This is a genomic window from Uliginosibacterium flavum, from assembly GCF_040566545.1.
In the GTDB taxonomy this organism is placed as follows: Bacteria; Pseudomonadota; Gammaproteobacteria; order Burkholderiales; family Rhodocyclaceae; genus Uliginosibacterium; species Uliginosibacterium flavum.
This window is the reverse complement of sequence record NZ_JBEWZI010000013.1, coordinates 1-55,826: the sequence shown is the minus strand read 5'-3', so window position 1 is coordinate 55,826 and position 55,826 is coordinate 1. Positions and strand designations below refer to the sequence as shown.

General features: G+C 58.6%; 56 protein-coding genes and 5 tRNA genes (1 of these 61 running past the window's edge). 48 read left to right on the top strand and 13 right to left on the bottom strand.

Annotated elements, in window-relative coordinates; translation table 11 throughout:
- Positions 1-872, top strand: the final stretch of a protein-coding gene (locus ABXR19_RS13030) for a putative bifunctional diguanylate cyclase/phosphodiesterase (RefSeq protein WP_354601575.1). 1,471 nt of this gene lie to the left of the window's left edge; only the last 872 of its 2,343 coding nucleotides appear in the window; the start codon falls outside the window, past its left edge; its stop codon occupies positions 870-872.
- A gap of 78 nt (positions 873-950) precedes the next feature.
- On the opposite strand, the gene ABXR19_RS13025 is transcribed toward ABXR19_RS13030, so the two are convergent.
- Positions 951-1,718, bottom strand: a complete 768-nt coding sequence (locus tag ABXR19_RS13025; protein ID WP_354601574.1) for an outer membrane protein assembly factor BamD — start codon at positions 1,716-1,718, stop codon at positions 951-953.
- Here ABXR19_RS13025 and ABXR19_RS13020 point away from each other — a divergent pair.
- The 31 genes from ABXR19_RS13020 to ABXR19_RS12870 all read left to right on the top strand — a co-directional run bounded on the left by ABXR19_RS13020 (position 1,711) and on the right by ABXR19_RS12870 (position 28,956).
- The gene (locus ABXR19_RS13020; RefSeq protein WP_354601573.1) at positions 1,711-2,679 is read left to right on the top strand and encodes an RluA family pseudouridine synthase; all 969 of its coding nucleotides are present in this window, start codon (positions 1,711-1,713) and stop codon (positions 2,677-2,679) included. The genes ABXR19_RS13025 and ABXR19_RS13020 overlap by 8 nt on opposite strands.
- A gap of 323 nt (positions 2,680-3,002) precedes the next feature.
- Entirely contained in the window at positions 3,003-4,745 is a 1,743-nt protein-coding gene (locus ABXR19_RS13015; protein WP_354601572.1) for a PHA/PHB synthase family protein, read from the top strand.
- Between the two features lie 82 nt (positions 4,746-4,827).
- On the top strand, positions 4,828-5,568 hold the full coding sequence (gene phbB, locus ABXR19_RS13010; RefSeq protein ID WP_354601571.1) for an acetoacetyl-CoA reductase: 741 nt from the start codon (positions 4,828-4,830) through the stop codon (positions 5,566-5,568).
- A gap of 102 nt (positions 5,569-5,670) precedes the next feature.
- Entirely contained in the window at positions 5,671-6,411 is a 741-nt protein-coding gene (locus ABXR19_RS13005) for a beta-ketoacyl-ACP reductase (protein ID WP_354601570.1), read from the top strand.
- A gap of 143 nt (positions 6,412-6,554) precedes the next feature.
- Positions 6,555-7,103 carry a polyhydroxyalkanoate synthesis repressor PhaR gene (phaR, locus tag ABXR19_RS13000; protein ID WP_354601569.1) on the top strand — a complete coding sequence of 183 codons (549 nt, stop codon included), beginning with the start codon at positions 6,555-6,557 and terminating at the stop codon, positions 7,101-7,103.
- 76 nt (positions 7,104-7,179) lie between these two features.
- On the top strand, positions 7,180-8,535 hold the full coding sequence (gene rimO, locus ABXR19_RS12995; protein ID WP_354601568.1) for a 30S ribosomal protein S12 methylthiotransferase RimO: 1,356 nt from the start codon (positions 7,180-7,182) through the stop codon (positions 8,533-8,535).
- A gap of 4 nt (positions 8,536-8,539) precedes the next feature.
- The gene (locus ABXR19_RS12990; RefSeq protein WP_354601567.1) at positions 8,540-9,952 is read left to right on the top strand and encodes an FAD-binding oxidoreductase; all 1,413 of its coding nucleotides are present in this window, start codon (positions 8,540-8,542) and stop codon (positions 9,950-9,952) included.
- Positions 9,953-10,036: 84 nt separating this feature from the next.
- A tRNA-Ala gene (locus tag ABXR19_RS12985) sits at positions 10,037-10,112 on the top strand.
- Positions 10,113-10,146: 34 nt separating this feature from the next.
- Positions 10,147-10,222 (top strand) — tRNA-Glu (locus ABXR19_RS12980).
- 68 nt (positions 10,223-10,290) lie between these two features.
- Positions 10,291-10,367 (top strand) — tRNA-Asp (locus ABXR19_RS12975).
- Between the two features lie 56 nt (positions 10,368-10,423).
- Positions 10,424-10,499 (top strand) — tRNA-Glu (locus tag ABXR19_RS12970).
- A gap of 68 nt (positions 10,500-10,567) precedes the next feature.
- Positions 10,568-10,644 (top strand) — tRNA-Asp (locus ABXR19_RS12965).
- 390 nt (positions 10,645-11,034) lie between these two features.
- Positions 11,035-12,735 carry a GspE/PulE family protein gene (locus ABXR19_RS12960; RefSeq protein WP_354601566.1) on the top strand — a complete coding sequence of 567 codons (1,701 nt, stop codon included), beginning with the start codon at positions 11,035-11,037 and terminating at the stop codon, positions 12,733-12,735.
- 11 nt (positions 12,736-12,746) lie between these two features.
- Positions 12,747-13,967, top strand: a complete 1,221-nt coding sequence (locus ABXR19_RS12955; RefSeq protein WP_354601565.1) for a type II secretion system F family protein — start codon at positions 12,747-12,749, stop codon at positions 13,965-13,967.
- A gap of 1 nt (position 13,968) precedes the next feature.
- Positions 13,969-14,448, top strand: a complete 480-nt coding sequence (locus ABXR19_RS12950; protein ID WP_354601564.1) for a hypothetical protein — start codon at positions 13,969-13,971, stop codon at positions 14,446-14,448.
- A 30-nt stretch (positions 14,449-14,478) separates the two neighbouring features.
- Positions 14,479-14,928: a prepilin-type N-terminal cleavage/methylation domain-containing protein gene (locus ABXR19_RS12945; protein ID WP_354601563.1), complete on the top strand. Its 450-nt coding sequence runs from the start codon at positions 14,479-14,481 to the stop codon at positions 14,926-14,928.
- 295 nt (positions 14,929-15,223) lie between these two features.
- Positions 15,224-15,694, top strand: coding sequence for a pilus assembly FimT family protein (locus ABXR19_RS12940; RefSeq protein ID WP_354601562.1), 471 nt, complete (start codon positions 15,224-15,226; stop codon positions 15,692-15,694).
- A gap of 10 nt (positions 15,695-15,704) precedes the next feature.
- On the top strand, positions 15,705-16,337 hold the full coding sequence (locus ABXR19_RS12935) for a type IV pilus modification PilV family protein (protein WP_435594325.1): 633 nt from the start codon (positions 15,705-15,707) through the stop codon (positions 16,335-16,337).
- Positions 16,318-17,268 carry a type II secretion system protein gene (locus ABXR19_RS12930; protein WP_354601561.1) on the top strand — a complete coding sequence of 317 codons (951 nt, stop codon included), beginning with the start codon at positions 16,318-16,320 and terminating at the stop codon, positions 17,266-17,268. The genes ABXR19_RS12935 and ABXR19_RS12930 overlap by 20 nt, the downstream gene beginning before the upstream one ends.
- Positions 17,269-17,332: 64 nt before the next feature.
- Positions 17,333-17,776: a hypothetical protein gene (locus ABXR19_RS12925; RefSeq protein ID WP_354601560.1), complete on the top strand. Its 444-nt coding sequence runs from the start codon at positions 17,333-17,335 to the stop codon at positions 17,774-17,776.
- A complete protein-coding gene (locus ABXR19_RS12920; RefSeq protein ID WP_354601559.1) occupies positions 17,773-21,396 on the top strand; it encodes a DUF6701 domain-containing protein in 3,624 nt (1,207 codons plus the stop codon). Before ABXR19_RS12925 ends, ABXR19_RS12920 begins: the two co-directional genes overlap by 4 nt.
- A gap of 39 nt (positions 21,397-21,435) precedes the next feature.
- Positions 21,436-22,386: a hypothetical protein gene (locus tag ABXR19_RS12915; RefSeq protein ID WP_354601558.1), complete on the top strand. Its 951-nt coding sequence runs from the start codon at positions 21,436-21,438 to the stop codon at positions 22,384-22,386.
- Positions 22,383-23,027 (top strand): PilN domain-containing protein, encoded by a 645-nt coding sequence (locus ABXR19_RS12910; RefSeq protein ID WP_354601557.1) that lies wholly within the window; start codon positions 22,383-22,385, stop codon positions 23,025-23,027. Before ABXR19_RS12915 ends, ABXR19_RS12910 begins: the two co-directional genes overlap by 4 nt.
- Positions 23,024-23,701, top strand: a complete 678-nt coding sequence (locus tag ABXR19_RS12905) for a type II secretion system protein GspM (RefSeq protein ID WP_354601556.1) — start codon at positions 23,024-23,026, stop codon at positions 23,699-23,701. The genes ABXR19_RS12910 and ABXR19_RS12905 overlap by 4 nt, the downstream gene beginning before the upstream one ends.
- A complete protein-coding gene (locus tag ABXR19_RS12900; RefSeq protein ID WP_354601555.1) occupies positions 23,686-24,066 on the top strand; it encodes a hypothetical protein in 381 nt (126 codons plus the stop codon). Before ABXR19_RS12905 ends, ABXR19_RS12900 begins: the two co-directional genes overlap by 16 nt.
- Positions 24,066-25,772 carry a pilus (MSHA type) biogenesis protein MshL gene (mshL, locus tag ABXR19_RS12895; protein WP_354601554.1) on the top strand — a complete coding sequence of 569 codons (1,707 nt, stop codon included), beginning with the start codon at positions 24,066-24,068 and terminating at the stop codon, positions 25,770-25,772. Before ABXR19_RS12900 ends, mshL begins: the two co-directional genes overlap by 1 nt.
- Positions 25,769-26,482, top strand: a complete 714-nt coding sequence (locus ABXR19_RS12890) for a tetratricopeptide repeat protein (RefSeq protein ID WP_354601553.1) — start codon at positions 25,769-25,771, stop codon at positions 26,480-26,482. The genes mshL and ABXR19_RS12890 overlap by 4 nt, the downstream gene beginning before the upstream one ends.
- A 129-nt stretch (positions 26,483-26,611) precedes the next feature.
- The gene (locus tag ABXR19_RS12885) at positions 26,612-26,797 is read left to right on the top strand and encodes a hypothetical protein (protein ID WP_354601552.1); all 186 of its coding nucleotides are present in this window, start codon (positions 26,612-26,614) and stop codon (positions 26,795-26,797) included.
- Positions 26,798-27,147: 350 nt separating this feature from the next.
- A complete protein-coding gene (locus ABXR19_RS12880; RefSeq protein WP_354601551.1) occupies positions 27,148-27,450 on the top strand; it encodes an HU family DNA-binding protein in 303 nt (100 codons plus the stop codon).
- A 170-nt stretch (positions 27,451-27,620) separates the two neighbouring features.
- Positions 27,621-28,019, top strand: coding sequence for a hypothetical protein (locus ABXR19_RS12875; protein WP_354601550.1), 399 nt, complete (start codon positions 27,621-27,623; stop codon positions 28,017-28,019).
- Between the two features lie 205 nt (positions 28,020-28,224).
- Positions 28,225-28,956: a PEP-CTERM sorting domain-containing protein gene (locus ABXR19_RS12870; RefSeq protein WP_354601549.1), complete on the top strand. Its 732-nt coding sequence runs from the start codon at positions 28,225-28,227 to the stop codon at positions 28,954-28,956.
- Between the two features lie 74 nt (positions 28,957-29,030).
- Here the strand turns inward: ABXR19_RS12870 and ycaO are convergent, their stop codons facing one another.
- The gene (gene ycaO / locus ABXR19_RS12865; RefSeq protein WP_354601548.1) at positions 29,031-30,752 is read right to left on the bottom strand and encodes a 30S ribosomal protein S12 methylthiotransferase accessory factor YcaO; all 1,722 of its coding nucleotides are present in this window, start codon (positions 30,750-30,752) and stop codon (positions 29,031-29,033) included.
- 507 nt (positions 30,753-31,259) lie between these two features.
- On the opposite strand from ycaO, the gene ABXR19_RS12860 reads away from it, so the two are divergent.
- On the top strand, positions 31,260-32,324 hold the full coding sequence (locus tag ABXR19_RS12860) for a LacI family DNA-binding transcriptional regulator (RefSeq protein WP_354601547.1): 1,065 nt from the start codon (positions 31,260-31,262) through the stop codon (positions 32,322-32,324).
- 181 nt (positions 32,325-32,505) lie between these two features.
- Here ABXR19_RS12860 and ABXR19_RS12855 read toward each other — a convergent pair whose 3' ends face one another.
- Positions 32,506-32,925: a hypothetical protein gene (locus tag ABXR19_RS12855; RefSeq protein WP_354601546.1), complete on the bottom strand. Its 420-nt coding sequence runs from the start codon at positions 32,923-32,925 to the stop codon at positions 32,506-32,508.
- A gap of 151 nt (positions 32,926-33,076) precedes the next feature.
- Positions 33,077-33,781, bottom strand: a complete 705-nt coding sequence (locus ABXR19_RS12850) for an N-acyl amino acid synthase FeeM domain-containing protein (RefSeq protein WP_354601545.1) — start codon at positions 33,779-33,781, stop codon at positions 33,077-33,079.
- 312 nt (positions 33,782-34,093) lie between these two features.
- Between ABXR19_RS12850 and surE the strand changes: the two genes are divergently transcribed.
- From surE to ABXR19_RS12825, 5 genes are all read left to right on the top strand, one after another.
- Entirely contained in the window at positions 34,094-34,837 is a 744-nt protein-coding gene (gene surE, locus ABXR19_RS12845; RefSeq protein WP_354601544.1) for a 5'/3'-nucleotidase SurE, read from the top strand.
- Positions 34,837-35,508: a protein-L-isoaspartate(D-aspartate) O-methyltransferase gene (locus tag ABXR19_RS12840; RefSeq protein WP_354601543.1), complete on the top strand. Its 672-nt coding sequence runs from the start codon at positions 34,837-34,839 to the stop codon at positions 35,506-35,508. The genes surE and ABXR19_RS12840 overlap by 1 nt, the downstream gene beginning before the upstream one ends.
- Positions 35,509-35,516: 8 nt before the next feature.
- A complete protein-coding gene (locus tag ABXR19_RS12835; RefSeq protein WP_354601542.1) occupies positions 35,517-36,545 on the top strand; it encodes a peptidoglycan DD-metalloendopeptidase family protein in 1,029 nt (342 codons plus the stop codon).
- Between the two features lie 7 nt (positions 36,546-36,552).
- Positions 36,553-37,494: an RNA polymerase sigma factor RpoS gene (rpoS, locus tag ABXR19_RS12830; RefSeq protein WP_354601541.1), complete on the top strand. Its 942-nt coding sequence runs from the start codon at positions 36,553-36,555 to the stop codon at positions 37,492-37,494.
- A 273-nt stretch (positions 37,495-37,767) separates the two neighbouring features.
- Entirely contained in the window at positions 37,768-38,883 is a 1,116-nt protein-coding gene (locus ABXR19_RS12825; RefSeq protein ID WP_354601540.1) for a pectate lyase, read from the top strand.
- Between the two features lie 136 nt (positions 38,884-39,019).
- Here the strand turns inward: ABXR19_RS12825 and miaA are convergent, their stop codons facing one another.
- On the bottom strand, positions 39,020-39,973 hold the full coding sequence (miaA, locus tag ABXR19_RS12820) for a tRNA (adenosine(37)-N6)-dimethylallyltransferase MiaA (protein ID WP_354601539.1): 954 nt from the start codon (positions 39,971-39,973) through the stop codon (positions 39,020-39,022).
- A 20-nt stretch (positions 39,974-39,993) separates the two neighbouring features.
- Here miaA and ABXR19_RS12815 point away from each other — a divergent pair, with 20 nt between their 5' ends.
- Positions 39,994-40,872 carry a TraB/GumN family protein gene (locus ABXR19_RS12815; RefSeq protein ID WP_354601538.1) on the top strand — a complete coding sequence of 293 codons (879 nt, stop codon included), beginning with the start codon at positions 39,994-39,996 and terminating at the stop codon, positions 40,870-40,872.
- Positions 40,873-40,960: 88 nt separating this feature from the next.
- Here the strand turns inward: ABXR19_RS12815 and ABXR19_RS12810 are convergent, their stop codons facing one another.
- The 4 genes from ABXR19_RS12810 to pmbA all read right to left on the bottom strand — a co-directional run bounded on the left by ABXR19_RS12810 (position 40,961) and on the right by pmbA (position 44,429).
- On the bottom strand, positions 40,961-41,299 hold the full coding sequence (locus tag ABXR19_RS12810; protein ID WP_354601537.1) for a hypothetical protein: 339 nt from the start codon (positions 41,297-41,299) through the stop codon (positions 40,961-40,963).
- 104 nt (positions 41,300-41,403) lie between these two features.
- Positions 41,404-41,757, bottom strand: a complete 354-nt coding sequence (locus ABXR19_RS12805) for a DUF805 domain-containing protein (protein WP_354601536.1) — start codon at positions 41,755-41,757, stop codon at positions 41,404-41,406.
- A gap of 43 nt (positions 41,758-41,800) precedes the next feature.
- Positions 41,801-42,901 carry a TRAP transporter substrate-binding protein gene (locus ABXR19_RS12800; RefSeq protein ID WP_354601535.1) on the bottom strand — a complete coding sequence of 367 codons (1,101 nt, stop codon included), beginning with the start codon at positions 42,899-42,901 and terminating at the stop codon, positions 41,801-41,803.
- Between the two features lie 169 nt (positions 42,902-43,070).
- Positions 43,071-44,429 carry a metalloprotease PmbA gene (gene pmbA, locus ABXR19_RS12795; protein ID WP_354601534.1) on the bottom strand — a complete coding sequence of 453 codons (1,359 nt, stop codon included), beginning with the start codon at positions 44,427-44,429 and terminating at the stop codon, positions 43,071-43,073.
- A 132-nt stretch (positions 44,430-44,561) separates the two neighbouring features.
- Between pmbA and yjgA the strand changes: the two genes are divergently transcribed.
- Positions 44,562-45,170, top strand: coding sequence for a ribosome biogenesis factor YjgA (yjgA, locus tag ABXR19_RS12790; protein WP_354601533.1), 609 nt, complete (start codon positions 44,562-44,564; stop codon positions 45,168-45,170).
- A gap of 19 nt (positions 45,171-45,189) precedes the next feature.
- Positions 45,190-45,786: a molybdopterin adenylyltransferase gene (mog, locus tag ABXR19_RS12785; protein WP_354601622.1), complete on the top strand. Its 597-nt coding sequence runs from the start codon at positions 45,190-45,192 to the stop codon at positions 45,784-45,786.
- Positions 45,787-46,096: 310 nt separating this feature from the next.
- Here mog and ABXR19_RS12780 read toward each other — a convergent pair whose 3' ends face one another.
- A complete protein-coding gene (locus ABXR19_RS12780) occupies positions 46,097-46,603 on the bottom strand; it encodes a YkgJ family cysteine cluster protein (RefSeq protein WP_354601532.1) in 507 nt (168 codons plus the stop codon).
- A gap of 284 nt (positions 46,604-46,887) precedes the next feature.
- Complete coding sequence (gene nhaR, locus ABXR19_RS12775) at positions 46,888-47,790, bottom strand: transcriptional activator NhaR (protein WP_354601531.1); 903 nt, start codon at positions 47,788-47,790, stop codon at positions 46,888-46,890.
- 116 nt (positions 47,791-47,906) lie between these two features.
- Here nhaR and ABXR19_RS12770 point away from each other — a divergent pair, with 116 nt between their 5' ends.
- The 4 genes from ABXR19_RS12770 (at position 47,907) to ABXR19_RS12755 (ending at position 50,571) form a co-directional block, all read left to right on the top strand.
- Positions 47,907-48,263 carry an HPF/RaiA family ribosome-associated protein gene (locus tag ABXR19_RS12770; RefSeq protein ID WP_354601530.1) on the top strand — a complete coding sequence of 119 codons (357 nt, stop codon included), beginning with the start codon at positions 47,907-47,909 and terminating at the stop codon, positions 48,261-48,263.
- 30 nt (positions 48,264-48,293) lie between these two features.
- Positions 48,294-48,974, top strand: coding sequence for a Bax inhibitor-1/YccA family protein (locus ABXR19_RS12765; RefSeq protein ID WP_354601529.1), 681 nt, complete (start codon positions 48,294-48,296; stop codon positions 48,972-48,974).
- A 67-nt stretch (positions 48,975-49,041) separates the two neighbouring features.
- Complete coding sequence (locus ABXR19_RS12760; RefSeq protein ID WP_354601528.1) at positions 49,042-49,515, top strand: hypothetical protein; 474 nt, start codon at positions 49,042-49,044, stop codon at positions 49,513-49,515.
- A gap of 36 nt (positions 49,516-49,551) precedes the next feature.
- Positions 49,552-50,571, top strand: a complete 1,020-nt coding sequence (locus ABXR19_RS12755; protein WP_354601527.1) for a TerC family protein — start codon at positions 49,552-49,554, stop codon at positions 50,569-50,571.
- Positions 50,572-50,768: 197 nt separating this feature from the next.
- Here the strand turns inward: ABXR19_RS12755 and ABXR19_RS12750 are convergent, their stop codons facing one another.
- On the bottom strand, positions 50,769-50,966 hold the full coding sequence (locus ABXR19_RS12750; RefSeq protein ID WP_354601526.1) for a (2Fe-2S)-binding protein: 198 nt from the start codon (positions 50,964-50,966) through the stop codon (positions 50,769-50,771).
- A gap of 79 nt (positions 50,967-51,045) precedes the next feature.
- Between ABXR19_RS12750 and ABXR19_RS12745 the strand changes: the two genes are divergently transcribed.
- The 3 genes from ABXR19_RS12745 to ABXR19_RS12735 all read left to right on the top strand — a co-directional run bounded on the left by ABXR19_RS12745 (position 51,046) and on the right by ABXR19_RS12735 (position 52,582).
- The gene (locus ABXR19_RS12745; protein ID WP_354601525.1) at positions 51,046-51,540 is read left to right on the top strand and encodes a DUF1499 domain-containing protein; all 495 of its coding nucleotides are present in this window, start codon (positions 51,046-51,048) and stop codon (positions 51,538-51,540) included.
- Positions 51,541-51,843: 303 nt separating this feature from the next.
- Complete coding sequence (locus ABXR19_RS12740; protein WP_354601524.1) at positions 51,844-52,233, top strand: VF530 family protein; 390 nt, start codon at positions 51,844-51,846, stop codon at positions 52,231-52,233.
- Positions 52,234-52,405: 172 nt separating this feature from the next.
- Positions 52,406-52,582, top strand: coding sequence for a DUF1499 domain-containing protein (locus ABXR19_RS12735; RefSeq protein WP_354601523.1), 177 nt, complete (start codon positions 52,406-52,408; stop codon positions 52,580-52,582).
- Between the two features lie 320 nt (positions 52,583-52,902).
- Here the strand turns inward: ABXR19_RS12735 and ABXR19_RS12730 are convergent, their stop codons facing one another.
- A complete protein-coding gene (locus ABXR19_RS12730) occupies positions 52,903-55,764 on the bottom strand; it encodes a P-loop NTPase fold protein (protein ID WP_354601522.1) in 2,862 nt (953 codons plus the stop codon).
- Positions 55,765-55,826 lie beyond the last annotated feature (62 nt).

The following is a 55,826-nucleotide window of genomic DNA, read 5'->3' as shown; positions in this document are numbered from 1 at the left end:
ATGCAGGACGGAATGCTTTCCGTTTCTTCGCCGAGCAGATGAACGCGGATACGCATGAACGTTTTGCCTTGCAGACGCGGCTGAGCGGTGCACTTGAGCGCAATGAGTTGTTGCTGCATTTCCAGCCGCAGGTGGATTTGCGTACGCGCCGGATTACCGGGGCGGAGGCCTTGGTGCGGTGGCAGGATAAGGAGTTGGGGCTGATTTCGCCGGCACGTTTCATCCCGATTGCGGAAGAGAGTGGCTTGATCATCCCGATCGGTGAATGGGTGCTGCGCGAAGCTTGCCGGCAGGTTCAGGCCTGGCGTCTGGCCGGATTGCCGGACATGTTGATCGCGGTAAATATGTCGGCCCTGCAGTTCCGGCGTGGCGATATTGTTGATACCGTTCGTCAAGCCTTGCAGGATACGAGTTTGCCGGCCTACTGCCTGGAGCTGGAATTGACGGAGTCGATTCTGGTTGGCGATGCAAATGCCATGCTCGAGACGCTGCGCCGCCTCAAATCACTCGGTGTGCAACTGGCCATTGATGATTTCGGTACCGGCTACTCCAGCCTGGCCTATCTGAAGCGATTTCCGATCGACAAGCTCAAGATCGATCAGTCCTTCGTGCGCGATGTGGTTGAGGATGCGGATGAGGCTGCCATCGTGCATACCATCATCCAGCTGGGCAAGAACCTGAAAATGACGACGGTGGCGGAGGGGGTCGAGACGGAAGCGCAACTGGCGTTCCTGCGTGTCGAAGGCTGTCGCGAGGCGCAGGGTTATCTGTTCAGCCGCCCGCTGCCGCCGGAGGAGTTTTATCGTTACTTCAAGGCGAGTGCGTCGGGAGTATTGCGCCAGCCGGTGGTGCCAAGCGTCGCGCCCGTTTAGCAGTTACGCCATGCCTTGCGGCAAGGCAAAAAAAGGGGCCAGCCAAAGCCAGCCCCTTTTGCGTACTGTCGGGCTTGTCTATTTTTGAGCGAGGAAGCGACTCTGCGGATAGTTCTGGCGCAGCACGCGCTCGGTGTCCTTGCTCAGGGTTTCAAGCTTGAGCGCCTGATAGCTCTGCAGCAGTAACGCCAAGGCTTCCTCGGTGGCGCTGGAGTTGCTGTATTTGACGATCACCACCTGAGCGCGGTTGGCTGCAGCGAGAGGGGCGCGGCGCTTCAGATAGTAGCGGGCGGCGTTCAGCTCGTGGGTGGCCAGCGCCTCAAGCAGGGTTTGCATGTGGGCGCGGGCGTCTTCCTGATAGCGACTGTCCGGGAAGCGCGTCACGACCTGCTTGAAGGTTTCGAAGGCCCTGCTCATGGCCGTGGCGTCGCGATCAGATAGCGGCTGTTGCGGCAGGAAGTTGAACCATTCATCAACTTTGGTGTTTTCGTAGGCCAGCCCTTTCAGGTAGTAGGCGTAGTCAACATTAGGATGACTCGGGTACAGGCGGATGAAGCGATCACAGTCGGCAATCGTAGCTTCGGTCTCATGCAGGCGATAATGCGCATAGGCCGTGTCGAGTTGCGCCTGTTGGGCATGCTTGCCATACGGGAAGCGGGCTTCAAGCTGTTCGTAAGTGGCAATCGCGGATTCATAGGAACCTGCATCAAGCAGTTCCTTGGCTTCGGCATAGGCACTTTGTGGATCTTTGGCTGTGGATCCGGGCTTGGGCGGTGTATAACCGCAGGCCGCGAGAAAGCACAGAGCGAAAATAACCGGGACACTACGCAAGGTGAACATGAACATTCCAGCACCATCCGAAAACAATGACGACGATTATAGCGGAAGCCCTGCTGCTGACCGCCGCATTCTCACCATCCCCGGCGAAATGGCTGGTCAGCGCCTGGATTTGGCGCTCGCTGCCCTGATTCCTGAGTACTCGCGCAGCCGCCTGCAAGCCTGGGTGCGGGCGGAACTGGTGCAGCTGGATGGCCGCATCCGCAATGATCCGAAAAGCCGGGTGCATGGTGGTGAACGTCTGCAGGTCGATGTTGAGCCTGATCCGGCCCGGCTTGAGGATGCGCCCGAGGACATTCCATTGGAGGTGATCTTTGAGGATGAGCATATTCTGGTGCTGAACAAGCAAGCCGGGCTGGTGGTGCATCCGGGCAGTGGCAACTGGTCGGGCACGCTGCTGAATGGTTTACTGGCGCATGCGCCGCATCTGGCGGAGTTGCCGCGCGCCGGGATCGTGCATCGTCTAGACAAGGATACTTCGGGTCTGATGGTGGTGGCCAAGACGCTGCAGGCGCAGACCGATCTGGTGCGCCAGTTGCAGGCGCGTACGGTCAAACGCCATTACGCCGCGGTGGTGATGGGGTTTCCGCCGGCGTCGGGCGTTCTGGATCAGTCGATTGATCGGCATCCGACCCAGCGCACCAAAATGACGGTGATGAGTAATGGACGCGAGGCGCGGACGCACTTCAGTTTGATCGAGCGTTTGCAGGGCGCGAGCTGGGTCGAGTGCGTGCTTGACACCGGCCGCACCCACCAGATCCGTGTGCATATGGCGCATGCCGGTTACCCATTGGTGGGCGATCCGGTGTATGGCGGGCGCAAAACCCTGCCGCCGCCAGCAGGCCTGTTTGCGCGCCAGGCGCTGCATGCTTTCCAGCTTGGCTTGAGGCATCCGGATTCGCGCAAAGAACTGCTCTGGAAGATTCCGCTGGCAGAAGATCTCGAGCAGCTCATTATCGATTTGCGTTGAGCAGAAGGGTGCTTCAGGGCGTCTGTCTGTACAGCCGCTACAGGCCTTGCTCTACAGCACTGCATGCTGGAGATGCCCGGCGGAGGCGGCTCTTCAGGTAGGTGTCTGGACGGGGTAAAATCAATGCAATCCGGCTGGTCGACAGCTTCCGGGATCTTGCCTCTATGTCCATAGGGGTAGCGGCTTGACTGTATTTTTGTGCGGGGCAACAATGACGCCGAGTCTGAATTGTGTGGTCAGTCCTTGCTTGGCCGCCAGTCCGGCGGACCCCACCACCTGAGTGGGGCGTGCCGGCATCACTAACCTCCCGGGAGATCTGTTGAATGTTAACACCTGAACAATCGCAGGCAGCAGTAGAGAGTTTGATGCGTGCCAGCCAGAATTTCATGCAAGGCTTTTTGGGGCATATTTCGCAAGCGCAGGCTAAGGCTCCCCAAGGTTTTGCGCCGATGGTCAGCATGCCGCCGATGCCGGGGTTGGATAACGAAAAAATGGCGCAGCTGCACCGGGAACACGCGGAGTCGCACGCGAAACTGTGGAGTGCGCTGACTCAGCGCAAACCGGGTGATGAGGCCGAGCCGATCATTGCTCCGCCCGCAGGGGATCGCCGCTTTACGGCACCTGAGTGGGAGGCGAGCCCGGTGCACGATTACATGCGTCAGGCTTATCTGATCAACGCCCGTTTCCTTAGTGCTGTTGCCGAAGAGCTGCCAATCTCTGATCGCGCCGCCAAGAGTCGCGCTCAGTTCATGATGCGTCAGTGTATTGACGCGCTGGCTCCGTCTAACTTTGCCGCGACCAATCCTGAGGTTGTACAGAAAGCCTTGGCCACCAAGGGCGAAAGCCTGACTCAGGGCTTGATGAATCTGATCGGTGATGTGGAAAAAGGCCGTATTTCGATGACGGATGACTCCGCATTCGAAGTGGGCGGTAATCTTGCGACAACGCAAGGCAGTGTGGTTTTCGAGAACCGGGTCATGCAGCTGATCCAGTATTCGCCGCTGACCGAGAAGGTGTGCAAACGTCCCTTGTTGATCGTGCCCCCTTGCATCAACAAGTTCTACATCCTTGATCTGCAGCCGGAGAACTCCTTTGTGCGTTATGCCGTCGAGCAGGGTCTGACGGTTTTCCTGGTGTCCTGGTGCAACCCGAAGGCCGAACACGGCGATCTGACCTGGGATGATTATCTGGGTGACGGCGTGCTGCAGGCGCTGGACGTCGTGCGCAGCATCACCAAGCAGGACAAGCCGAATGTGCTGGGCTTCTGTATTGGCGGAACTTTGCTCGCATCGGCGCTGGCCGTGGCTTACGCGCGTGGTGAAGATCCTGTGGAGAGCGCCACCTTCCTGACGGCGCTGCTGGACTTCTCCGAGACCGGCGATATTTCCTGTTTCGTTGATGAAGCGGCGGTGGCGTCGAAAGAGGCTTCGATCGGCAAGGGCGGATTGATGCCCGGACGCGAGTTGTCGCAGATGTTCTCAAGCCTGCGCCCGAATGACCTGATCTGGAATTATGTTGTTGATAATTACCTGAAGGGCAACAAGCCGCCGGTGTTTGATCTGCTCTACTGGAACTCGGACAGCACCAACATGCCGGGCCCGTTCGCTGGTTATTACCTGCGCAACATGTATCTGGAAAACAATCTGCGCGTGCCGGGCAAGCTCAACATGCTCGGTGAGTCGGTTGATCTGGGCAAGGTGAGTTGCCCGACATACTTCGTGGCTGCGCGTGAAGACCATATCGTGCCTTGGCGTACCTCTTTTCTGGGCCGTCGCTTGATCAATGGCGAATCGACCTTTGTGCTGGGTGCCAGTGGTCACATTGCCGGCGTCGTGAATCCCGCATCGAAGAACAAGCGCAGTTACTGGACCAACGCCTCACCCAGCACCACGTCGGATGAATGGTTGGAAAGCGCGGTCGAGCACAAGGGCAGCTGGTGGCCGAACTGGATCGACTGGCTCAAGGCGCGCAGTGGCGACGCCATCGCCGCGCGCAGCAAGTTGGGTTCGCGCGATTACAAGGTGAGCGAACCCGCACCGGGTCGCTATGTAAAAGAACGGGTTTGAGCTTTTTAAAAAGGTGGCGCCGATTCCCGGAGGCGCCGCTTGTTTTTCATAATCCGGGAGTTTCCCGATAAAGGAGGACTTAATGAGTCATGTGGCACTGATTACCGGTGGTATGGGCGGGCTGGGCGAAGCAATCTGTATCAAGATGGCAGCACTGGGCTACAAGGTTGTAACGACGTATTCGCCGTCGAATACGTCTGCGCAGGAGTGGCTGACCAAGATGCATCATCTGGGTTATGGCTTTATCGGCGTTCCCTGTGATGTGACGGATTACGACGCCTGTAAAGCCTGTGTGGCACAGGTTGAAAAGGATGTTGGCCCGGTTGATGTGCTGGTGAATAACGCGGGCATCACGCGCGACATTACCTTCAAAAAAATGACAAAGTCAGATTGGGATTCTGTACTGCATACCAATCTGGATTCCGTGTTCAACATGACCAAACAGGTTATGGACGGGATGACGGCCCGTAAGTGGGGGCGCGTGATCAATGTGTCGTCGGTGAATGGTCAGAAGGGTGCGTTTGGTCAGACCAACTACTCGGCGGCCAAGGCCGGTATGCATGGTTTTACCAAGGCCTTGGCTCTGGAAGTGGCCAAGCATGGTGTGACGGTGAATACCATTTCTCCGGGTTACATCGGCACCAAGATGGTGACCGCCATCCCCAACGAAATTCTTGAATCAAAGATCCTGCCGCAGATTCCGGTGGCTCGCTTGGGCAAGCCGGAAGAAATCGCCGGCTTGGTGGCGTATCTCGCGTCGGACGAGGCTGCATTCCTGACCGGCGCGAATATCTCGATTAACGGGGGGCAACACATGTACTGATGGTGTGCCTGCATGCCCTCGTAGGGACATGTGGCACAAAGCGCCGGCCTTGCCTCCCCCGTGAGGCCGGCAGATAAAGTTGCTCAAAAAGAGGTGCTGAAAATGGCTAAGAACGTGGCTCTGGTAACGGGTGGCATGGGTGGTCTGGGTACTGCAATCTGCAAATCCCTGGCGGCAGACGGCTGGAAGGTTGTCGCTAATTGTTTGCCGGATTTTCCTCCGGCTGCAGAGTGGCTGGCCAAGACCAAGGCAGATGGATACGATTTTTTCATGGCTGAAGCGGACGTCACTGATTTTGATCAGTGTGCTGCGATGGTCAAGAAAATCGAAGCTGAAATCGGCCAGATTGATGTGTTGATCAACAACGCCGGGATTACCCGTGACGCCATGTTCCGCAAGATGGGCAAGGATCAGTGGGATGCGGTGATGTCGACCAACCTCGATTCCGTGTTCAACGTGACTCACCCGATCCTGCCTTTGATGGCCGAGCGTGGCTTTGGCCGTGTGATCAACATCTCTTCGGTGAATGGCGTGAAGGGCCAGTTTGGCCAAGCCAACTATTCGGCTGCCAAGGCCGGCATCTTGGGCATTACCAAGGCGCTGGCGCAGGAAGTTGCCAAAAAAGGCGTCACTGTGAATGCCATCGCTCCGGGCTACGTGGGCACCGAGATGGTCATGGCCATCAAGGAAGAAGTTCGCGATGCCATTGTGGCAACAGTGCCAGTCGGGCGCTTCGGTAAGCCCGAAGAAATCGGCGATCTGTGTGCGTATCTGGCTTCAGACAAGGCCGGCTATATCACCGGCGCAACAATCAATATCAATGGTGGTCTACACATGGGCTAAGCTGCCCACGTGAGCCAGAAGCAGCCCTGCTAACTCATGAAACATCCGGGTTAATGTAGGGCTGTCTTTTTGCGCACTGCTATAATCTGCCTAACTAAATAAAGTAGCAACAGCCCAAACCATAACTATCAGGGACATCCAACATGGCTGAAAAGACCCGACTGATCAAAAAGTATCCGAACCGTCGTTTGTACGACACGGCATCAAGCTGTTACATCACGCTGGCCGACGTACGCGACCTGGTTCTCGGACAGGAAGTCTTTCAGGTGGTGGATGCCAAGTCTGGTGAAGACATCAGCCGCAATATTTTGCTGCAGATCATTCTTGAAGAGGAGAGTGGTGGCGCCCCGATGTTCAGCAGTGATTTGCTGGCTCAGATGATTCGTTTCTATGGCAATGCCATGCAAGGTTTCATGGGCCGTTATCTGGAAAACAACATCAAGTCTTTCAGTGAAATGCAGACCAAACTGCAGGATCAAACCAAAACCCTCTACGGCGAAAACAGCCCGATGAGCAAAGATATGTGGACCCAGTTCCTGAATTTCCAGGGGCCGGCAATGCAAGGCATGATGGGCACCTACATGGAGCAGAGCAAAACCATGTTTGCCCAGATGCAGGAACAGATCAACAGCCAGACTCGCGGCCTGTTCACGACTTTCCCGTTCCCGGGCACTGATCCGGAAAAAAAATAAACACCCTGCTTATAAGGTTTTATCCCTGAGCCTGCGGTTTTAGCCGTGGGCTCGTGACGTTTACAAGAGGTTCGTTTTGAGCACTAAAAAACAAGCACCCCGCGTGGGCTTCGTCAGTCTTGGCTGTCCCAAGGCCGCATCCGACGCCGAAAGCATCCTGACCCGCCTGCGCGCAGAGGGCTACGAAGTGGCCCCGAACTACGAAGGCGCCGATCTGGTGGTCGTGAATACCTGTGGCTTCATTGATGCGGCGGTTGAAGAGTCGCTCGACGCAATTGGCGAAGCACTTGCCGAGAACGGCAAGGTCATCGTGACAGGCTGTCTGGGCGCAAAGAAAGACAGTGCCGGCCGCGGTATCGTCGAGCAGGTTCATCCCAAGGTGCTTGCCGTGACCGGCCCGCATGCGACCGAAGAGGTGATGGCTGCGGTGCATCAGTACTTGCCGAAGCTGCACGACCCGTTTGCGGATCTGGTACCACCGCAGGGTGTGCGCCTGACGCCGGATCACTATGCGTACCTGAAAATTTCAGAGGGTTGTAACCATCGCTGCAGCTTTTGCATCATTCCGTCCTTGCGCGGAGATCTGCTGTCACGGCCGATTCACGAGGTGCTGCGCGAAGCGGAAACGCTGGTGAAGTCTGGCGTGAACGAGTTGCTGGTAATTTCGCAGGACACCAGTGCTTATGGTGTGGATGTGAAATATCGCACGGGTTTCTCTAACGGCCGTCCGGTCAAGACCAAGCTTTATGACCTGTGCAAGGAGTTGGGCGAGCTGGATGTGTGGGTGCGCCTGCATTACGTGTATCCCTATCCGAGTGTCGATGACATCATCCCGCTGATGGCCGAGGGCAAGATCCTGCCGTATCTGGATGTGCCGTTTCAGCACGCCAATCCGCGCATCCTCAAGGCCATGAAGCGTCCTGCGAGTGCCGAAAACAACCTTGAGCGAATTCGTCGCTGGCGTGAGATCTGCCCGGACATCACCATCCGCAGTACCTTCATTGCCGGCTTTCCCGGTGAGACCGAGCAGGAATTTGAAGAGTTGCTGGAGTTTCTGGGCGAGGCCCAGCTGGATCGCGTGGGCTGCTTTGCCTATTCGCCGGTTGAGGGGGCGACCGCCAATGCCTTGCCGGGCGCCTTGCCGGATGAGGTGCGTGAAGAGCGCAAGCGCCGTCTGATGGAGTTTCAGGAAGATATCTCCACCCAGCGTCTGGAGGCCAAAATCGGTCGCGAAATCGTCGTGCTGGTGGACGATATCGATGAGGACGAAGGAGCGATCTGCCGTTCGGAAGGCGATGCGCCGGAGATTGACGGACTGGTGATTGTGCCGGAAGGACGCGACATGGAAATCGGCAAGTTCTATCAGGTTCGCGTGACCGATTGCGATGTGCATGATCTGTATGCCGAACCGATCTGGGCTGCCGAAGAGTAAGCGAATGTCACAAGCTCTGATGGTGGCGCTGAGCGATATTGTCGGCTCTGCCAATGTTCTTTCGGAGGCGGCTGATTGCGCTGCGTATGAAGAGGATTGGCGCGGGCGTTACAAGGGGCGCGCCTTGTGCGTGGTGCGCCCGGCAAATACGGCTGAAGTCGCCGCAGTGGTCAAGGCGTGTGTCGCAGCAGGCGTGGCGATGGTGCCGCAGGGCGGGAATACCGGTTTGGTCGGCGGTGGAGTGCCGCGTGAGGGTGGTGGTGAAGTTGTCATATCTTTGGCGCGCCTCAATCGTGTGCGAGCCATTGATCCAGTGAACAACACTGTCACGGTTGAGGCAGGTTGTACGCTAGCGGCTGTGCAAATGGCTGCGGCGGAGCAGGGGCGCTTGTTCCCGCTTTCGTTGGCCTCTGAGGGAACCTGCCAGATCGGCGGCAACCTCGCCAGTAATGCGGGCGGGGTGCAGGTGCTGCGTTACGGTAATGCCCGTGAGCTGACTCTGGGGCTGGAAGTGGTTTTGCCCGACGGTGAAATCTGGAATGGCTTGCGAGGCTTGCGCAAAGACAACACCGGCTACGATCTAAAGCAGCTGTTTATCGGTTCCGAGGGCACGCTCGGAATCATTACCGCTGCGGTGCTCAAGCTTCATTCTCCGCAGGCATCGCGTGCCCTCGCGTGGGTGGCGTTGCCGGATGCACAGTCCGCAATTGCCCTGCTGGACTCTTTGCGTCAGCGCTTGGGTGAGCGGATTTCAGCGTTTGAAATCGTGTGTTCGGTGGCGCATGAGTTGGTGTTGCAGCACTTTCCTGATGCGAAGCGGCCTTTGGCAGAGATCTCCCCTTGGTACGCCTTGATCGAGTTGAGTGACAGCGACGCCAGTGCTGAGTTGAATGTGCCAATGGAGCTTGTGTTGGGCGATGCCTTTGCGCAGGGTTGGGTGACGGACGCTACATTAGCCAGTAGTGAGGCTCAGGCTCAGGCTTTGTGGATGCTGCGGGAAAACATCTCCGAGGCGCAAAAAAAAGAGGGCCTCAGTATCAAGCACGACGTCTCCGTGCCTGTGAGCCGGATTCCCGAATTTCTGCAGCGTGCGGGCGCTGCCTTGAGCGTGCAGTTTCCGGGAGTGCGGATCGTCGCTTTTGGTCATGCGGGTGACGGCAATCTGCATTACAACCCGTCAATGCCTGATGTCGAAGCCAATTCAGACTTTATTGCACGCACGCCGGAGGTCAATCGGCTGGTGCACGACATCGTTGCCGCGTTGGACGGTTCCATTTCGGCAGAGCATGGACTGGGGCAGCTTAAGCGCGAAGAGATCAAACGTTACAAATCAGCTCTCGAGATCGCAATGATGAGCCGCATCAAGCATGCTTTTGATCCTGCGGGCTTGATGAATCCCGGTAAGCTGATTGGCTGAAAGTGCCGCCCAGCATCAAAAAAATGTGTTTTCTGGCTTGACGAATCGAAGGTCGACGTCTATAGTTCGGTTTCTTCGCCGGACGGGGGTATAGCTCAGCTGGGAGAGCGCTTGCATGGCATGCAAGAGGTCATCGGTTCGATCCCGTTTACCTCCACCATTCAAGGCGAAGAGTGCAGTAAATGTTTCATCAGGTCCCCATCGTCTAGAGGCCTAGGACATTACCCTTTCACGGTAAGTACCGGGGTTCGAATCCCCGTGGGGACGCCAGATTCGATGCTTTGTGAGTGACTTCACAAAGTGGCAGTGCAAAGATTTGAGCCTTTGGCTTGGATCATGGAGTGGTAGTTCAGTTGGTTAGAATACCGGCCTGTCACGCCGGGGGTCGCGGGTTCGAGTCCCGTCCACTCCGCCAAAAAACGCAAAAGCCGCCTTCGGGCGGCTTTTGTTTCCGGGTGAAATACCGGTCAGGTCCCCATCGTCTAGAGGCCTAGGACATTACCCTTTCACGGTAAGTACCGGGGTTCGAATCCCCGTGGGGACGCCAGGTTCGATGCTTTGTGAGTGACTTCACAAAGTGGCTGTGCAAAGATCCAAGCCTTTGGCTCGGATCATGGAGTGGTAGTTCAGTTGGTTAGAATACCGGCCTGTCACGCCGGGGGTCGCGGGTTCGAGTCCCGTCCACTCCGCCAATAAATACAAAGCCCTCCGTTTCGAGGGCTTTGTCGTTTCTGATTGTCGCGAAGCGACGGAACGGGACGAAGAACCCTAAGGGTTTGCTCGGCGGGCATTGCCCGACGGACGCCGCTTGCGGCGGTTCTGAGCGACATGAAGGATGGCGGATCGCCACAAGCGATACGATACAAGCCCGTCCACTCCGTCAAATTCAAAAGCCGCCTTCGGGCGGCTTTTGTCTTTTCTGCTCGCCGGAAACCTGTAAGTCCCGCCTGAAAGGGTGTCTTTTCCATGAATTGATGCCTTTACTGCGCGCGTAGTCTCCAGTCAGGCGCATTCCGCGCCGTTAAAGCTCTCGGGTACAGCCACGTATTGGTGGTTGAGCATGAGTTGATTCGGGGCGAAGCATGGGAAAACCGCAAAAATATCGTCTGGGCGAATTGCTGGTGCAGCAGGGGTTGATTACTCCCGTGCAGCTGGATTCCGCGCTTGCGCAGCAGAAGGAGAGTGGGCGCAAGCTGGGCCGCGTGCTCGCCGACAGCGGAATCGTGACGGAGGAAGGTATCTCCAACGCGATTGCCAAGCAGCTTGGCATTCCCTTCTATGACTTGCTTGAGAAGGATGTTGATCCAGCCATCGTCAATCTCTTGCCTGAGACCATGGCGCGGCGCTTTCGCGCTATTGTGCTGGCCGATCAGGGCAAGAGCTATCTGCTTGGGATGGCAGATCCCTCGGATATTTTCGGGTACGACGAAATTGCTCGTACCCTTAAGAAAGATATTGCGCTGGCAGTGGTTACCGAGGGGCAGTTGCTCTCTGCCATAGACCGTCTGTATCGCCGTACCCAGGAAATCAGCGGCCTGGCCCATGAGTTGCAGCAGGATCTGGGCAACGCCTATGTCGATTTTGGCGGGCAGGGGCTGGATACCGGAGGTGAAGATTCCCCTGTAGTCAAACTGCTGCAATCCATTTTCGAGGATGCCTATCAGGTCAAGGCTTCGGATATTCACATCGAGCCGCAGGAGTTACGACTGCAGATCCGCTTTCGCATTGATGGCGAGATGCACTTGCAGACCGAGGTGGATAGCCGCATCAGCCCCGCGTTGGTGTTGCGTCTCAAGCTGATGAGTGGGTTGGATATTTCCGAGAAACGTCTGCCGCAGGATGGGCGTTTCAACGTCAAGATCAAGTTGCAGAGCGTCGACATCCGTCTGTCGACCATGCCCACGCAGTACGGCGAATCAGTGGTGATGCGCTTGTTGGCGCAGAACAGTGGTTTGCTCGATCTGAATCGCATCGGTATGCCTGCTCCCATGCTGGAGCAATACCGGCGCATGATCCGCCACTCTTTCGGCATGATTCTGGTGACCGGCCCTACCGGCAGCGGCAAGACCACGACCCTGTATGCCTCGCTGGCCGCGCTGAACGCGCCGAACACCAAGATCATCACCATCGAAGATCCGGTCGAGTACCGCCTGCCCGGGATCAGTCAGGTGCAGGTCAATGACAAGATTGATTTGACGTTTTCGCGGGTGCTGCGCTCCACCTTGCGGCACGATCCGGACATCGTACTGGTCGGTGAAATGATTGATCAGGACACCGCCCAGATCGGCGTGCGCGCGGCCATGACCGGCCACTTGCTGCTCTCTACGCTGCACACCAACGATGCCGCCAGCACCCCGGCGCGCTTGCTGGATATGGGCGTGCCGCAATACCTGTTGTCGACGACTTTGCTGGGTATCGTGGCGCAGCGGCTGGTGCGGGTCATTTGCCCGGCCTGCAAGTGCGCCTATACGCCAGAGCCGATTGAAACCGTGTGGCTGCGCCAGGAGCTGGGCGAGGCGGCGGGCACTGCTGCGTTGTCGCATGGGCGCGGCTGTTCGCAATGCAATATGTCCGGTTATGCGGGGCGCGAGGCGGTGTATGAGCTGCTCGAAATGACACCCGTGCTGGCGGATGCGCTGAACAAGGGGAATGCCGAATTTTCGCGCGCGGCACGTCTGCAGCTGGCCGGCAAGACCATGCGCTCGCATGCCGTAGCACGTGTCCTGGCAGGAGATACGACGGTGGCCGAAGCCATGCGTGTCTCCGCGCAGATTGACGAATAGAGGCCGCGCAGATGCCCAGCTACGCTTATAAAGGACGCGACGCACAGGCTCTGCTGGTGCAGGGCGTGATCGATGCGCCCGACAGTCCTGCCGCGGCTGATCTGCTGATCAGCCGGGGGATTACACCGGTAGATATCGCTGAAGACGCGCCCGCAGCGCCGCTCTTCGCAGGTTTCGGGGTGCGCAGGAAACCCATCACGACCGAAGACATCATGTTTTTCAGCCGCCAGATGCACACCCTGATCAAGGCTGGCGTTCCGATGCTGCAGGCATTGGGCGGTCTGCGCGATTCGGCTACGCACCTAGCGTTTGGCGAGATGCTCGGGCAGTTGCGCGAAAGTCTCGACAGCGGCCGCGAGCTTTCGATTGCCATGAAGGATACCGGTGCTTTCAGCCCCTTCTATCTGAGCATGGTGCGGGTCGGCGAGATGACCGGCCGGCTCGATGTGATCTTCCTGACCTTGTTTGATCACCTGAATTTCGAGAAGGAGATGCGCGCCAAGATCAAGGCCGCGCTGCGGTATCCGATGTTCGTGGTGATCGCCTTGTCGGGCGCGCTGCTGGTGATCAACTGGCTGGTGATCCCGTCCTTTGCCAAGGTGTTCAAATCCTTCAACGCCCAGCTACCGTTGATGACCCGCATTTTGTTGGGCGTTTCCGATTTTTTCGTTAATTACTGGTACGTCTTGATCGCGGTAGTGCTGGGCGTTATTTTCGGGGTGCGTGCTTTTGTCGCCAGCCCCGGCGGGCGCTTGCTGTGGGACCGCTGGAAGCTGAGCCTGCCGATTGTTGGCGATACCGTGCGTAAGGCCACCTTGGCGCGCTTTGCACGCAGTTTTGCGCTGTCCTTCAAAAGTGGGCTGCCGGTGATTCCCACCTTCGGCGTGGTCGCCGACGTCATCGACAACGCCTACATCGCCGCCAAGCTGGTACAGATGCGCATCGGTGTGGAGCGTGGCGAAAGCATTTTGCGCACGGCGGCATCGGCACGCATCTTCACGCCGGTGGTCTTGCAGATGATCGCCGTGGGCGAGGAGTCCGGCTCCATTGATGATCTGCTGATGGAAATTGCAGAAATGTACGAGCGCGAGGTGGAGTACGAAATTGACAACCTGTCCGCGCGCATCGAACCGATTCTGGTGGTGTGTCTGGGGGCGATGGTGTTGGTGCTCGCCCTGGGGATTTTCATGCCGATCTGGGATCTGAGCTCCGCTATGAGTGGCAGGCGGTGACATGCGCAAAGGCATTTCGGGGCTTCCTCTGTACGAAGTCGCGCTGCTGATCGTGCTGGCCGGCTGCATTCTGGGGATGCTCGGCTGGCGCACGGTTTACCTGCTGGAACAGGCCGAGCGCACCGCCGTCAATACTGTGATTACCAACCTGCGTAGCATGCTGCGGCTCGAAAAAGCCCGCCGCATCATTGCTGGCGAAAGCTTGTCGAGCTTGGCCAATACCAATCCCGTCGCTTTGCTGCAGAGCCCGCCGGTCGGCTATTGCGAAAATATTTCTTCAGAGGGCTCAAGAAAACCACCCGAATGTCCGTGGTTTTACATGGACGAGGAGCATGTCTTGTACTACGCGCCGCAGCGGCACGCCCACCTTCAAGTGGAGGCCGGTCCGCACGTAGTGTTGCTCGGGTGGCAGTTGGTGGCCAACCCGGTGGCGGGCAAGGATGTTGAGTTGCTGTCGATCAAGCCTTACCAGTGGTTTTAATTTGAACGTTGTTTTCCCTAGGAGTGAGTCATGAAAAAGCAAAGCGGTTTTACCTTGATTGAATTGGTGGTCGTGATGGTCATCCTCGGCATTCTGGCCGCCGTGGCTTTGCCCAAATTTGTCGACCTGTCGGGCGATGCACGTGAAGCCTCGTTGAAAGGCGCTTTGGGAGCGGTTAATTCCGCCATGGCGATTACCCACGGAGCAGCGCTGGTCAAGGGTGCTACGGGTGCTACTGCCACTGTGTCAGCTGAAGGCACAAATATCGACATGGTTTACGGCTATCCGGCCGCCACGGCTACCGGGATTCAGGTCGCAGCGGGCATCAGCACTAATGACTACACGGTGACCCCGGGTACTGGCTCGATCACGGTTGACGTGATCGGGGCGCCTACTCCGGCCAACTGCCGTATTACTTATACCGAAGCAACCAGTGCAACGGTCGCTGCGACGGCGACGGCGGTTACCACGGGTTGTTGATCCGCAGGGCGCGCCAGCGCCCTTTTTTTGACGGATGCCGGTCTGATGCGGTTGAGCTTTGGCGCGCAGGCCCTCGCCCGTAGCCCGGAAGGCAGCGCAGCGAAGACCGGCGCTTTTTCGGCGCAAGGGCATCGTTCCGGGGGCCACTTTGCTGATCCAGGCTGCCAACTTTATATGACTCGCCGGGCCAGCCTGATAGCCTGAGCTGCGCCCGCGTCAGTGCTTATAGTGTGCCGGCTCAATGCGAATGCCTGTGCCGCTGGCCGAAATACCGAATTGCAAACCGGGAGACATTGTGCGCAGTAGTTCCGGATTCACCCTTCCTGAACTCGTGATCACCCTCGTCGTCATCGGGATCATGGCGGCAGTGGTGGTGCCGCGCTTTGTCAGTCAATCCGAATTCGATGTCTTCGGCGTCACCGAGCAAACTCGTTCAGCCTTGCGTTTTGCGCAGAAGTCTGCGGTCGCCAAACGTCGTAATGTTTGCGTGACGATTGATGGCAACAGTTTGGCCCTGACGTTTGGCAGCAGCTTTGACGCTAGTTGCATCGGCCTGACGTGCACGGCCAATCCGGACAACTGCCTGAAAAATCCTGGTTCCGGTCAACCTTACGTTTTGCCCGCGACAGCAGGCATTAGTCTTACCTCAGCCAATTTCAGTTTCGATGCACTGGGCAAGCCCGGCGGTGAGCAAACCCTGAGTGTCAGCGGCGGAACTAACGCGCAGACCATTACGGTCGAGGCGGAGACCGGCTATGTGCACTGAGCCGCGATATCTGCCGCAAGACGTCGCCGGTTTTTGCAGGAGCGGCCAGAGGCCGCTCCTGCAAAAAACAAGCCGTCAGCACGGTCTGACTCTCATCGAGCTGGTTGTGTTCATGGTCGTTATCTCCATCGGGCTGGCCGGCATTCTGGGGGCGCTTAATCTCACCACGCGAAATAGCGCTAACCCCATGTTGCTCAAGCAGCAACTGGCGATTGCTGAATCCCTGCTGGAGGAAATCGAGAGCAAACCTTTCACTTGGTGCGATCCGGATGATGCCAATGTCACTATGGCGAGTGGCGCGTTTGTTGGCGCTGGAGGTTGTGCCGCGACTACACAGCTGCTGTCGCTGTCGCCTACGGCCGGCGAGAGCCGCGATAGCCAGACCGTTCCTTTCGATAACGTGGCCGATTTCGGCGGGCTCAACATGAATGCCGGCATCCTGAATCCGTCGAGCGGTGCGGTGATCAGTGGCTTGGGCAGCTATACGGCAACGGTAACGCTGACGCCGGTTGGCGACATTGCCCCGACCAATGTGGGGGCGGCAGATGCGGTCTTGAAAATCGACGTGAAAGTCAGCATGACTGGGCAGGCCGATCTCACGCTGACGGGTTACAGGTACCGCTATGCGCCCAATGTGCCTTGATCCATTTCTGAATCTCTGCCTGAAGAGCCGCGCTGCGCGGGCGTCTACAGCATGCAGGCTGAAGACGTCCGCTGGGTGGGGGGCTACAGGCACTATCCTGAAGAAGTCCGTCCGGTGCGGTTCTTCAGGCTTTACCCTGATCGAGATGATTGTGGTGATGACCGTTACCGGCATCCTTGTTTCGGTGGTTGCGCTTTTCATTCGTCGGCCGATGGAAGGTCTGGTCGACGCCACGCGCCGCGCCGCTCTGGCCGATACGGCTGATACGGCCGCCCGTCGCATGCGTCGTGACATCCAGCGCGCCTTGCCCAACAGCGTGCGGGTTCTGCAGTCTGGCGCCACCTGGTATATCGAATTTCTGCCGGTGCTGGCGGCCGGTCGTTATTGCGAGTCGGTAGATTGCGGCGCTGCGCCGCTGGATTTCTCCAGCACCACCGCCAGTTTCAGTTTTGCGGGCCCTGCGCCCGTACTCAGCCCGATTCCGGCTGGCAGCGAAGTGGCGATCAACAACTTGGGCTTCATCGACTTGGGTGTTATCGACCCAAGCTTCAAGCAGTCGGATGCATACACGGGCGACAATACCGCTACGCTCTCGGCGATTGGTGCCAGCACGATCACATTGGGCGGCGCCAAGCTGTTTCCTCAGTCCTCGCCGGGCAAGCGTTTCTTCATCATCGGCAGTCCGGTCAGCTACGCCTGCACGACGGGTGGCAACCTGACCCGGATTTCCGGCTATGCCAAGCAGGCCAGCCAACCAAGCCCCGCGTCGGTTGGCAGTCCCATCCTCGCTAGCAACGTGGCGGCCTGCAGCATCGATTACGTGCAGAGCGCCATCGACCAGTACGGTCTGCTCTATCTCACCTTGCAAATCGCCCAGAGCGGCGAAAGTGTGACCTTGACCCATGCGATCCAGATCAATAACACGCCTTGATGGAAAGCCTCTAGGGGGGGGCTTCTGCAGTCAGTGTGTCTGTAGAGGCAGGCTGCGCGCGGCTATGCGGGCAGGGGGTCTGAGCAAGCCTGCCCAGAGCGGCTTCGTCCTCGCCAGCGCAATTTTCCTGCTGGTCATCATGGCCGCGCTGGCCGCTTTCATCGTTCAGGTTAGCGTCGCCAGCCAGACCGCCAGCGCGCAGGACGTGCAGGGAGCCAGAGCCTTGCAGGCGGCGCGGCTGGGTATCGAGGCCGGCCTGTATGCCGTCCAGGTGGACGGCGACTGCCCAGGCGCCACGCTGAGCAACGTTTCCGGCTTGAATGGCTTCACGGTTACCTGGACATGTACCCCTTATGCTTTCACGGAATCTGCCGTTATTAGAACGATCTGGCAGATCACTTCGACTGCCTGCACGACGAATGGCACTTCCTGTCCCTCAGCCACTGCAGCCGAGTTGCAGAGCGCCGATTACACCGAACGCCAACTGGTGGTGGTGACCGAAAAATGAAGTGTATTCAACGCCTGCTGTTGGGATGCCTGCTGAGCTTCGTGCTTGGCGGTGCGCCTGCGTGGGCGGTAATCACTGTGTCGGTCGGCACGGCCGAGAGTTTGAGTGATAACGGCAGCACGACCCCATCGCCACCGGCAGGCGCAGTCATTGGGGATGTGTTGATTGCGCAGATCGTGACCAAGGCCGCGGCAACGATTACTGCGCCGGCCGGCTGGACGCAGGTTACGAGTGCCAGTGCCAGTCAGAATGGCATCCAGCAGCGGATTTATTACCTGACCCTGACGGCGGCGCCTGCCGCCAGTTATGCCTGGACAATTGCCGGCAATAACGGCAATCGTACGGCGGCGGTGATTTATGCAGCAAAAGGTGCCGAAGCTGCTGATTGTGGCAGTGCGAGCACCAGCTTTTGTGCCGGCAGCTATCAGAGCGGTGGGGGTAATCAGGTGGTGGCGCCAAACATCAACTCGCAGCCGCCGACTTACCCGACAGGGAGTCTGCGCATGGCTTTTTTTGCAGTCAATGACGGCAGCAGCACGATTTCCCCCGTGCTGGAAAACGGTGCTACCGCCGGTGCCTATCTGCGACCGGGCTCTAACGCCAGCGGTGTAGGTATGCACGGCAGTTATTACTTGCTGCCCAGTGCTTCCAATGGCGGCCAGCAAACGGCTTCGCTCAACAACAACGAGAGTAGCATCGGCAGCACCTTCGTCCTCAAAGCGGTCACGCTGACCCTGACCTGCCTCAGCGACAACTTCAATCGCAGCTCCGGTTTGGGCGCGGACTGGGCTGCGGCACGCGTGTCCGGCAGCTTTACACCAACCATCGTCAGTAACCGCCTGCGTCTGACCGACACGATCACGAATGAATCCACAGCGGTCAGTTTTCAGCGCCTGTTCCCTGGTGCCAGCAATTATGTTCAGGTCGCTTTCAAGTATTACGGCTATGGGGGCTCGGGCGCTGACGGGATTGCGGTGATTCTCTCGAATGGCAGCATCACCCCTCAGCCGGGTGGCTTTGGCGGTTCGCTCGGCTATGCGCCGAAGGGCGCAGTGCCGGGGTTCGCAGGCGGTTGGCTGGGCGTGGGGCTGGACGAGTACGGTAATTTCTCCAATCGCAACGACAGTGGCCCGTGTGCGCCCGGCGTGGCGTCTTGTGCTACGACCACAATTCAACAGTCTGTTGCGATTCGAGGTTCGGCCAGTAATTATTATTGGTTGGCGGGCACAGGGACGCTGAGCCCGACAGTGAGCAACAGCACTGGCCATCTGTATCGGGTGACCGTGGATTCGCGTGTGGCCGGGCAAGCTCTGGTTAGCGTGGAGCGCGACACGACGGGCGCCGGCACGAGTTATACCTCCCTGATTTCTTCGTTCAATGCCGCTGCGGCGAGTGGTCAGGCGGCAATCCCGAGCAACTTCATCCTGTCATTGACCGGCTCCACGGGCGGATCAACGAATACACACGAAATTGACGATCTGCAAGTCTGCGCGCAAAGCATGAATCCGATGACGCCGCAGATTGATCACTATCGTTTTGCTGTGGCGTCTACGCCGCTGACCTGCACGCCGGCCAGCGTAACGGTGACTGCCTGCATGGATGCGGCGTGCACGACGACCTACAGCGGCAACGTCACTGCCAGCTTGCTGCCAACGGGTTGGGTGGGTGGTGATACGAAAACCTTTGCCGGTAGCGGGGCGAACCTGAGTCTGTCCAAGACTACGGCTGGCACTTACACGCTGGGGGTCAGCAGCTCGACCCCGCAGCTCAAGGCTTTCAGCGTGCCGCAATGCTCGATCAATGGCGGGGCGTATTCGACCAATTGCGCGCTCAGCTTTGCCAATGCGGGCTTGTTATACACCGTGCCTGCGCAGACCTCCGGCGTCACTTCCGCTGCGATCACCATCACGGCTGCCAAGACGGATGACAGCAGCAAGCTCTGCACGCCGGCATTTACCGGCAGCCGCAATATCAAGTTCTGGTCAGGCTATGTCAGTCCGGCGACGGGGACGATGTCTCTCGCGGTGAATGCGACGGCGGTGGCCAAAGTCAGTCCCGGAACCAGTTTGCCTCTGATGTTTGATGCCAATGGCCAGACGACGGTGACACTGAACTATCCGGATGCAGGACAAATTTCGCTTAACGCGCAATACGATGGCAGCGTAGGCACTGGCGATGCCGGTTTGCTGATGACGGGCACGAGTGCTTTTCCCGTTGTGCCCTATGCCTTGTGCGTGGATAGCCCGGATGCGAACTGGAATTGCGCTGCGAGCCTGGCGCTGGCGCAGAACCCGGCCAATTGTGGTGTGTTCAAGACGGCGGGTACGACTTTCAATCTGCGGGTGACCGGCAAGGCTTTTCAGGCCGGCCCGGCGACCTGCGCGCTGGCGACAACGCCGAATTACCAGCAGAGCAATATCCCGCTTGCTTCTACGGTGTTCGCCCCCACTGGAGGCAGCAGTGGGGCGCTGAGTACAAACACGCTCAATATCACCAGTGGCGGCACGGCCAGTGTCGTTACCAGTGAGTCTGAAGTAGGTGTCTTCACCTTGTCCGCCCAACCGGTTGCGGCGGCGTATTTTGGCCAGACCGTGCCGGTGGGCTTCGCCAATTTCGGACGTTTCATTCCCGCGGGCTTTACGGCCAGCAGTGTGCTCACTCAGCGCAGTGATTTGACCTGTACGCCGGCCTCCACGTTTACGTATTTGGGCGAGCCACTGAGTGCGGCGGTGACGCTGAATGCAATAAACAACGCGGGTACGACAACGGCGAATTACACCGGCAACTATGCCCGACTCAATCTTGCGCCGGTTGCAAGCCTGAGCAGCAATGGGCTGGTTTTTGGTGCACAGAGTGGCGCTACCTTGCTGAATTCACGACTGAGCGCCAGTTGCACAAGCTGTCCGGCATTCAGTAATGGTGTTTCATCGCTGCTGGCCGCCTTGACCGTGCAGCGCATCAGCGGGACGACGGGGGTGACGGTTGATGGACCCTTCAGTCCAGCAACCTTGGGCCTGGCGGTGAGTGACGCTGATAGCGTGGGCATGCGCAGTCCCGATTACAACTGGGATCTGGCTGGCGCCAGTGAGGGCAGAAGTCTGGGCACGGCGACCCTGTATTTCGGTCGCATGCGGGTGGAGAACGCTTACGGCTCGCCGCTGCTGAGTCTGCGCGTGCCGATGTATGCGCAAATCTGGAACGGGACGACTTTTGTGAAAAATGTGGCTGATGGCTGCACGCAGCTGACCGTGCCGAGCAGTTCGACCATCACCGCGGTGACTGCGCCAGCTCTGTACTGCACGGGCGGCGTAGGCCTATACGGCGCTCTGGCCGGGGTGACTGCGAGTTTCAATGGCACGGCTTCGGCTGGGACGGCGAACCTTGTGGCAGGAGATGCCGGTGTGCTGCTTTCCAGACCGACGAATAACGGGGGTGGATACCTTGATTTCTCGCCTTTGGTTCCCGACTACCTGAAGTACAACGTAGACGGGGCAGACCAGACTTTGCCGGGCTGTACGACGCCGGGTGATAGTTATTTGAATGACGATAACCCGCGTGCGCGGATTCGCTTTGGCGCACGGCGCAACGACAACATCATTTATCTGCGCGAGGTGTATTGATGAGCACCATGCATCTGCTGAAAGGGGAGGTTTAAGCGCATGCCGTTCGCACGACTGTTCGGGAACGCTCGCCGCGCTAATTTGCCTCCGGTCAATCTGGCAAGCCTGCCGGGTTGTGCCGTGGCGGTGCAGTTTGTAGCGGCACCGACATCCGGCAAGCCGCAGTTGAGCCTGGCGCACTACCTCGCCAGCGGTGCCGGTGCGACCGAGCGCCTGGATCACGTGGCGCGCGATGTGCGGATCAAGGGGGCTCGTCTGAATGTGTTACTGGAAGCGCAGGATTACCAGTTCTTGCAAGTTGAGCCACCAGCGGTGCCGGCCGAGGAAATGAAAACGGCCGTGCGCTGGCTGGTGAAGGATGTTTTACGCCATCCTGTGGATGCGGTTTCGATGGATCTGGTGCCACCGCTGGAGGTTCAGGCGGGGCGGCGACCCAGCATGTATGTGGTGGCAGCCGCCAATAGCTTGCTGCGCGAGCGCATGTTGCAGTTTCGCGCCTACACCTCGATGGTGGCTGTGATCGATGTGCCGGAAATGGCGCAGCGAAATCTGGCTGACTATCTGGAGGAACATGGTCGGGCGACGGCGCTATTGTCGATTACGCCTTCGGGTTGTCTGCTGACGGCAAGCCGCGCGGGTGAGCTTTATTTCACCCGTAATTTCGAACTCTCCACCCTGAACCTGTCGGCGGTGCCGGCCATGCGGCGCGATCAGTTTGACCGGCTGGTGCTGGAGTTGCAGCGTTCGCTGGATGTGCTGGATCACCAGTTTTCCTTCCTTTCGGTGTCGGCTTTGTGGATTGCGCCCTTTGCTCATGGCGAAGAATTATTGAGCCTGCTGATCGAGAATCTGTATTTGCCGGTCAAGGCCATCAATCTGACGGAAGTGTTTGATTGCACGCGTTGTCCTTTGCCGACCGACTCCGACCAGCAGGCCGCGCTGTTTCATGCGCTGGGTATGGCACTGCGCGATATGGAGGAGGCGTCATGAGGCGGCAGATCAACCTCGTCAATCTGGCGCTGCTGCCGCCAAAGCCCTTCTTCCAGTTCCGCAGCATGATGCTGGCGCTGGCGGTGCTGGCAGGAGGTTTGTTGCTGCTGGCGACCTTCATGCTGTCGCGCCTGGGTGGCTACGAAGTCGCCGCAGCACAGGCGAAGAGCCGCCTGGTCGCCAAGCAGGATCAGCTCAAGACGCAGGAACAGAAGCTCGTTTTGCGCCAGGCAGATCCACAGGTGGCCGCGCAGCTTGAGAGCTTGCGCGAGGCGCAGCAGGATCTGCAGCGTATCGATCAGGCCTTGCAAGGGGGCGTGTCCGGTGCTGCGCCAGAGCAAGACAAGGCCAAAGGGGCGTCTCGTTATCTCTATGCCTTGGCGCGCCAACCTTTGCCCGGCGTATGGTTGAACACGATTCACGTGCACGGAGACCAGGTTTCCCTGCAAGGCATGGCTACCCATGCGGCGGCCATTCCCGCAACGCTGGCTTTGCTCAATCAACTACCGGCCTTTCAGGGGCAGAATTTTTCGGCGTTCGAAGCGGGGCGTCAGGTGATCAGTGGGGCTGATCCGGCCAAACCCATTGAGGTGCTGAGCTTCAGCCTGAGCTCTGTCGGTAGCAAGGAGGGCGCGCGATGAAAAAAGCTTGGCTCTTCCTCGCTGATCGTTTTGATGCGCTCAAGCCGCGTGAGCGGATGGCGATTTTTCTGGCTCTGGCCGCGGCACTGGTGGGGCTGTTTTTTGTGCTGGCCTTGAACCCGGCTTATGCCCGCATCCAGCAGGCGCAGCGCAGTCTGCAAGAGAGCGAGCAGGCTCTGGCAACGGCACGGGCGAGCGAACTGGCCTTGCTGCAAAGCGCCAGTCTGGATCCAGATGCCGAGGCGCGGCGTCTGATTGCCCGGACGAGCGAAGAAAATGATGTGCTGCGTCGTAAGCTGGCTAGTACCCAGGCGCAGTTGGCCAGCCCCGCAAAAATGACTGAAATGCTGCGTGATCTGATCGCGGCGCAGCAGGGCGTGGAACTGGTGTCGCTGCACACGGCCGTGCCTGAAGACCTGTTGAGCCGTGCCATGGCGGCGGATAAATCACCTGCCGTGCGTCAGGTGGCTGCGAGCAGTTTGTATCGGCATGCCATTGAAGTGAGCGTGCGTGGTGACTATCAGGCCTTGGCCGGCTACCTGCGCCGCGTGGAGAGCCTGCCCTGGAAAATCGAGTTGGCCGATATGAGTCTGAAAACCGGGGCTTACCCGCAGGCCACGATGACGCTGACGCTTTACACCCTCAGTCTGGAGCGCACATGGCTAAGCTTCTGAGCGCCTCCCTGCTGTTGGCGATCGGGCTTGTGGCGCAGCCCGCGCAGGCTGAGACTTTCTTTGACCCGACGCGTCCGCTGGTTGCCGGCCTTGTACCTGAGGCCGGGCCGGCGGCCAGCCCGGCAGAAGCGCCGCTGGTGCTGCAGTCGGTGCTGCTGTCGCCGCAACGCAAGCTGGCCGTGATCAGCGGCCAGAGCGTGGCGCTGGGGCAACGCATCCGGGCTTACACGTTAATCAATCTGGGCAGTCGCCAGGCTGAGCTGCAAGGGCCGCAGGGCCGGCTCACGCTGTGGTTGTTGTCCGATCTTCATCCTGATCCTGCTGCTGTGAAGAAATCAGCCCTTCAACAGGGAGAGCGAAAATAATGAAAACCCGACAACTTTTGTGGCTGGTCTTGCCTTGGCTGGCAGCCTGCGCTTCATCCCCTGCGCCTTACAACAAGGCGCAGGACGCGATTCGTGCAGAGATGGCTGCGGCCGCACAGGCGGCCGCAGCCGCCCCCACCCCGATGCCGGGCGCGGAACTGTACCCCTCGTTGCGTCTGGACATGCCCCAGGCGGCGGCCAAGGCGCTGGAACCACGCTTCGACTTGTCGGTGAGCAATGCGCCAGTGCGCCAAGTGTTTCTGAGCATGGTGGCGGATACGCGTTACTCGATGCTGCTGCCCAACGATCTGGACGGCACGATTACGGTCAGCCTCAAGGACGTGACGGTGCCCGAGGCGCTGGACGCACTGCAGCAGCTATATGGCTATGAATACCGCATTCAGGGCAGCAGCATCTTCATTCAGGGCCGCAGCCTGCAGACGCGCATCATGAAGGTGAATTACCTGAATGCGGTGCGCAAGGGTACTTCCGATATTCGCGTGATCTCCGGCTCGGTGGGGGACGCGACGAGTTCGACCAGCGGGCAGGCAGGCTCCAGTTCGACGAGCGGGTCGAGCAGTTTTGTGACCAGCAAGATCACTACCAGCGCGCAGAGCGATTTCTGGTCCGAACTGGCGCAGGTGGTCAAATCCATCGTCGGCGACAAGGACGGGCGCAGCGTCGTGGCCAGTCCGCAGAGCGGCGTGCTGGTGGTGCGCGCGACGCCGGGTGAATTGGCGCAGGTGGAGCGCTTCCTCGCGGCCTCGCAGTTGTCGCTGGAGCGCCAGGTGATCATCGAGGCCAAAATCATCGAAGTAACCCTGAACGACAGTTTCCAGGCCGGCATCAATTGGGCAGCCTTTGGTTCGGGTAATACGCCCGGGGGAGGAAACGGTCGTTTCTCGATAGGTCAGCTTACGCCAGGCAGCAGCATCGCGCGTTCTGGTACGGTGACCGCAAGCCCTGTCTCGGGGTCGGCTCAGGTTGATCTTAGTAATGCTTCAAGTGCTGCGGGGGGCATGCTGGGGATGATTCTGAGCACGGCAAATTTCACGACCGTGATCAATTTGCTTGAGCAGCAAGGCCAGGTGCATGTGCTGTCCAGCCCGCGCGTGGCGACGCTGAATAACCAGAAGGCGGTACTCAAGGTCGGCAATGACGATTTTTTCGTGACCGGCGTGGACTCTACTTCCTCGACCAATGCCAGTGGTAACAGTACGGCTTCGCCCAAACTCACGCTGCAGCCGTTCTTCTCCGGCATCGCGCTGGATGTGACGCCGCAGATCGACGAGACGGATCAGATCACCCTGCACATTCATCCGATGGTCAGCAAGGTCAAGAGTGTGACGCAGGAAATCGATTTGGGTACCTTGGGCAAGTTCAAGTTGCCGTTGGCGTCCAGCCAGATCAGCGAAATGGATAGCGTGGTCAAGGCCCTTGATGGTCAGATGGTGGCCCTGGGTGGCCTGATCCGTCAGGTCTCGGGTAACGTTGATTCACAGGTGCCGGGCGTGGGCGAGGTGCCGCTGGTGGGCAATCTGTTCAAACAGCAAAGCCGCGACTCCGAACGACGCGAACTGGTGATCCTGCTGCGGCCTACGGTGATTCAGGCGGCTTCAACCTGGGCTGAGGACATCGGGCAGAGCGACACGCGCGTGCGGCGTCTGCTGGATGAACGCAATGCCTCGGGGAGGCGCACGCGATGAGCTTCTTCAGCCATGCTGCTCTGAGCGCCTTGTTGCTGGCGGGTCTACAGGCAGCCTCTGCGCAGGAGCAGGCCCAGCTTGTGCCTGCGGCCGTACAGATCCAGTCTAAAGTGTCGGTTCGGCCGAAACCCGCCGCTGCGCCAGTGATGGATCACTATCAGCAGGCACTTGTCCGCGTGCGTAGCGGGCGCATCAGCGAGGCGCATGAACTCTTGCGCCAGCGTCTACGAGAGGAGCCGAAGGATCTGGCTGCCACGCGTTTGCTGGCGAGTTTACTGCTGGATGGCGGACAGCTGGTGGAAGCTGCGCAGGTGCTAAGCACCGCGCAGGCGCTCTCGCCTCAGAATACGGATATTGCCATTGCATTAGCGCGCCTGCAGGCGGAGCAGAAGGCCTATCCGCTTGCATTGCAGACGCTGGAGAGAAGTGCCGAATATGCCCGTCAGGATGCGGACTATGTTTTTTTCATGGCCGTGCTGGCTGCTCAGGCGGGGCAGTCTGCGCGGGCGATTCCGCTGTACCAGCAAGCCTTGCAGCTGGCACCGGGGCAGGGCGCCTGGTGGCTGGCACTCGGAGCTGCGCAGCAGGCGGTGCAGGATCGGGTTGGCGCGCGCAGCAGTTACGAAACAGCGCTGGCCTCAGGGCTGGACGCTGCCCGGCAACGGCAGGCAAAGCTGGCTCTGCGGCAATTACGCGAACCTGTGCTTTGATCCAGATTAAGCTCAGCTTATAAGTACAACAAAAACTCGAATTGGTCAGACAACTTTCAAACGCATACGATTCAGTCAAGCACTCGGTTTGAGTGTTTCCCCCCAAACCACACATAGAGAGGCTGAATCATGGTTCCCACATTTGGATTGTTCGAGTTCGAACCCGCCCGCAAGGCATTTGTCAGTGTTGAAGATCAGGAGCGCGCGGGCTATCTGAACGAAGTGGTGCTCAACAGCACCCAGTTCGGCAGCGGTAACTGGAACGAGAGCGAAGCGCGTCAAGCGGCATTGCACTCCTTGATCAACCAGTTCTGAGAAGCTGGTCATGCTCTTACTGCGAGGCCGTGATCGGGGCTCATGTGCTGCTCGGAATCCTCATGTATCAACATACATTCCGGTTCCTGTGCTGCTCTTCACCCCGCTGACGGCCTCTCGCTACAGATCATGAACAGCTTCCTAGCAAGCCCCCAAAGCCCGCCGCAAGCGGGCTTTTTCTTGACCAAACGCCCCGAAGAGCAGGTTTTTACTGCCGCGTAGCGAAAAAAAACGCCGCAGTCATCAATCGGGCTGCCAACATCGCCAAGTTCCGATCTATACTCGGCGCACCGTCGCAGGCGTTTCATTTTTACTTCCCACTTTCCAAGTCAAGACAAGAGGAGAATTGCATGAACAAGTCCGAACTGCTGGCAGCTATTGCCGAAAAAACCAATCAATCGAAGGCTGCCACCGGTGAGTTTCTCGACGCAACCATCGCTGTAATCGAAGCTGCTGTTGCTTCTGGCGACCCGGTCGCTCTGGTTGGCTTTGGTACTTTCAAAGCTGCCCCGCGCGCTGCTCGCGAAGGCAAGAACCCGAAGACGGGTGAAAAGATCAGTATCGCTGCAACCACCGTGCCGCGTTTCACCGCTGGCGCTGGCTTCAAAGCCATGGTTGCTGGTGCGAAGGCCAAGAAGCCTGCCAAGAAGTAAGCTTCTTTTCCTGTAGTACCGAAACGGGGCGCCAGTGGTGCCCCGTTTTTCGTTCACGGCCTTTGCGCAAGCACGCAGAGCTTTACTTCTTTTTGCCTCAGTGTGCGACGCTCTCACACGCAATTTTGATAAATTTGCCTGCATCAAAACACGTTTGAGGCAAGCAAGTCATGACCCTGAATTTCCTCGCCAGTCGGCGCATTTTTATGAGTATCGGCCTGGCCGTCTGTGTGCTTGCGTTGAGCGCCTGTGGCGGCGGTAGCGGCACCAGCAGCAGTGATGGCCTTAGTATTGACTCATTGACCTATTCACCGTCGACCCCCAGTAGCGGTGATCCAGTCTCGGCGGTTGCCACCGTCAGCTATACCGGGACGGTTACTTCCAGCGGCATCACCTATGCGTGGACGCAAACCTCCGGCCCAAGCGTCAGCCTTACCGGGAGTTCGGCTGCGACCGTGTATTTCACTGCCCCCACAGTCACCAGCAGCACGGAAGTCGTCCTCAAACTTACGATCAGCGCTAATAGCGTGAGTGCTGCAAAGAGCGTGACGATCACAGTTTCTCCTTGAATGAAGATGGTGTAAGCCTGTTGTATGGATTGATGTATCGTCCAGGAGGTATTCCTTATGCTGTCATCAAAATTTTTAAATGGGTTTTGTGACGTGCGGCACAGTGGTGAGCGATAGCTAACCCGTAAAATTGTCTCTATGTCTTGAATGTCAGCCATTGCTTCGCATGGAAGACACTCAAAAAAAGACAACAGGGAGAATGACAATGAATACAAGCAAGAAATCTGCTTTGGTTGCTGCTTTGGTGGTGGCAACGATGAGTGTGGCTCAAGCGGCAGAGTTGGGTTTGAGTCCTGACTGGAGCAATGGCACGTCTGGCAATAGTGCGCTGGTGGTGTCGAGCAACAGCGATAATCTGGCCTATCGCTCACTGGATGCGGTATTTTCCGGCAATGAGGTGTTTCTGAGCGTGAACATGGCGCTGAGTCCTTCAAGCAGCTTTGCCGCCAATGATTTCGTGTCTTTGTGGCTGGATAATGCGCTGACAGGTGCCCACACTTCAGTGCCGAATTTTGGTATCAAGGCTGATCTGAGCGGCACAAATGATGTGTTTGCACGTAGCACGGGCACCAGCGGCAGTGCGGTATCAGGCAGCAATCTGGTTGCTGGTCAGAGCTTTACCTTGCTGGCGCGCGTTTATAAATCGACGGCTGCAGGCAATTACGATGGCATTCAGTTGTGGTTCAACCCAACGGCGAGTGACTCCTTGGCAAGTGCGGATGCAAGTTTTTCTGGCAACTCAGGCATCTCTTCGTTCAGCGCGATTGGTTTGCGTACGGCAAATCTGGACGCTGGTGATTCTGTCAGTGTTAGTAACCTGAAGGTCGGCACTGCATTTGCTGATGTTTCCCCCGTTCCGGAACCTTCCACGACTGCCATGCTGTTGGCGGGTTTGGGCATGATGGGTTTCATCGCGCGTCGCCGTCTCAGCGTCTGATCCTCGCTCTTTCGCATAAAGCAAAACGCCCATCCCTTGCGGGGTGGGCGTTTTTCTTTGCGGCTGAGTTGGCGTTACTTTGCCGCTTGCACCTTGGCATAGGCGGCCAGCAGCTTGCCGTGCATGACGCAGCCGGCGAGGTTCATGCCGGGTGAGGCGGTGCCGAAGAAGCGTTCCTCGCCGCAGAGCAGGCGCTGGGCTTGTTCCAGTGTGTCTTTGCCGTAGAGGCTGACTAAGGCCTCTTGATAGGGCGTATCTTCGTCCAGACGCAGCAGGGTTTCGATGCACAGGTAGACGCGGCGACGGCTCGGGTTGATCTGCTTGAAGTTGCTGATCCAGTGCAGGCCGGCGTCGATGGCATCTTCATTGCCGATAGCCAGTGCGATCAGGGCCTTGAGTTCGCCTACGCGCAGGTCGGTCCAGATTGTGTCGGCATCGGCGGCCAGACCGATCAGTGCGGCGACGGGCTTCTGTTCGTCCAGATCCAGATCATCCAGCGCTTCGAGCAAGTCGGCACATTGTTCGTCGTTGAGTTCCTGCAATTGCAGGATGCTGGGGCGCAGGTCGTTGCCGATGCTGTTGTTGTCGAAATCGAGCTCGTCGAGCGGATAGATTTCGGACATGCCGGGCACGAGGATGCGGCAGCCATACACGCCCAGATGCATGAAGTCGGCGATGTAGATGTCGTGGCCGGCGGCGTGGATGATGCCGACGAGGCGTTCGAAATCTTCGGTGGTGGTGCCCGAGAAGTTCCAGTCCTTGAATTCGAAGTCGGCTTCATCGCCGAGGAAATCCCAGTGCACGATGCCGCTGGAATCGACGAAGTGGATTTCGATGTTCGGCACCGAAGCGACTTCTTCCAGATCGTGGCCAGCGGGCGGAAAGCCGTCCAGCGCAGCCAGGGCACGGCCCTGCAGGAGTTCAGTCAGCGCGCGCTCCAGCGCGATTTCAAAGCGCGGATGGGCGCCGAAGCTGACGAAGACGCCCTGGTCGTGCGCATTCAGCAGGGTGACATTGATCACCGGGAATTCGCCGCCGAGGGAGGCGTCACGCACCAGAATGCCGAAACCGGCGTCGCGCAGACCCTTGATGCCCGTGGCAATACTGGGGTAGCGGGCGATGACTTCTGCCGGCACTTCCGGCAGGCACAGGCCTTCACGGATCACCTTGAACTTGACGTGGCGTTCCAGAATCTCTGAGAGGGCCTGAGCGCGCGCCTCGGTGGCGGTGTTGCCGGCGGACATGCCATTGCTGACGTACAGGTTGCCGATGATGTTGATCGGGAAATAGGTGGTCAGATTGTCGCGCAGGCGCACGTAGGGCTGCGTGCAGATGCCGCGCTCCAGGTTGCCGGAGTTCAGATCCACCAGTGCCTCGGGATCGATTTCGTCAGCAGGGTTGTAGAAGGCCTGCAGTTCGGGCGTCAGGATGCCTTCGGGCCATTCCCATTCGCCGTCGAGTTCGAACCACTTTTCCTGCGGATAGTGGGTGAATCTGGCCGTCGCGTTGGCTTCGCCAAGATAGTAGTGCGACCAGAAATAGTTGCAGGACAGACGCTCGAAAAATTCGCCCAGCGCGCTGGCGCGGGCGGCGAGCTGGGTTGCGCCCTTGCCGTTGGTATAGAGCAGGGGGCAATCGGCATCGCGCAGATGCACCGACCAGACGTTGTTGACCGGGTTGAGCCAGCTGTGCTCTTCGGCCTTGAAGCCAATGGCAGCAAGCTTACCCTGCAAGGTGGCAATGGTGGCTTCGAGCGAAGCGTCCTTGCCGGGGATGAAGTGTTCTTGGGTCGTCATTACATGAGCCAGTCTTATTTGGGGGTGGCGCATTCTACGGGGAATGCACTTGCGGCGCAGCCGCTGTCCGTGAAGGCTTGCGCTTGCTAGCAACGACCAGGTGCAGAATCGTGAGAACTGCGTGCCGAGCGGGAGTGCCTGAAGAGCCGCCCCCAGTATGCTTGTCTGGGTAGGCTGGCTGGAGAGCAAGGCGGAGAGCGGCTATACAAGGTTGTATGTGTTCTTGATTGTTGGATATTTCACGACAGCGTTCTGCGAGGGGTTTTCTTTGCCAGATGGCTTTCGGAGCAATAATTTTGTGCGAGCGTTGTTTGTGTCTTTTGTGCGATAGGCCGGGCGCAGGTTTCAGGTGATAATCCTGCCCAAACAAGGCCTTGCAGCGATGGCGCCTCCGGGCTCAGCAGATTGCACGGCTATTCAGAACAGGAACCGTCCACTTTGACCCGCATGAAAACAGGGCCAAGTGGTCAGCGCGCGGCCAGACCGCCTAGGTGGAGTGAAACAGACGTGGCAAACAATAGTGCAGACAAGCGGGTCACCCTGACAGATGTGGCCAAGCTGGCCGGGGTTTCCAAGCAAACCGTGTCGCGGGTCATCAACGACAGTGAACACGTGACGGACGAAACGCGGATCAAGGTGCAGCAATGTATCGAGGTGCTGGGTTTCCGTCCCAGCGCCCTGGCGCGCCAGCTCAGCAGTGGGCGCAGCTACACGATCGGCGTGGTCAGTTGTGGCGGTTTGGGTTATCTCGTGTCGGGCGTGGCCTATGTGGGCATGGTGCGTCAGGCCGACAAGATGGGTTACGCCCTGCTGATCAAGGAGCTGACCGATTTCAGCCCCGGTTCGGTGCGCACCATGCTGGATTACCTGATCGAGCGCCAGGTCGATGGCCTGATCTGGGCGGGGCCAGAAATGGGCGACAGCCACGTATGGTTGAATGATTTCGATCTGGATAGCCTGCCCATGCCGATGGTGGTCGTGAATGCCCGTCAGCGCGGCAAGGCGGATACCGTAGCTTTCGATAATTTCGAGGCTGGGCGCATGGCGACTCAGCACTTGCTGAGTCTTGGGCGCAAGCGCATTGGCCATATCTCCGGGCCGATGAGCCGCTGGGTGGCACAGCTGCGCGTGGCGGGCTGGCAAAAGGCGCTGGATGAGGCCGGCTTGCCGGAGTGCAAGGAGTATTACGCCGAGGGTGACTGGGAGCCCGGCACGGGCGGTCCGGGTTTGCGTCGTCTGCTGGAGCTGTGCCCGAAGCTGGATGCCGTATTCGTGGGCAGTGACCGCATGGCTCTGGGGGTGCTGCACGAAGCGCATCGTCTGGGCTTGCGTGTTCCGGAAGACCTCGCGGTGATCGGCGTTGATGACGCGCCGGAAAGTGCCTTCATGATTCCGCCTCTTTCGAGCATGACGCAGGACACGCCGGCCATGGCCGAACGAGCGTTACGCCTGTTGGTGCGGCGGATTTGCGAGCGCCGTGGCGAACCCTATCCCGCCTTGTGCGCCCAGGCCGAAGATCCTGTCATGCATCATCAACTGGTGTTGCGCGAAAGTACGCTCGGGAAATCCTAGGCTGCAGAAATGAAAAACGCCGGATTTTCCGGCGTTTTTCATGGAAAAGTGCTGCAGAGCCGCTACTGTAAAGCCTCTTGGGCATACCTCGCCGCAAAGCAAGTCAGGGTGCGCCTCTTCAGCATCCCAATCCCACCAAAATCGTGGAATAGGTGTTCTTAATAAAAACAGTAACTTACGTTTATGTTTCTTGAGAGCGGCCGAAGCCTTGCACGGCGGCGTCCGAGAAATCGCCACCCCAACCAAAGGAGGCGGTTGCCAGCGCGGCGTCGTCGAACTGGACGGACTCGGCGCCCCAGGCAGCATGCCGCTCAGCCGCGTCCAGCAAGGCTGTGCGGGCAGGCAGGCTGGAGACGCTTATCCAGCGGGCCTTCCAGGCCTGCATCCAGGGGGCCATCAGGGCTTCGCCTTCCAGATTGCGGCCGAGGCCTGCGTCGGGCACGGCCTGATTGGCATTCAGCGTCGTGCCAACCGAAAAGCCGTCGCGTTTCAGGTCGGCGAGATAGTCACGCGTCTTCGGATACAGCCAGGTGAAATGTGTGGCGCCGAACTCGGTGGCAATGGCGCGCGCTTCCGGCCGCTCCCAGCGCGTGGAGAACATGACTGCGGAATGGGCTGGCGGGGTGGTGGCGGGGTTTGGGCTGAGGCTACTACCCGGCCAGAGAGGCTGTGAAATGGACGGCAGAGCGCTCAGGAGAAGGCCGAGAGCGAGGATTGTTCTCACGCTGCGCATGGCTGCTGCTTTGGGCCGTTCAGCGCGGAGCGAGGATGCGTGTCTGCAGTCGTGCGATGCGCGTGGCCGAGAGGTGCAGCAGGATGTGTGTTGCCTTGCTGTCGTTAAGCTTGTGAACGCGTTTGAAACCCAGGTGAGCGCAGTAAAAGGCGGCATCCGGACGAGGGCATTCGGCGAGGATGTCGGTTGCCCCCCAGGCATCGACAGTGCTGGTGAGTGCCTTGATCATCGGTTCAAGCAGGGTGTCGAGAGGCATTTTGTGGTTAAAGGCAAAGGTTTCGACCTCCACCAGACGCGCGCCGCGTGCGCGCATCTCTTCCAGTACCACGTGATGTTTCTGATCAAGCGCCAGTCCGGCTTCGTTATCACGGCGCAGGGTGATGACGCCCTGAGCGCGCTGATGATTCTGGCTCGGTGTAACGTGCAAGGCGACGGCAACCGCGCGTTCGTGGTCGGTCACGGGGTTGGCGACGGCGCTGAGGATCTTCCGGTTAAGGGGCTGAAAGTGTTCCAGCAGCATGCGCGCTTGTTCAAGCTGCCAGGCCGAGGCGGCCAGGCCGATGCGCAGGGTTGATCCGGCGACTTCAAGACAGGTTTCGAAGCTCAGCTCGCGCAGGGCTTCAAATAGATAGGGCTGCTCCGTGGCGGGTCTGGATTGCAATGAATTGCACAGACGCGAGCGGGGCAGTTTCGCAGCAGTCGAAGCGGAGGGATCCGTGGCCACGATGTTCTAGTCTGAAGTGTGTGCGGGTTATGACGAAAGTACTAAGTTGCGGAATTTAACCATTATAGGGAAGCGGGATTGCTTGGCGAGTTTTTTTTGCAAAAGCCGATGCATGGCAGCTTGTTGAGCGGCAACGGGCGAAGCGCCGGCATGGTGAGATTGCGCTTTGGCTGCGCCGGCGCTGCATTTTTTCCGGAGTGTTTGATGCAAACCCGGGGAGGATGACGAGAGGTGTTGCGATTCGTCGAGGCTTTGCAGACAGGGCGCAACTCCCCCCCTATAATCGGGCGCTTGACCTGTCAGTGGTGCAGCATGCGGATTCTTCTCAGCAATGATGATGGCTACTTCTCGCCCGGCCTTGCGGCCTTGGCACGCGAACTGGCCAAAGTAGCGGAAATTACGGTGGTGGCGCCCGAGCGTGATCGCAGTGGTGCCAGCAATTCTCTGACCCTGGATCGCCCTTTGCAGCTCCGGCGCGCGGCCAATGGCTTTCACTATGTGAATGGCACACCGACCGATTGCGTGCATCTGGCGGTGACTGGCATGCTGGATATGGTGCCGGACATGGTGATCTCCGGTATCAATCATGGCGCTAATATGGGTGACGACACACTGTATTCCGGCACGGTTGCGGCGGCGACCGAAGGCTATCTGCTGGGCGTTCCCTCATTGGCAGTGTCCCTGATCGGGCGCTCGCCCTCGCAATTCGAGACGGCTGCCATCCTGGCGCGCGAGATGGTCGAGCGCGTGCAACGCTCACCGTTTGGGGCGCCGGTGCTGCTCAATATGAATGTGCCCGATCTGCCGTATGCCGAGTTGCGGGGAACGCGGATCACGCGTTTGGGCAAGCGCCATCGCGCAGAGCCGGTGATCCGCGATACCAATCCACGCGGTGAGCCGATTTACTGGATCGGCCCGGTGGGCGAGGCGGCAGACGCTGGGGACGGTACGGATTTTCATGCCGTCGCGCAGGGCTTTGTTTCCATCACGCCGCTGCAGATTGACCTGACTCACGTGGCCCAGATCGGTCGCGTACAGCATTGGTTGGAGTCCTGATGGCGACGGCTCCTGCCCCTGTAGCGAATCTGACTGCCGCCCGTGCGCGCGCGCGCATGGTCGAGCGCCTGCGCAACGACGGTATTCGCGATGAACGTGTGCTGGCGGCCCTTAATCAGGTGCCGCGTCACGCTTTTGTGGAAGAAGCGCTGGCCAGCCGCGCCTATGAAGATACGGCCTTGCCACTGGGCTTTCAGCAGACAATTTCGCAGCCCTTCATCGTCGCACGCATGGCCGAGTTGCTGGTAGCGGGTGGCCGCGCCATGGGCAAGACGCTGGAGGTCGGCGCTGGCTGTGGCTACCAGGCCGCCGTGCTGTCTCATCTGGCCAGCGATGTGTATGCCGTTGAGCGTATCGGCAAGCTGCTGGAGAAGGCGCGTGCCAATCTGCGCCCCTTGCGTCTGCCGAATGTGCGTCTCAAGCATGCAGATGGCAGCATTGGTCTGCCAGAGGTTGCGCCTTTCGATTCGATCATTCTTGCGGCCGCTGCGTCTGCTGTGCCGCGCGCTCTGGTGGATCAGCTGGCGCCCTTGGGGCGCATGGTCTTGCCGCTGGCTTTGGCATCGGGCGAGCAGGTGGTGGTGTTGATCGAGCGGACCGTGAAAGGGACGTTCAAGGAAACACGTCTGGATGCGGTACGATTCGTACCATTGTTGCCGGGAACCGAGTGAGGTCAGGAATGCAGGAAGGTTTGTCCTTGTGGCGTGCGTTTGTCATGCCTGTGCTGTGTGTAACGCTGTTTGCTGCTTGCGCATCCAAGGCGCCTGCGCCGACGGAAACGCGTCAGCCGGGGCGACCCGCGGTGATGTCTGGTGACGCCGTACCTGTGGTGGCGCGTCCGGGTTACTACATCGTAAAAAAAGGCGACACGCTCTACAGCATCTCGCACTTGAACGAGCGCGATTATCGTGAAGTTGCCGCGTGGAATGGCATCGTCGATCCGAGCGTGATCAAGGTGGGGCAGGAGCTGCGCGTGACTCCGCCGGGCGACATGGCTCCGTCAGGTGACGCGGCTGTGGTTTCGGGTGCTGTGGCTGTGGCACCGGCTGTCGTGATTGATTCGACGCCTTCAGGCGTGAGCTCGTCGCCCGCACCGCTTACCCCGATAGCATCAGGGGCCGTGCCTTCAGCTGCCCCTGTGGGCCAGAAAACTGAACCAAAGGGCGGCCGCGTGGCGTATTCAGCGCAGGCGTGGAAAGATCTGCAGGCCGTCGAGAAACTTCCGTCCGCAGCGACTTCGGTACCGGTCACCGCGTCGGTCAGCACACCGGTGGCGCAGAGTCAGCCTGCTGCACAGAGCAAACCGGCTGAAAGCAAGCCAGTAGCCGCTGCAAGTGAGGATGAGCCGGACTGGGTCTGGCCCGGTACGGGCAAAGTACTTGCCACCTTCAATGACAGCAGTAACAAAGGGGTGGATCTGGCCGGTAATATCGGCGATCCGGTGATTGCTGCCGGGCCGGGAAAAGTTGTTTATGTAGGTTCGGGTTTGCGCGGCTATGGCAACCTGGTGATCATCAAGCACAATAATAATTTCCTGAGTGCGTATGCGCACAACAGTGAAATTCTGGTGAAGGAGGGGCAAGCAGTGCAGAAGGGTCAAAAGATCGCTGCGCTGGGCAACTCCGACACGGATCGGCCGAAACTGCATTTTGAAATTCGCCGACAGGGAAAACCTGTCGATCCCGTGAAGTACCTGCCACCGCGCTGAGGTCATCATGTTCGATCCGGAATTCCTTGACGAGCCAGACGAAGAAAAGGAAGCCGAGCTTCCTCCGGAGCTGGAAGCCTTCGCCGAGGCTGTGCCCGCCAAGGCACCGGAAAGCGAATTCCTCAGCGACGTTACCCAGATTTATCTCAACGAGATTGGCCTCAACCCGCTACTGACTGCGGTTGAGGAGGCCGCGCTGGCCCGCCGTGTGCGACTGGGTGATTTTGAAGCCCGCCAGATCATGATCGAACGCAACCTGCGTCTGGTCGTAAATATTGCCAAGCACTACCTGAATCGTGGCATTCCGCTGCTGGATCTGGTTGAGGAAGGCAATCTCGGCCTGATGCATGCGCTGGAAAAATTTGATCCCGAGCGCGGCTTCCGTTTCTCCACCTACGCGACATGGTGGATTCGTCAGAACATCGAGCGCGCGATCATGAATCAGTCGCGCACCATTCGTCTGCCGGTGCATGTGGTCAAGGAATTGAATCAGGTGCTGCGCGCCCAGCGCCAGATGGACGCCAGCAACGGCCAGACTTCACGGCTTGAGGATATTGCTGAGAAACTGCAGCGCCCGGTCGCCGATGTGCGTGCGATCCTGGCCTTGTCTGAGCACACGGCCTCGCTCGACGCGCCGCTGGATATTGATCCCAGCTTGTCCATCGGCGAATCTCTGGCTGATGATCAGGCCGTCAGCCCGGAGACGTCGATTCATACCGCCGAGGTCGAAGCGCTGATTCAGGAGTGGATCGGCCAGCTTTCCGAGAAGCAGCGTCTGGTGATCCAGTATCGCTACGGGCTGGATGATGTCGAGGTGCTGACCCTTGAAGACTTGGCCGACCAGCTTGGCTTGACCCGCGAGCGCGTACGTCAGATTCAGCTGGAGGCGCTTGCCCAGTTGCGCCGCATCCTCAAGCGGCGCGGTGTTTCGCGCGAAACCCTGTTCTGATTTTTTGTCAGAGGCTGTCTGCACAGCCTCGTGCAGTCTTGCTCTTCGGGTAGCGCATCTGGAGAGCCTTGCCACCCCTGCTTCTCCAGCAGGCATGCTTTGAAACCCGCATCCACAGGGCCTGAACAGCAGACGCTGTTGAGCGGCCTTTCATTTGCTGCAGCACGGTTTGCGTGTTGCCAAAGTCTTGCTGATAATGCCTCAGGCCGTGCCTTTTATGGCTTGGTCTGACAAAAAAGTACGAAACAGTTATTAATAATGGAGACAAGCAAAATGCGTAATAAAATCATCCTGGGCCTGACGGCTCTGGTGTTTGCTGGCAGTGCGTTCGCTGCCTCAGACGCCCCTTCTGGCTATACCAAATGTGCGCAGAACACCGGTGCGACCTGCACGATGACCGGTACCCGGTCCGTCGCGCTGGGTAAGTCTGGTGCGTTCGTGTACGCGACCAAGACCGGCAGCTTCGCCTGTACGGGCTCTGCTTTCCCCGCCAATAGCTTCACCAGCTCAGCCTGGTGTTCCTATGGCGCCACGACGAGTTCCTCGTCTTCGAGCAGCTCTTCCTCATCGAGTTCCAGTTCATCCAGCTCGTCCAGCAGTTCTTCATCCAGCAGCTCAAGTTCATCCAGCAGCAGCTCCAGCAGTTCCTCGTCGAGCTCTTCGGGTGGGGTTCCGGTCGCGACTGGCACTACGATCAATACGGGGACTACTACCATTCCGGCCAACACGCCCAAGGATTACGGCAACCAACGCATTGGTGTAAAGGCACAGACGGCCAATTGCGATGATGAAGGCCAGATCCCGGTCTTCAAGCTTGAAGACGGCGCCACGCTGAAGAATGTGATCATTGCGGGAGGTCTGAATGGTTCTGATGGCGTGCACTGTCTGGGGAGCTGCACGCTGGAAAACGTGCATTGGGAAGATGTCTGTGAAGATGGTGCTTCCATGCTGGGAGGTTCGGGCAAGTTGATGAAGGTTATCGGCGGTTCGGCGCGGGATGCATCCGACAAGGTCTTCCAGCACAACGGCAAGGGCAGCACCGTACAGCTTGAAGGCTTCACCACCTATGGCAACATCGGCCGTCTGTGGGCCTCGTGTGGTAACTGTTCGAGCAATGGCGGTCCGCGCAAGCTGATTGCCAATAACGTCAACATTACCGGCACCGTGCTCAAGACTGACGGCTCTGCGTCTTATGTGCTGCGTCTGAACACCAATTATGGTGACAAGGCCACCGTGCGCAAGATGAAGATCAAGAACTACAGTACGGGCAATCCGAAGGTTTGCGTGCATGCCATCGGCGTTCAGCCTGGCGAAGCCCAGACCAGTCAGGGCGAGTTCTTCAACTCCGCTTACTGTGACATCAGCAAGACCGATGTGACGAAGTACTGAGCGAAACGTCAGTACCGCAAGCAAAAGCCCGCCGTGATGGCGGGCTTTTTTATGTAAATTGATGCATGGCTGGCGAGCCGCTCCTTGCGCACTTCTTCAACCTGCCATGCTGCAGAGGCTTGCTGGGCAAGGCTTTTCAGGCATGCTGTTTGCGCCAGGCTTTTACGGCCTCTTCAATCGCGTGAGCATGCTGTGCATCCAGACAATCAAACTCCCGTAGCGTCGGCCAGTTCTCGCGGAACTGGCGTAGCCAGGTGAGCTGGCGTTTGGCCAGTTGGCGGGTGGCGGCGATGCCCTTGAAGCGCAGCTCGTCTGCGTTAATCTCGCCGTCAAGGAATTCCCACATCTGGCGGTAACCCACGCAGCGCATTGAGGTCATGTTGATGTCGAGCCGATAGCGTTCGCGCAGGCTGCGCACTTCATCTTCGAAACCGGCGGCGAGCATCGCGTCGAAGCGTTGCGCGATGCGCGCGTGCAGCACGCTGCGATCCGACGGTGCCAGTGCCAGCGGCAGGTAATCAATCGCCGGGCCGGCGTCCTCTTCCTTGCGCGCATAGCTTTCGGCCAGCGGCCGGCCGGTGATGCGCACGATTTCCAGCGCGCGCTGGATGCGTTGGGCATCGTTCGGATTCAGGCGGGCGGCAGCGTCCGCGTCCAGCCGGGCCAGTTCGGCATGCAGCGCCGGCCAGCCGCGTATCGCAGCCTGTGCTTCGATTTCGGCACGTAGATCGCCATCAGCCTGCGGCAGATCCGACAGGCCTTCGAGCAGTGTCTTGAAATACAGCATGGTGCCGCCGGCCAGCAGCGGAGTCTTGCCGCGTGCCGTGATCTCGCTGATCAGGCGCTGCGCATCGGCACGGAAACGCGCTGCCGAATAAGATTCTTCCGGTGAGATGATGTCGATGAGATGATGCGGGCATTGCGCCAGTTCCGCCGCATCGGGCTTGGCGCTGCCGATGTTCATGTCGCGGAATACAAGCGCCGAATCCACGCTGATGATCTCGATGGGCAACTGACGGGCCAGATGCAGGGCGCAGGCGGTTTTGCCGCTGGCGGTGGGGCCCATCAGAAGAATCGCGGCGAGGCTCATGTTGCAACAGGGGAAAACGGATGTTGAATAGTCGGAAATGGTTGTTGCTGGCGCTGTGCATGTGGAGCACGCTGGCTCAGGCTGCGGGTGAGCGCTTGCCCTTGTGGGAAGCGACGAATGCGCGGGGCACAGTGTATCTGTTCGGCTCGATTCACGTCTGCAATGCCAGTTGTTTTCCCCTGCCCGAGGCCGCATTACGGCGGCTGGATGCGAGCCAGACCCTGGTGGTGGAACTCGATCCGCAGCGTCCAGAGGCGCAGACAAAACTCATGGCCGCCGCCATGCTGCCGGCCGGGCAGCGTTTGTCCTCACGCTTGTCGGTGGCCGACTGGCGTGCACTGCAAGGCGCTGCCGCCGGGCTGGGCTTGCCGGGGGAAGCGTTGGAGACCATGCAACCCTGGATGGCCGGGACAGTTTTGAGTCTGCTCGGCGCGCAGCAGGCGGGCTACGAGGTCTCGCAAGGCATTGACTTGGCGCTGATGCAACGCGCCCGCGTGCAGGGTCTGGGGCTGGAGGAGTTGGAGACCATCGATACACAGATCACTGCGCTGAGTGCTGGTTCCGAACGCGAGCAGCGCGAGGCCTTGCGCCTGACCATCAAGCAGCTGCAGACCGGGCGTGTGCGACCCATCCTGGATGCCATGGTTCGCGCCTGGCAAACGGGCGATGCCGTCGCCTTGAGCCGTCTGATGCGCGAGGGTATGCCTTCTGGTTCGAGTCTGAGCCGTGCCCTGATCGAGGATCGCAATGCCAGCATGGCGGCGACTATTGCGCAGAGTATGCAGGATGGGCGCACGCGCTTCGTCGTGGTGGGCGCTGCGCATTTGCTTGGCGCCGAGGGGATTCCAGCCTTGCTGGGCAAGCGCGGCTATCGCGTGCGGCAGTTAGATGGCCAGTAGCAGTTTGATTCGGGCGGCTGTAGAGCAACGCAGGACGTGCATCGGTGATGGGGGGTGATGATAGCGAATGCTTCTGCCTCGATTTTTCCTATTTCGGTAGCCATTTGGGCATGAGTTTATCGCCACAGTAGCTGGCGACTGCCGTGAGATGAGGGCGCAAGATTTCTTTGTTTTGAGTTTTGATCATTGTTCCCAGTTCTTCAAGCGTGACTGTTTCTGCTGACCGTGAGGCTGAGCACTCGCAGTATTCTTCGCGCTGTTCTTCTGACAGATATTTTGAAAACGAATCCGTTCTTTGCGCGACCAGACAGCTGGGTAGAAAATTACGTATGTATGTGGTTTTGTCCGCTTCCGGTAAGCCTTCTGCTTGAACGAGCAGTGGGAAGACTGAGAAAACTGAAAGTATTAAAAACAGAATTTTATTCATTTGTGCTCATTTCGTTTGGCAAGAGGGTTACGAGAAAATACCTTAGCTGACTCCCAAAACAAAGCCCCGCACGCAGCGGGGCTTTTTTGGCAGGGAGCAAACGCTCAGGCCACGCCGGCCTTCGGGTCAGCGCCGTACTGGTTGTCGCCCTTGTCGCCTTCGATCACGGTGAACACCAACAGGACAATGGCACCCACCAGCGGAATCAAACCAATCAGCAGCCACCAGCCACTGCGGTTGGTATCGTGCAGGCGGCGAATTGCAACACCGATTGACGGCAGAAGAACCGCCAGGCTGTAGATGAGTGCAAGAACCATGGTTCCCACGACAGCATCAATGACCGCAAGAACGACATAGGCAATGATGTTGAACAGCGTGAACATCCAGTATTCCTGACGCCGCGCCCGTCCCGTAAACAGCGCATATTTTGTCTTCAGTACATCGAGATACCAGTTCATTTATTGTTTCTCCCTTGTGATGAGGTGATGTCGCTTGAAAGGCTCAACGCCGTGAGCTTTGCGAAAAAACGAAGCTGTCATAAGCCCGCTCCGCGACTTTAAACCACAAATACTCATCGTCGCGGAATTTTTTCCAGGGCCCATAGATCTTTTTGAAACGTGGGTATTTGGCTGAAAATTCTTCGTAGAGCTGCAGCGTGGCGGCTTGCGCTGCCACCATGACTTCTTTCGGGAATTCTTTCAGTTTGGTGCCGCCAGCCACCAGACGGCGCAGGGCGGCGACGTTCTTTACATCGTAGTCGGCCTGCATCTGCACGTGGGCGAAGGCACAGGCATCTTCCAGTGCCTGCTGGTATTCCTTAGGCAGCTCGTTCCACTTCTTCAGATTGATGTAGATCGACAGCTGCGGGCCGGCTTCCCAGAATCCCGGGTAGTAGTAATACTTGGCGACGCGATTGAAGCCGAACTTCTCGTCGTCATACGGACCGACCCATTCCACGGCGTCGATCGTGCCTTTTTCAAGCGCCGGATAGATATCCGCCGGGCCCATCTGCTGACCGACGACGCCGAGCTTGCCCATGACCTGACCGGCAATGCCGGCGATGCGCATTTTCAGGCCCTTCATGTCGGCCACGGTCTTGATTTCCTTGCGGAACCAGCCGCCCATCTGCACGCCTGTATTGCCGCAGGGGATGTTGTGGATGTTGTAATCCTTGAACAGGTCGCGCATCAATTCCAGGCCGCCACCGGACCACATCCAAGCCGATTGCTGGCGGCTGTTCAGGCCGAAGGGCACGGCGCAGTCAAAGGCGAAAGCCGGATCCTTGCCCACATAGTAATAGCTGGCGGACTGGCCCATTTCGACGGTGCCATCCTTGACGGCATCCAGCACGGCTGCGCTCGGCACGATTTCACCGGCAGCGAAAAGCTGGATTTCGAACCTGCCGCCGGTGGCGGTTTTTACATGCTGGGCGACGGTCTCGATGGCGTTGAACAGCGTATCGAGGCTCTTCGGAAAACTGGAGGCTAGCTTCCACTTCAGGCTCGGTAGTGCGCTCTGGGCCATGACCGGCGCGGCGACGGTTGCGACGGCTCCGGCCGCCAGGCCCACGCTGGCTTTTTTCAGAAATGAACGACGTTCCATCTTTACCCCCTCGGATGTGAAAGAAAAATTCCTCCCGATTATCAGAGCTCAGGCAAAACCCTAGCAGGCGGGAATACCCGTATCCTGAATCGATAGGCTGAAGAGCCGCACCCAGCTTGCCTGTGCTGCAGGCCTGCCTGTAGAGGCAGACTGGATGCGGCTCTTCCGCTTACTCCCCGGCAATCGTCATCTTGCCGATCACCAGCGAGGGGCATTGCTTGCCACCACGAATGATCGTGTCATTGCCGATGGCGACGATGTTCTTGAACATCTCGCGCAGATTGCCGGCGATGGTGATTTCCTGCACTGGATAACTGATCTCGCCGTTCTCGATCCAGTAGCCGGCTGCGCCGCGCGAGTAATCGCCGGTCACATAATTCACCCCCTGGCCCAGCAGTTCGGTCACCAGTAGGCCACGCCCGACTTCGCGCGCCAGTTCTTCCAGACTCTTCTGGCCCGGGCGCACGATCAGGTTGTGGCAGCCGCCGGCATTGCCGGTGCTCTGCATGCCCAGCTTGCGCGCGGAATAGCTGCCGAGGAAATAGCCTTGCAGCACGCCGCCAGCCACCACCTGGCGCGCTTGGGTCGCGATGCCTTCATCATCGAACATGGTGCTGCCCATCGCCTTGGGGATGTGCGGCAGCTCGTCGATGTGGATGTTGTCAGAGAACACCGGCTGCCCTAGCGCGTCGACCAGAAAGCTGGCGCGGCGATATAAGGCGCCGCCACTGACGGCATTCACGAAACTGCCGAGCAGGCCGCAGGCTTGCGGGGCTTCGAAGATCACCGGCACTTCGCAGGTCGGTGCGCGGCGCGAGCCCAGACGTGACAGTGCGCGGCGTGCGGCGTAATCGCCGATGCGGGCCGGATCGGCCAGCTCGCGTGGATCGCGGGCGCTGGAATACCAGTCGCCGGTCTGCATGTCATCGCCTTCGCCGGCAATCACGCCGACCGAGATTGAGTGACGCGAGGTGGCAAAACCGCCACAGAAGCCCAGGCTGTTGGCCGAGACGAACTGCGATTCCTGCACATACACGCTGGAACCATCCGAGTTCGTGACTTGCGGGCTGACGTCAAACGCAGCGGCTTCGCAGCGCTGGGCGATTTCGGTAGCGGCTTCGGGTGAAATCTTCCAGGCGTGATGCAGATCGAGCTTGGCGATCTCCTTGGCCTTGCCCTGCCATAGACGATCGGCGTCCGGCAGGCCGGCGGCCGGGTCGGGCGCGGTGAAGCGGGCAATTGACAGGGCTGCATCCACACTGGCGCGCAGCGCGGCACGCGAGAAGTCGGAGGAGCTGGCGTGGCCGCGTTGCTGGCCCAGATAAACCGTGACGCCGATGCCTTTGTCGCGGTTGTATTCGATGGTTTCGAGCTGGCCCCGGCGCACGCTGATGCTGCGGCCGAAACCTTCAGATATGTCGGTCTCGCAAGCGCTGGCACCGTTGGCCTTGGCGTAGTCGAGGATTTCCTGGGCGAGATCGCGCAAGGCGGATTGGGTGTAACTGAAACTGTCTTGCTTCTTGGCCATAGGGGTGTAAGCGATGAGGGGAGGAAGAGTGGGAGCGAAAGGCTATAATCTTAACGTTTTGAGACCCGCAAGGCGCGGGCCCGTGTGACAGCGATGCTCCATTATCGCCGCACTGGCCGCCCACACTGAACAATGACCCCAAAAAACGATATCGACGACGACTCCTATTTCGTCAGCAAGTCGCAGAAAAAACGCGACATGGATGCCCTGCAGGATCTGGGCAAGACGCTCACCGAATATAGTGTGGCGCGCCTGAAGAAAATCCCCATGTCGGAAAACCTGCGCGAAGCTCTGACCGAGATGGCGCGCATCACCGCCAACGGCGCGCGCGCGCGCCAGCTGCAGTACATCGGCCGGCTGATGCGCAACGAGGATGCCGAGCCGATCCGCGCCGGTCTGGCCGCACTGACCGGCAAGTCGCACGTCGAAACGGCCCGCATGCATCGCCTGGAAGCGCTGCGCGACCGTTTCCTCGAAGACGAAACCATGCTCACCGAAATCGGCAATCTGTATCCGGCCGCTGACCTGCACCGCATGCGTCAGCTGCGTCGCAATGCCATCAAGGAACGCGCCGAGAACAAACCACCCAAGGCCTATCGCGAGATCTTCCAGATCCTGCGTGAGTTCGAAGACGGCGGCATCAAGACCGATCACCCGCATCACAACAGCAAGGATGAGGCTCACGGTCATCACCACCACGCGGAGCACGCTCCAGCCAAGGATCACGACGCCGATGAGTGAGGTACCTGAGCTGCTTCGAGTGGACGAAATGCTGCGCATTGGCGTCGTCTCGATCAGTGATCGCGCCAGTGCTGGCGTGTATGAAGACAAGGGCGTGCCAGCGCTGCTCGAATGGTTTGGCGCTGCCATTGCCAGCCCGTGGGAGGCTGTACAACGTCTGATTCCGGACGAGCAGGCGGTCATCGAACAGACTTTGATCGAGCTGGCCGGCGAGGGCGGTTGTCATCTGGTACTCACCACCGGCGGCACCGGCCCGGCGCCACGCGATGTGACGCCAGAAGCCACGCTGGCCGTGGGCGACAAGGAAATGCCCGGTTTCGGCGAAGAAATGCGGCGCATCTCGCGCCACTTCGTGCCCACCGCCATCCTCTCGCGCCAGACCGCAGTTGTTCGCGGCAAGTGCCTGATCATCAACCTGCCGGGTCAGCCCAAAGCGATCCGCGAAATCCTGGAAGGTTTGCGCGATGCCGAGGGCAAACTGCTCGTTGAAGGCATCTTCGCCGCCGTGCCGTATTGCATCGATCTGATCGGTGGGCCCTACGTGGAAACACACGAGGGCGTGAGCAAAGCCTTCCGGCCCAAGAGCGCGTTGCGGCAGCCTGCGGCAGAGTGCTGAGCCTGCTGCCTGCGGCAGAGTGCTGAGCCTGCTGCCTGCGGCAGAGGACTGAGCAATGAGTGCTGAGGACTGAGTGGGCATGCTTGTAGAGCCGCGCCGGTATTGGGTCTTCGGGCAGGCGTGAGCAGTAGGGCGGACGAGCGTAGCGAATTCCGCCGAATGGGATTTCGTGCTGTTGAGTGAGGTGATCCGCTGGATCGCTGGCGGAATTCGCTGTGCTCGTCCGCCCTACGAAACCCATGCTTGCAGAGCCGCGCCCAGCTTGCCTCTCCCGCGCACCTGTCTGTACAAGCCCCCTGGATGCGGCTCTTCAGCCTGCTGAGCCCGAGTTCCCCAAAGCAAACCATTCTGTCAGCGGGCGGACTTCGCCGAGCCCGGCGAGGCTTTGATCGATGACGTCATGATTGCCCCACACCACCTCGGCCAGCGTGCCGTCGGCCACCTGCGCTTCGATGTCGCCGCAATACAGTCCCAGCTCGCGCTGCACGTAGAAGCCATAGGTTCGGCAAGCCACCGGGCGTTGCGCATACACCGGGCAGGCGTTCGTGGCCTGATCCAGTAGCGGGCAGACGAAGGGGCGCGCACTTTGGCCTGCCAGTGCCTTTACTCGCTCGTGGATTTCCGCCAGATGCTCAGGCGTCAGCGTGGTCAGGCCTTCCTGCAGCAAGTCCCATTCCTTCGCGGTGAGTTGCGGAATCTGCGCGAGGCTGCGACAGCACTTGGCGCAGCCCTTGCCGCATAGCCAGTCGGGGGCGTCGCTGCGGATGGTGGCGACGCGGGTGTCAATTCGGGTGTGGAGTTCGACGAGTCGGGTCATGCGCAATGGTGTGGCCTTTTTACGGTGGGGCGGACGAGCATGGCGAGTTTTGCCAGCGATCCGCAGGATCGCATTGCCGGGCCGGCATTCAAACACATGGGGCGGAATTCGTCGCGCATCCGCCCAGCGAGATCATGCTTGAAGAGCCGCTCCTCGCTTGCCTGTACAGCATACCTGCCCGGAGAAGTCCGCTGCTGAAGGCTCTCCGGGTAGGCTGGGTGAGCGCGGCCTTCGGTGCCAAACCCCGACGCTGCGGCACACCAGAGGTGCGCTCAGAGGTCTGCTCATGCACTGGCGAACAGATCACCGCGCGCGCTGTTGCAGATGGCGAGGACACAGGGGTGGGTGATGCGTCGTTCAACCGAGATGGCATAGAAGTCCTGCCACACGGCTTCCGTTCGCCCCAGCACTTTTACGCCGTACTGTTCGACGATCTCGGCTTCCAGCACTGTCGGCGCAGCAAAGATGCCCTGACCTTCGCGGCCGAAGGCTTTGAGCAGGGCGCTGTCATCGAACTCTCCCATCACGTTCGGATAAATCTGCTCATTTTCAAGCCAGCGGTCGAGCTGCTTCTGGACGGCGGAATCTTCACTGTGCATCAGCATGGGCATGCCATTGAGCAGGGCCGGGAACGCGCCTTTGCAGCGTGCCGCCAGCTTGGGCGTGGCAAAGAAGCTTTGGCCGGATCGCCCCAGCTTGTGGTTGTAGGCCTTGACGGACACCCCGGCCGGGATGGGGCTGTCGGCAATCACCAGATCGAGCCGGTGGGTCGCCAGTTCCGCCATGAGGCTGTCCAGTTTCCACTCCCGGCACACGATGCGCACCGGCTCGGTCAGCCGCATCGCCGGTTCCAGCAGGCGATAGGCGATGGATTTGGGCAGCGCATCAGCCACGCCGACGCGGAATTCGATGCTGCGACCTGACTTGCTGTCGGTGCGCAGAGCGTGCTCCATTTCGGCGCCGAGCGAGAAAATCTCGTTCGCATAGCTGAAGACGGTTTGGCCGGATTCGGTGAGTTCAAGCTTGCGCCCGCGCTTCTGGAACAAGGGCTTGCCCAGGCGCTCTTCGAGCAGCTTGATCTGGCCGCTGAGGGTTTGCGGCGAGGTGTGGAGTTGCTCACTTGCACGTAACAAACCACCTGTTTTGGCGACCATCCAGAAGTAGTGCAGATGTTTGTAATTGGTCATTTGAATACTTCCGTTTTTTGGGAGTGTTTGCGTTAAAAATTCGAATTTTCAATGCAAGTCTCTGCGCCTAGAGTAAGGCTTGTCAATACCGACACCCTTTGAAAAGGAAGCAAATCATGCAAGTCGACATCCAGTTTCGTGGAATTGATGCCAGCCCGGCTGTACGCGAGCACGCTGAGCGGCGCGCACGTTTCACGCTCGCCCGGCTCGGTGGGCGGATCGGGCGCGTCAGCATCAGCCTGGCCGACGTCAATGGTCCCAAGGGTGGTCCGGATAAAGCCTGCACGGTGCAGGTCAGCCTGCAGCAGCCCGGCTCTGTTGTGATAGAGGAACTGGGGGCTGATCTGTATGAGGTACTCGATCGTGGTCTGGCCAGGGCAGGGCGCACCGTCGTGCGGCGTCTGGAGCGTCAGGCACGCCAGCGTTACGTGGCGCGCAGCGAACGCGTGGCTGCAGAAACCGAAGAAGCTTGATGAGCGTGTGTTTTTTACAGGAGTGAAGTGATGACAAACGGTATTTCGACTTACGGTGCAGGAAAGCTAGCCGGCGATGCGTCGCTGCTGAGCACGCACCGTGTGCTGCGCAACACCTATGCGCTGCTTGGCGTGACGCTCTTGTTCAGCGCGGTGGTCGCCAGTCTGAGCACGGCTTTGGCCTTGCCATCGCCCGGCCTCTTGCTGACGCTGGGCGGGTTTTTTGGCTTGTTCTTCTTGACTGCCAAACTCGCCAACTCTGGCTGGGGACTGGTCTCGGTGTTTGCCCTGACCGGGTTCATGGGCTACACGCTCGGGCCGATCATCAATCGCACGCTCGCCTTGCAAGACGGTGGAATGATTGTGGCCATGGCCTTGGGCGGAACGGCCGTGATCTTTTTCAGCCTGTCGGCCTGGGTGCTGGCGACCAAGCGGGATTTCAGCTTCATGGGTGGCTTCCTGATGGTCGGGATGATCGTGGCCTTGCTGGCCGGGCTGGGCGCGGCGTTTTTCCAGGTGCCGGGTCTGGCGCTGGCTGTCTCCGCCGCTGTGGTGCTGCTGATGGCCGGAATGATCTTGTATGAGACGAGCAACATCATTCATGGCGGTGAGACGAACTACATCATGGCCACGGTGAGTCTGTATGTGTCGATCTACAACCTGTTTACCAGCCTGCTGGCCTTGCTCGGCATTGGCGGCGGTGAGGAATGACGAATGCTCTAGAGTTCTGCCGGCTGTGGTGGCCGGCAGCAAATCCTGAATTCACTGAAGGGGAAAAATGATGCGTAGCTATGCGAAAAACAGTCCGGAAGCGGCCGCCCGATTTCTCGTGTTGACGGCCCTGGCCGATGGCGATCTGGATCGGCTGGAACTGAGCGCCCTGGACGATTTTCCTGCCTTGACCAAGCTGGGTGTAGATCGTGACCTGATTGATACGGTGCTGGGCGATTTTTGCGAAGACGCGCAGCGCAGCCAGCGGGTTGATGCCGATTTTAACCTTCAATTCCGGCCGGGCGATGTTGCCCGTCTACTGGCAGACATCGACCGGCCCGACTTGCAGCGCAGCCTGTGCCGCGCGGCGCTGAGTGTGATTGCTGCGGATCAAAACGTGCATCGCGGCGAATCGATCCTCTTGTGGGCCGCGCTGGATGCGTGGGATCTGCAGTTGGCTAATTTCTTACGCAGCCCCACAGCCTTTGTGCCAAGATTTCAGGAGGATAAGGCGTTGCGGTCAGGTTCCTCTTTTTACTGAATCATCCAGACAAGCCTCTTAAGGGGATAAGAAATCATGCTGACTGTTGGCACGCCTTTAATGTGGACGCTGTTCGTCCTGTTCGTCCTCGTGGCGCTCGCACTGGACTTCTTCGCCCTCAATCGCCAGGGGGCCCACAAGGTCTCCATGCGCGAGGCGGGCGTGTGGTCGCTGGTCTGGGTCGCGGTGTCATTCCTGTTTGTGGGCTGGCTGTGGTGGTATCTGGGAGGGCTCGGCGACGATGCTGTTGCGCGCGAGGTGGCCAACACCAAGTCCATCGAATTCATTACCGGCTACCTGATCGAGAAGGCGTTGGCGGTGGATAACGTCTTCGTGTTCCTGATGCTGTTTACCTATTTCGCGGTACCCGCCGAATTCCAGAAACGTGTGCTGATGTTCGGTGTGCTGGGTGCTCTGGTGCTGCGTGCGGTGATGATTCTGGTCGGCGCCTGGCTGATCGCTCAGTTCCACTGGATCCTCTATGTGTTTGGCGCATTCCTGCTTTTTACCGGCATCAAGATGTGGTGGGCAGCCGGGCAGGAACCTGACCTAGACAACAACCCCGCACTCAACTGGGTTCGCCGCCACGTGCGGATCGCCCCCAGCTATGACGGGGAGAAATTCTTCACCGTCGAGAAGGGCGTGCGCATGGTCACGCCGCTGGCCGTCGTGGTCGCGCTGATCGGTATTGTTGACGTCGTGTTTGCGGTGGATTCGATTCCGGCTATCTTCGCTATCACGACCGACCCGTTCATCGTGCTCACCTCGAACGTGTTCGCCATTCTGGGCCTGCGGGCGATGTATTTTCTGCTGGCCGGTGCGCATGATCGCTTCCACCTGCTCAGCTATGGTCTGGCGCTGGTGCTCGCCTTCATCGGCATCAAGATGCTGATCGTGGATTTCTACAAGATTCCGGTGGCCCTGTCGCTGTCGGTCACTTTCGGTATTCTGGTCATCACCATGCTGCTCTCACTCTTCATTCCGCCCAAGGGCAAGGGTGGCGGCGCCTACCCGTTTGCGGCGAAGTCGCCGGCCGCGAATGATGAAAAGTCGTGAGCAAGCGCCAGTCTCGTGGGCTATCGCTGTGAATCCAGGAGTAGCCTACGCGGCTGAAGCCACTCCTGCAGGGGTGTCCCGAAGAACCGCATCCGGCGTGCTTGGTCAGCCTGCATGCTCAAAGAGCCGCATCCAGCTTGCCTGTGCAGCATGATTGCCCGGAGAGGTCCGCTGCGTGCGCCTCTCCGGGCATCTCCTTAAACGAAGGCTTTTTTGCCTGCGGCCACCAGACGCTTGAGTTCCGGCACGCAGGATCCGCCGGAGCTGCCGCATTTGAATGAGGCTTGCCGTGCGTCGAGATTGGCGCCCGCAGCGAGCACCGAGCGAATTTCGTTCTCGGACAAGCTTGAGGCAGTCACTAGAACGAAGCAGGCACGCATTCCAGACTGCGACATTGCAAGACCTGAGCCCGCGCTTTCCAAAATGCAATGCGCGCACCACAATGATCGCCTTACTATCAGCCGGATGATGCGCATGGCACTGCTCAAATGGATCGTGATTGCCTTGCTGCTCCTGGCTCTGGCCGTCTTGCTGGTCGGGCAACTGGGCTTGCTCAGCGGGAAGACGCCAGATGATCTCGGCGTGAAAGACACGCGGCTCAGGCCGCCATCCGCAACCGAAAACAGCGTCACCAGCCAGGCGGCCCTGCACCCTGAGCACCCGATGCGCGCCTATGCCGACATCGCGCCACTGCCCCTCAAGGGCGATGGCCCCGCCACCCTGGCCCAGCTCGCCAAGCTGCTGCAAGCCACGCCGGGCGTTAAGATCGTTCAAGACAAAGGCGACGGCTATCTGTACGCCCAATGCACCACGCGCTGGCTCAAGTTTGTCGACGATCTCGAACTCTGGTTCGACCCTGCCAAGCAGGTGGTGCAGGTGCGTTCAGCCTCGCGTGTCGGTCGCAAGGATTTCGGCATCAACCGGCAGCGGGTGGAGAGGCTTCGGGCGGGCTTGGCGGCTTCAAGCTGAAGTCAGTTGAATGCCGTGGCGGGGCGTAGCCCGGATGCAGCGCAACGCAATCCGGGGTAGTCTCGGCACACCAGACAAAAACCCCGGATTACGGCGATGCCTTCATCCGGGCTACTTGCTTCATCCAGGCTTGCTTTCGGATGGCAAAAAGTAAGGTGCGCATTGCGCACCATCTCGCCAGATCAACCGCAACAAGAGCCGCTTAAGAAGCAGGGTGTGCGGATGGTCGTGGGGCCGCGTGCGCTGTGCGCACCCTACAAGGCTATAATTAAATATAACGCTCGCATAGCAGCAGGAAATCACATGGCCGATATCAACTATAAAACCAACCCCTTGCACGGACTGAGCTTAACAAATCTTTTAAACGAAATAGTGGGCCATTATGGGTTCGAAATCCTGTATGCCTATCTCAATATCAATTGTTTTAAGAACAATCCAAGCATTGAGTCGAGTGTGAAATTTTTGAAGAAATCTGACTGGGCGAGAGAAAAAGTTGAAGGCTTTTACTTGTATCAGTATAAAAATTTACCTAAGGCTTCAGCCGAAGAATTCGAGCGACCACCCAGAGATCGCATGGTGCCTGAGGGTGATTTACCCGGAGAACCGGCAGAATTAGATTTAGAAGATGCCGCGCGCTTGCAAGAAAAACGCGATATAAAAACAGCGGACTTCGGTCGCAATAGAAGGCGCTAACAAAGCGTTGCTAACATTTTAAAAATTAGATTCAGCTACGCCGCCTCTTAAAGCCTTGCACGAAAAAGGTTTCACAAATCCAATGAGGGAAAACGGGGTCAAGGGAAAACGGGGTCAAGGGAAAACGGGGTCAGGTCTTGCCTTTTGACGCAAAAGGCAAGACCTGACCCCGTTGTTGCGTTGTTGCACCACACCCTGGCTCAAGTTTGTCGACGACCTCGAACTCTGGTTCGACCCTGCCAAGCAGGTGGTGCAGGTGCGTTCAGCCTCGCGCGTCGGTCGCAAGGATTTCGGCATCAACCGGCAGCGGGTCGAATCGCTTCGGGCGGGCTTGGCGGATTCAAGCTGAAGGCGGGTTTCTGCCGGTCAAGGGCGCTTGGTAATCCTTGCCTTGCCCTTGCAGCAGATTTTTGATGAGGAACAACGTGCCGCCGAGGCGTAGGGTGGGTTCGGAGCGCAGCGACAACCCACCGTCCGGTGCGTAATGAAAGGCGGTGGGTTGCTTCGCGAACCCACCCTACGGCCCTTGGCGGCTTCAAACTGAAGGCGGGTTTTGTCCCTTGTGGCCGCCCCGACAATTGGGGCGCGGCCGTTCATGAAGATGGGTCGGCATCGGGCGATGAGCGCCATTGCGAAACATCCGGTTCAATGCCCTTCGGCTATTGCACCCTACAGACCTTCAGGGGCCTTGGCCAATTCATCAAGCACTGCAAAGACTCCGGGTAGGTCGTCTCGATACAAGGCGATGTAGTTGTGAGTCACGATTCGTCGATCGCCCAGCTCCTCGCTTTGTTGGCGAATGATCTGCTCATGTTGTCCCCAGTATCTCCCCAACTCAAGTGGATCAAGCCCTCCAGCCAGATCGGTCTTGGTGGCTATCCAATTCCCTTGGAAGGATCTACTTAGATGCAAAAGGCAGTGATCGAGAAAGTGAACAACATTTCGGGGGTCGTCTTCGGGATTAAAGCAGGTGCCGAAAACGTACTCGTTCATGAGTCTCGCAATCCCGCCGCTATCGTTAGCACCCTCTTCGTCGTAATGGCCACAGCCCACACCAGACCCGGTTGGTGGCTTTAAGTTGCTGAGCTGATATATGACAAATGATGTTACGCCAGCACGCGCGGCATCGGCTCGCTGATCAAGAGAGCCAGCATTTTGCGCATCCAGATCGTCGTTTGCACCGGACTTGTTCTGGGCAGAGGCGCTGCCAAGCAGCGCGTCAACGGACGCTTGGCGAGCCTCGGCGAAGAAATTTCGCCTGGAATCAATGTAAGTTTGCTTGAATCGCGCAAAGATCCTCTGAGAAAGGTATCTCATTTGCATCTTTGTCAGTTCGCTGACCACACCAGTTGTGGGCGCCTCAATGTCTTGATGGGCGCTGAGTGCCGAATACAGGTTGAACAACTGACCACCACGGTCATGGGAACAATACAGTCTGAACAGCATGAGATCGTTCCAGCCAAGTACTCCACGATCGTCACTTGCCATGCGCTCGATCAGACCTTTTCCCTGGTAAGCCTTTTCTCCGAAGATTCTCCATGCGATTTCCAACAAATTCTCCGGAGTGTTTGGCGCGCTACGCTCAGATGCCTCGACCTGTCTTCCCCAACCAACGCGATCGAGGAGAAGAAGTAGCGAATAGATTGATTGTTGTCTCAGCCCACGATCATCCGCACGGAGTGCTGAGTACTTCGGGAGCACATCAACTAGCGTGTCGATGGCGTCTTGGGCGGTAATTGCGCGTTTGAAGCCGTAAGACTTTTCGACGAGCAATAGCCAAAACTGTTCGTGGGCATGCTCCCATCGCTCGGATAGGAAATCTGGCCGATTCAAAACGTCAGCAACCTTCGCCCCTCCCAATACCTCGTCCACAGCGGTTTTGTACAAAACAAATGTGTCCTGCGGTTCGGGCGTAACAAAACGGACAATATGCGTGAGGTATCTCTCCAGATTTCTGAACGGCTTCTTGTTGAAACAAGCGCGAGAGGTTCGATCTTCGCTGGTAACACTATCTCGGCTGCCTAGGTCAAGTATATTTGCATCGAATAGCTGCGCTAACAGGAAGGCCGCACCGCTCTCCTGTTTTTCCAAGAGAGGTAGGAAGTCGGCGGCGTTCATGAACTTTTTTTCTTCTGTTCGTAAGGAAAATATCCCGGAGCGCCCCTCGGTCTCTTCGGCATAGATCCGCCTGAACAACCCTGGATAATGCAGATGCAAGAGCGTGAGATTGATGAGGTCGCGTTTGTTGAAGTCAGTCCGATCCAAATCGCTTGTACCGTTCTGCTGAATCATCTGCACGGCATTGACGAAGCGCTTGGCTTTGCGAAGATCTCCAGCAAATGGCTGATACCTGGCGCCCAAATCGTCGTTGAGAGTTGCAGCGAACTCTTCGAGCAAGGCGCTGAGATACAACCGACGGTGGGACGACATCGCGCCAAGTTGGGGCGCAGAGAGTTGCCACCCTTTTCGCAGATAGTTTTGAATGCTGCAGCTATCGACGAACAGACTCATCTTGACGGCGACAAACTTTTCAAGAAATACCCGCGATCTGGCCCCGTCCTCACCGCGTGAGGCGAGTACCTCAGTGTCGTAACATAAAACGTAGGTTGCCTGCGAGAGCTTGAAAGTTCGCTGCGTTGCGAACAGAACACTGTTGGTCGCTTTTGCGTCTAGGCGATCCAGGTCGTCGATGACAATGATTACGCGTCGGTCAATGCGCTTAAGGACATCATCGATGTCTTGGATCAGTTCATCCAGAGACTCTTGGGAAGGTTCCAGGGAGAGTCGGAATCCGAGAAACGAAAAGTCTGCCTTTCCCTTGATCAGCCGGGAATACCTTGACGCTACAGGCCGCAACTCTGGAACAAAGACCTCTCGCTGGATAGCAACAGAAATCTCGCTAATCAAGCGACCCGAAAGGTCAGGCTCTGAGGCGTATCGAAGGGGCTCAAGTCGACACACGATGACTCTATGCTTTTCCTCTTCCCATCGCTGCTCGGCGAGATTGACGAAGCTGGTCTTGCCCACGCCCCACGGGCCATCGACGCCAAAGACGAGTCCTGAGTGTGCTTCGCTTTCGAGAACCGCGTCAGCAAACGTTTGGGCTTGATCCTTTAGGCCGAGCGAGTCTTGAGCGCCATCATCGATTGGTTCGTCTGAAATAAATCGGAATTGCGGGCTTGTCGATTTTGGTTTGCCTAAGGATCGAAACAGAGGGGAGAGCATGACTGCGCTGAGCAGCAGCAAGACCGTTAAGCCCCAATGGGAGTTTGTTGTTTCAAAAACCGCATGGATTTTGGCTAAACGTGGCGATGCGGATGCAAGTTCATTTATCCAAGCGCCAATTCCGACAAGAAACAGAAGATCAATGCGTCCGCTGCGGATTACTCGCGCTGCAACGACGAGTGCGCGACGTTTCCATATGTACGTCAGAGACAAGAGTATGACAATCAATAGCCCGCACATAGTAAGGCGGGGATCGAAGCCAGCCAGATTTTGAGCAGAGCTTGTGCCTAGGGCTACGCTGAACAAGTCTCCGTCATAGGGTTGAGTTCGGTAAAATTCGGCCCATGATGAAACAACAGACCTTGGCG

Bases quoted from the DNA above. Each gene is read 5' to 3' on its own strand.
- ABXR19_RS13020 (WP_354601573.1), top strand. From the start codon at position 1,711: ATGAACATTCCAGCACCATCCGAAAACAATGACGACGATTATAGCGGA.
- ABXR19_RS13025 (WP_354601574.1), bottom strand. From the start codon at position 1,718: ATGTTCATGTTCACCTTGCGTAGTGTCCCGGTTATTTTCGCTCTGTGC.
- ABXR19_RS13015 (WP_354601572.1), top strand. From the start codon at position 3,003: ATGTTAACACCTGAACAATCGCAGGCAGCAGTAGAGAGTTTGATGCGT.
- phbB (WP_354601571.1), top strand. From the start codon at position 4,828: ATGAGTCATGTGGCACTGATTACCGGTGGTATGGGCGGGCTGGGCGAA.
- ABXR19_RS13005 (WP_354601570.1), top strand. From the start codon at position 5,671: ATGGCTAAGAACGTGGCTCTGGTAACGGGTGGCATGGGTGGTCTGGGT.
- phaR (WP_354601569.1), top strand. From the start codon at position 6,555: ATGGCTGAAAAGACCCGACTGATCAAAAAGTATCCGAACCGTCGTTTG.
- ABXR19_RS12990 (WP_354601567.1), top strand. From the start codon at position 8,540: ATGTCACAAGCTCTGATGGTGGCGCTGAGCGATATTGTCGGCTCTGCC.
- ABXR19_RS12960 (WP_354601566.1), top strand. From the start codon at position 11,035: ATGGGAAAACCGCAAAAATATCGTCTGGGCGAATTGCTGGTGCAGCAG.
- ABXR19_RS12955 (WP_354601565.1), top strand. From the start codon at position 12,747: ATGCCCAGCTACGCTTATAAAGGACGCGACGCACAGGCTCTGCTGGTG.
- ABXR19_RS12950 (WP_354601564.1), top strand. From the start codon at position 13,969: ATGCGCAAAGGCATTTCGGGGCTTCCTCTGTACGAAGTCGCGCTGCTG.
- ABXR19_RS12945 (WP_354601563.1), top strand. From the start codon at position 14,479: ATGAAAAAGCAAAGCGGTTTTACCTTGATTGAATTGGTGGTCGTGATG.
- ABXR19_RS12930 (WP_354601561.1), top strand. From the start codon at position 16,318: ATGCGCCCAATGTGCCTTGATCCATTTCTGAATCTCTGCCTGAAGAGC.
- ABXR19_RS12925 (WP_354601560.1), top strand. From the start codon at position 17,333: ATGCGGGCAGGGGGTCTGAGCAAGCCTGCCCAGAGCGGCTTCGTCCTC.
- ABXR19_RS12920 (WP_354601559.1), top strand. From the start codon at position 17,773: ATGAAGTGTATTCAACGCCTGCTGTTGGGATGCCTGCTGAGCTTCGTG.
- ABXR19_RS12915 (WP_354601558.1), top strand. From the start codon at position 21,436: ATGCCGTTCGCACGACTGTTCGGGAACGCTCGCCGCGCTAATTTGCCT.
- ABXR19_RS12910 (WP_354601557.1), top strand. From the start codon at position 22,383: ATGAGGCGGCAGATCAACCTCGTCAATCTGGCGCTGCTGCCGCCAAAG.
- ABXR19_RS12905 (WP_354601556.1), top strand. From the start codon at position 23,024: ATGAAAAAAGCTTGGCTCTTCCTCGCTGATCGTTTTGATGCGCTCAAG.
- ABXR19_RS12900 (WP_354601555.1), top strand. From the start codon at position 23,686: ATGGCTAAGCTTCTGAGCGCCTCCCTGCTGTTGGCGATCGGGCTTGTG.
- mshL (WP_354601554.1), top strand. From the start codon at position 24,066: ATGAAAACCCGACAACTTTTGTGGCTGGTCTTGCCTTGGCTGGCAGCC.
- ABXR19_RS12890 (WP_354601553.1), top strand. From the start codon at position 25,769: ATGAGCTTCTTCAGCCATGCTGCTCTGAGCGCCTTGTTGCTGGCGGGT.
- ABXR19_RS12885 (WP_354601552.1), top strand. From the start codon at position 26,612: ATGGTTCCCACATTTGGATTGTTCGAGTTCGAACCCGCCCGCAAGGCA.
- ABXR19_RS12880 (WP_354601551.1), top strand. From the start codon at position 27,148: ATGAACAAGTCCGAACTGCTGGCAGCTATTGCCGAAAAAACCAATCAA.
- ABXR19_RS12875 (WP_354601550.1), top strand. From the start codon at position 27,621: ATGACCCTGAATTTCCTCGCCAGTCGGCGCATTTTTATGAGTATCGGC.
- ABXR19_RS12870 (WP_354601549.1), top strand. From the start codon at position 28,225: ATGAATACAAGCAAGAAATCTGCTTTGGTTGCTGCTTTGGTGGTGGCA.
- ycaO (WP_354601548.1), bottom strand. From the start codon at position 30,752: ATGACGACCCAAGAACACTTCATCCCCGGCAAGGACGCTTCGCTCGAA.
- ABXR19_RS12855 (WP_354601546.1), bottom strand. From the start codon at position 32,925: ATGTTCTCCACGCGCTGGGAGCGGCCGGAAGCGCGCGCCATTGCCACC.
- surE (WP_354601544.1), top strand. From the start codon at position 34,094: ATGCGGATTCTTCTCAGCAATGATGATGGCTACTTCTCGCCCGGCCTT.
- ABXR19_RS12840 (WP_354601543.1), top strand. From the start codon at position 34,837: ATGGCGACGGCTCCTGCCCCTGTAGCGAATCTGACTGCCGCCCGTGCG.
- ABXR19_RS12835 (WP_354601542.1), top strand. From the start codon at position 35,517: ATGCAGGAAGGTTTGTCCTTGTGGCGTGCGTTTGTCATGCCTGTGCTG.
- rpoS (WP_354601541.1), top strand. From the start codon at position 36,553: ATGTTCGATCCGGAATTCCTTGACGAGCCAGACGAAGAAAAGGAAGCC.
- ABXR19_RS12825 (WP_354601540.1), top strand. From the start codon at position 37,768: ATGCGTAATAAAATCATCCTGGGCCTGACGGCTCTGGTGTTTGCTGGC.
- miaA (WP_354601539.1), bottom strand. From the start codon at position 39,973: ATGAGCCTCGCCGCGATTCTTCTGATGGGCCCCACCGCCAGCGGCAAA.
- ABXR19_RS12815 (WP_354601538.1), top strand. From the start codon at position 39,994: ATGTTGAATAGTCGGAAATGGTTGTTGCTGGCGCTGTGCATGTGGAGC.
- ABXR19_RS12810 (WP_354601537.1), bottom strand. From the start codon at position 41,299: ATGAATAAAATTCTGTTTTTAATACTTTCAGTTTTCTCAGTCTTCCCA.
- ABXR19_RS12805 (WP_354601536.1), bottom strand. From the start codon at position 41,757: ATGAACTGGTATCTCGATGTACTGAAGACAAAATATGCGCTGTTTACG.
- ABXR19_RS12800 (WP_354601535.1), bottom strand. From the start codon at position 42,901: ATGGAACGTCGTTCATTTCTGAAAAAAGCCAGCGTGGGCCTGGCGGCC.
- pmbA (WP_354601534.1), bottom strand. From the start codon at position 44,429: ATGGCCAAGAAGCAAGACAGTTTCAGTTACACCCAATCCGCCTTGCGC.
- yjgA (WP_354601533.1), top strand. From the start codon at position 44,562: ATGACCCCAAAAAACGATATCGACGACGACTCCTATTTCGTCAGCAAG.
- ABXR19_RS12780 (WP_354601532.1), bottom strand. From the start codon at position 46,603: ATGACCCGACTCGTCGAACTCCACACCCGAATTGACACCCGCGTCGCC.
- nhaR (WP_354601531.1), bottom strand. From the start codon at position 47,790: ATGACCAATTACAAACATCTGCACTACTTCTGGATGGTCGCCAAAACA.
- ABXR19_RS12770 (WP_354601530.1), top strand. From the start codon at position 47,907: ATGCAAGTCGACATCCAGTTTCGTGGAATTGATGCCAGCCCGGCTGTA.
- ABXR19_RS12765 (WP_354601529.1), top strand. From the start codon at position 48,294: ATGACAAACGGTATTTCGACTTACGGTGCAGGAAAGCTAGCCGGCGAT.
- ABXR19_RS12760 (WP_354601528.1), top strand. From the start codon at position 49,042: ATGATGCGTAGCTATGCGAAAAACAGTCCGGAAGCGGCCGCCCGATTT.
- ABXR19_RS12755 (WP_354601527.1), top strand. From the start codon at position 49,552: ATGCTGACTGTTGGCACGCCTTTAATGTGGACGCTGTTCGTCCTGTTC.
- ABXR19_RS12750 (WP_354601526.1), bottom strand. From the start codon at position 50,966: ATGTCGCAGTCTGGAATGCGTGCCTGCTTCGTTCTAGTGACTGCCTCA.
- ABXR19_RS12745 (WP_354601525.1), top strand. From the start codon at position 51,046: ATGGCACTGCTCAAATGGATCGTGATTGCCTTGCTGCTCCTGGCTCTG.
- ABXR19_RS12740 (WP_354601524.1), top strand. From the start codon at position 51,844: ATGGCCGATATCAACTATAAAACCAACCCCTTGCACGGACTGAGCTTA.